The 57,671-nt window shown below is 40.6% G+C and carries 44 protein-coding genes and 2 tRNA genes (2 of these 46 running past the window's edge); 31 read left to right on the forward strand and 15 right to left on the reverse strand.

From position 1 onward, the window contains the following. The 3 genes from QT327_RS10015 to QT327_RS10025 all read left to right on the forward strand — a co-directional run. A protein-coding gene (locus tag QT327_RS10015; RefSeq protein WP_013666164.1) for an MFS transporter crosses the window boundary here: on the forward strand, window positions 1-424 show its final stretch. 746 nt of this gene lie to the left of the window's left edge; the window shows 424 of its 1,170 coding nt (coding positions 747-1,170); its start codon lies off the left edge, out of view; its stop codon occupies window positions 422-424. A 715-nt stretch (window positions 425-1,139) separates the two neighbouring features. Continuing rightward, window positions 1,140-2,549, forward strand: a complete 1,410-nt coding sequence (locus QT327_RS10020) for an alkaline phosphatase (protein ID WP_289552747.1) — start codon at window positions 1,140-1,142, stop codon at window positions 2,547-2,549. A gap of 75 nt (window positions 2,550-2,624) precedes the next feature. Next, a complete protein-coding gene (locus tag QT327_RS10025) occupies window positions 2,625-3,608 on the forward strand; it encodes a 2-hydroxyacid dehydrogenase (RefSeq protein WP_289552748.1) in 984 nt (327 codons plus the stop codon). A 592-nt stretch (window positions 3,609-4,200) separates the two neighbouring features. Here QT327_RS10025 and QT327_RS10030 read toward each other — a convergent pair. From QT327_RS10030 to QT327_RS10080, 11 genes are all read right to left on the reverse strand, one after another. Continuing rightward, window positions 4,201-5,283, reverse strand: coding sequence for a metallophosphoesterase (locus QT327_RS10030; protein WP_289552750.1), 1,083 nt, complete (start codon window positions 5,281-5,283; stop codon window positions 4,201-4,203). Beyond that, window positions 5,280-5,960 (reverse strand): GDSL-type esterase/lipase family protein, encoded by a 681-nt coding sequence (locus tag QT327_RS10035; RefSeq protein ID WP_130857555.1) that lies wholly within the window; start codon window positions 5,958-5,960, stop codon window positions 5,280-5,282. The genes QT327_RS10030 and QT327_RS10035 overlap by 4 nt, the downstream gene beginning before the upstream one ends. A gap of 8 nt (window positions 5,961-5,968) precedes the next feature. Next, on the reverse strand, window positions 5,969-6,922 hold the full coding sequence (locus QT327_RS10040) for an HAD family hydrolase (protein ID WP_289552751.1): 954 nt from the start codon (window positions 6,920-6,922) through the stop codon (window positions 5,969-5,971). 5 nt (window positions 6,923-6,927) lie between these two features. Then, complete coding sequence (locus QT327_RS10045) at window positions 6,928-7,074, reverse strand: glycerophosphodiester phosphodiesterase (protein ID WP_354004815.1); 147 nt, start codon at window positions 7,072-7,074, stop codon at window positions 6,928-6,930. Beyond that, a complete protein-coding gene (locus tag QT327_RS10050) occupies window positions 7,047-7,706 on the reverse strand; it encodes a glycerophosphodiester phosphodiesterase family protein (RefSeq protein ID WP_289552753.1) in 660 nt (219 codons plus the stop codon). The genes QT327_RS10045 and QT327_RS10050 overlap by 28 nt, the downstream gene beginning before the upstream one ends. Before the next feature lie 117 nt (window positions 7,707-7,823). Then, window positions 7,824-9,398, reverse strand: a complete 1,575-nt coding sequence (locus QT327_RS10055) for a RagB/SusD family nutrient uptake outer membrane protein (RefSeq protein ID WP_210421309.1) — start codon at window positions 9,396-9,398, stop codon at window positions 7,824-7,826. 20 nt (window positions 9,399-9,418) lie between these two features. Beyond that, window positions 9,419-12,514 carry a SusC/RagA family TonB-linked outer membrane protein gene (locus QT327_RS10060; RefSeq protein ID WP_289552754.1) on the reverse strand — a complete coding sequence of 1,032 codons (3,096 nt, stop codon included), beginning with the start codon at window positions 12,512-12,514 and terminating at the stop codon, window positions 9,419-9,421. Between the two features lie 232 nt (window positions 12,515-12,746). Then, window positions 12,747-15,929, reverse strand: coding sequence for a TonB-dependent receptor (locus QT327_RS10065; protein WP_289552755.1), 3,183 nt, complete (start codon window positions 15,927-15,929; stop codon window positions 12,747-12,749). A gap of 247 nt (window positions 15,930-16,176) precedes the next feature. After that, the gene (locus QT327_RS10070) at window positions 16,177-16,911 is read right to left on the reverse strand and encodes an MIP/aquaporin family protein (RefSeq protein ID WP_130857551.1); all 735 of its coding nucleotides are present in this window, start codon (window positions 16,909-16,911) and stop codon (window positions 16,177-16,179) included. A 258-nt stretch (window positions 16,912-17,169) separates the two neighbouring features. Next, window positions 17,170-18,684 (reverse strand): glycerol kinase GlpK, encoded by a 1,515-nt coding sequence (gene glpK / locus QT327_RS10075; protein WP_013666175.1) that lies wholly within the window; start codon window positions 18,682-18,684, stop codon window positions 17,170-17,172. A gap of 34 nt (window positions 18,685-18,718) precedes the next feature. Next, the gene (locus tag QT327_RS10080) at window positions 18,719-20,317 is read right to left on the reverse strand and encodes a glycerol-3-phosphate dehydrogenase/oxidase (RefSeq protein WP_242627343.1); all 1,599 of its coding nucleotides are present in this window, start codon (window positions 20,315-20,317) and stop codon (window positions 18,719-18,721) included. Window positions 20,318-20,494: 177 nt separating this feature from the next. Here QT327_RS10080 and QT327_RS10085 point away from each other — a divergent pair, with 177 nt between their 5' ends. From QT327_RS10085 to QT327_RS10110, 6 genes are all read left to right on the forward strand, one after another. Further along, window positions 20,495-21,259, forward strand: coding sequence for a DeoR/GlpR family DNA-binding transcription regulator (locus QT327_RS10085; protein ID WP_013666177.1), 765 nt, complete (start codon window positions 20,495-20,497; stop codon window positions 21,257-21,259). Between the two features lie 306 nt (window positions 21,260-21,565). Then, the gene (locus QT327_RS10090; protein ID WP_130857550.1) at window positions 21,566-21,811 is read left to right on the forward strand and encodes a thioredoxin family protein; all 246 of its coding nucleotides are present in this window, start codon (window positions 21,566-21,568) and stop codon (window positions 21,809-21,811) included. A gap of 16 nt (window positions 21,812-21,827) precedes the next feature. Next, window positions 21,828-22,232, forward strand: coding sequence for a class Ib ribonucleoside-diphosphate reductase assembly flavoprotein NrdI (nrdI, locus tag QT327_RS10095; RefSeq protein WP_013666179.1), 405 nt, complete (start codon window positions 21,828-21,830; stop codon window positions 22,230-22,232). Next, the gene (nrdE, locus tag QT327_RS10100; protein WP_013666180.1) at window positions 22,195-24,312 is read left to right on the forward strand and encodes a class 1b ribonucleoside-diphosphate reductase subunit alpha; all 2,118 of its coding nucleotides are present in this window, start codon (window positions 22,195-22,197) and stop codon (window positions 24,310-24,312) included. The genes nrdI and nrdE overlap by 38 nt, the downstream gene beginning before the upstream one ends. Window positions 24,313-24,434: 122 nt before the next feature. Further along, entirely contained in the window at window positions 24,435-25,418 is a 984-nt protein-coding gene (nrdF, locus tag QT327_RS10105; RefSeq protein WP_013666181.1) for a class 1b ribonucleoside-diphosphate reductase subunit beta, read from the forward strand. 101 nt (window positions 25,419-25,519) lie between these two features. Next, on the forward strand, window positions 25,520-25,774 hold the full coding sequence (locus QT327_RS10110; protein ID WP_013666182.1) for a YgaP family membrane protein: 255 nt from the start codon (window positions 25,520-25,522) through the stop codon (window positions 25,772-25,774). A 191-nt stretch (window positions 25,775-25,965) separates the two neighbouring features. Here QT327_RS10110 and QT327_RS10115 read toward each other — a convergent pair whose 3' ends face one another. Further along, window positions 25,966-26,856, reverse strand: a complete 891-nt coding sequence (locus QT327_RS10115; RefSeq protein WP_289552758.1) for a bestrophin family protein — start codon at window positions 26,854-26,856, stop codon at window positions 25,966-25,968. Window positions 26,857-27,116: 260 nt separating this feature from the next. Here QT327_RS10115 and QT327_RS10120 point away from each other — a divergent pair, with 260 nt between their 5' ends. The 13 genes from QT327_RS10120 to QT327_RS10180 all read left to right on the forward strand — a co-directional run bounded on the left by QT327_RS10120 (window position 27,117) and on the right by QT327_RS10180 (window position 40,254). After that, the gene (locus tag QT327_RS10120; protein ID WP_013666184.1) at window positions 27,117-27,905 is read left to right on the forward strand and encodes a hypothetical protein; all 789 of its coding nucleotides are present in this window, start codon (window positions 27,117-27,119) and stop codon (window positions 27,903-27,905) included. Window positions 27,906-27,930: 25 nt separating this feature from the next. After that, on the forward strand, window positions 27,931-29,430 hold the full coding sequence (locus QT327_RS10125; protein ID WP_289552759.1) for a GH3 auxin-responsive promoter family protein: 1,500 nt from the start codon (window positions 27,931-27,933) through the stop codon (window positions 29,428-29,430). A gap of 107 nt (window positions 29,431-29,537) precedes the next feature. Beyond that, a complete protein-coding gene (locus QT327_RS10130; protein WP_130857547.1) occupies window positions 29,538-30,716 on the forward strand; it encodes a 1-deoxy-D-xylulose-5-phosphate reductoisomerase in 1,179 nt (392 codons plus the stop codon). 3 nt (window positions 30,717-30,719) lie between these two features. Then, window positions 30,720-32,060: an RIP metalloprotease RseP gene (gene rseP, locus QT327_RS10135; RefSeq protein ID WP_289552760.1), complete on the forward strand. Its 1,341-nt coding sequence runs from the start codon at window positions 30,720-30,722 to the stop codon at window positions 32,058-32,060. An 85-nt stretch (window positions 32,061-32,145) separates the two neighbouring features. After that, window positions 32,146-32,225, forward strand: a tRNA-Leu gene (locus QT327_RS10140). A gap of 348 nt (window positions 32,226-32,573) precedes the next feature. Further along, window positions 32,574-32,996, forward strand: coding sequence for a VOC family protein (locus QT327_RS10145; protein WP_013666188.1), 423 nt, complete (start codon window positions 32,574-32,576; stop codon window positions 32,994-32,996). A 468-nt stretch (window positions 32,997-33,464) separates the two neighbouring features. Further along, window positions 33,465-34,049, forward strand: a complete 585-nt coding sequence (locus tag QT327_RS10150; RefSeq protein WP_289552761.1) for a chemotaxis protein CheB — start codon at window positions 33,465-33,467, stop codon at window positions 34,047-34,049. 108 nt (window positions 34,050-34,157) lie between these two features. Further along, window positions 34,158-34,239 (forward strand) — tRNA-Leu (locus QT327_RS10155). A 61-nt stretch (window positions 34,240-34,300) separates the two neighbouring features. Then, complete coding sequence (gene tig, locus QT327_RS10160) at window positions 34,301-35,644, forward strand: trigger factor (protein ID WP_130857300.1); 1,344 nt, start codon at window positions 34,301-34,303, stop codon at window positions 35,642-35,644. Between the two features lie 246 nt (window positions 35,645-35,890). Beyond that, the gene (clpP, locus tag QT327_RS10165) at window positions 35,891-36,586 is read left to right on the forward strand and encodes an ATP-dependent Clp endopeptidase proteolytic subunit ClpP (protein WP_013666191.1); all 696 of its coding nucleotides are present in this window, start codon (window positions 35,891-35,893) and stop codon (window positions 36,584-36,586) included. Between the two features lies 1 nt (window position 36,587). After that, a complete protein-coding gene (clpX, locus tag QT327_RS10170) occupies window positions 36,588-37,832 on the forward strand; it encodes an ATP-dependent Clp protease ATP-binding subunit ClpX (RefSeq protein ID WP_013666192.1) in 1,245 nt (414 codons plus the stop codon). A 126-nt stretch (window positions 37,833-37,958) separates the two neighbouring features. Further along, window positions 37,959-38,777, forward strand: a complete 819-nt coding sequence (locus QT327_RS10175; protein WP_130857301.1) for an AMP nucleosidase — start codon at window positions 37,959-37,961, stop codon at window positions 38,775-38,777. Window positions 38,778-38,889: 112 nt separating this feature from the next. Beyond that, window positions 38,890-40,254: a pyridoxal-phosphate dependent enzyme gene (locus QT327_RS10180; protein ID WP_149105548.1), complete on the forward strand. Its 1,365-nt coding sequence runs from the start codon at window positions 38,890-38,892 to the stop codon at window positions 40,252-40,254. Between the two features lie 105 nt (window positions 40,255-40,359). Here the strand turns inward: QT327_RS10180 and murA are convergent, their stop codons facing one another. From murA to QT327_RS10195, 3 genes are all read right to left on the reverse strand, one after another. Continuing rightward, entirely contained in the window at window positions 40,360-41,682 is a 1,323-nt protein-coding gene (gene murA, locus QT327_RS10185) for a UDP-N-acetylglucosamine 1-carboxyvinyltransferase (RefSeq protein ID WP_130857303.1), read from the reverse strand. Window positions 41,683-41,771: 89 nt separating this feature from the next. Continuing rightward, a complete protein-coding gene (locus tag QT327_RS10190) occupies window positions 41,772-42,455 on the reverse strand; it encodes a DUF4290 domain-containing protein (protein WP_013666196.1) in 684 nt (227 codons plus the stop codon). Between the two features lie 35 nt (window positions 42,456-42,490). Next, entirely contained in the window at window positions 42,491-44,776 is a 2,286-nt protein-coding gene (locus QT327_RS10195; RefSeq protein ID WP_289552764.1) for an ATP-dependent helicase, read from the reverse strand. A gap of 579 nt (window positions 44,777-45,355) precedes the next feature. Here QT327_RS10195 and QT327_RS10200 point away from each other — a divergent pair. From QT327_RS10200 to QT327_RS10240, 9 genes are all read left to right on the forward strand, one after another. After that, on the forward strand, window positions 45,356-46,177 hold the full coding sequence (locus QT327_RS10200) for a 3-keto-disaccharide hydrolase (RefSeq protein ID WP_130857305.1): 822 nt from the start codon (window positions 45,356-45,358) through the stop codon (window positions 46,175-46,177). Window positions 46,178-46,186: 9 nt separating this feature from the next. Beyond that, a complete protein-coding gene (locus QT327_RS10205; protein ID WP_013666199.1) occupies window positions 46,187-46,654 on the forward strand; it encodes an NUDIX domain-containing protein in 468 nt (155 codons plus the stop codon). Window positions 46,655-46,725: 71 nt separating this feature from the next. Next, complete coding sequence (locus tag QT327_RS10210; RefSeq protein ID WP_130857306.1) at window positions 46,726-47,532, forward strand: hypothetical protein; 807 nt, start codon at window positions 46,726-46,728, stop codon at window positions 47,530-47,532. Beyond that, the gene (locus QT327_RS10215) at window positions 47,522-49,561 is read left to right on the forward strand and encodes a ComEA family DNA-binding protein (RefSeq protein ID WP_149105549.1); all 2,040 of its coding nucleotides are present in this window, start codon (window positions 47,522-47,524) and stop codon (window positions 49,559-49,561) included. Before QT327_RS10210 ends, QT327_RS10215 begins: the two co-directional genes overlap by 11 nt. Before the next feature lie 6 nt (window positions 49,562-49,567). Further along, a complete protein-coding gene (locus QT327_RS10220; protein ID WP_289552765.1) occupies window positions 49,568-51,676 on the forward strand; it encodes a ComEC/Rec2 family competence protein in 2,109 nt (702 codons plus the stop codon). A gap of 10 nt (window positions 51,677-51,686) precedes the next feature. Further along, a complete protein-coding gene (locus QT327_RS10225) occupies window positions 51,687-53,588 on the forward strand; it encodes a RecQ family ATP-dependent DNA helicase (RefSeq protein ID WP_289552766.1) in 1,902 nt (633 codons plus the stop codon). A 149-nt stretch (window positions 53,589-53,737) separates the two neighbouring features. Further along, on the forward strand, window positions 53,738-54,325 hold the full coding sequence (locus QT327_RS10230) for an RNA polymerase sigma factor (RefSeq protein WP_013666204.1): 588 nt from the start codon (window positions 53,738-53,740) through the stop codon (window positions 54,323-54,325). A 323-nt stretch (window positions 54,326-54,648) separates the two neighbouring features. Then, the gene (locus QT327_RS10235; RefSeq protein WP_013666205.1) at window positions 54,649-55,671 is read left to right on the forward strand and encodes a FecR family protein; all 1,023 of its coding nucleotides are present in this window, start codon (window positions 54,649-54,651) and stop codon (window positions 55,669-55,671) included. Window positions 55,672-55,836: 165 nt separating this feature from the next. Beyond that, a protein-coding gene (locus QT327_RS10240; protein ID WP_013666206.1) for a SusC/RagA family TonB-linked outer membrane protein crosses the window boundary here: on the forward strand, window positions 55,837-57,671 show its 5' portion. Its footprint extends 1,684 nt past the window's final position; 1,835 of the gene's 3,519 nt are visible here — the first part of the coding sequence; it begins with the start codon at window positions 55,837-55,839; the stop codon falls past the right edge of the window.

Raw genomic sequence — 57,671 nt, forward strand, 5'->3', positions numbered from 1 at the left:
CCTTGGCTATGCGTCCTTCATGGTGATGATGGCTTCAGGGCGTTTTATTGGAGATCGGCTCATTGCTCGATTGGGTAGAAAAAGGGTTTTGCAAGTGAGTGGCGTATTGATATCATCGGGTATGTTCTTGGCGGTGTTGTTTCCCTATATTATTACGGCAGTAATTGCTTTTATGCTGGTAGGACTAGGAGTCGCAACCGTTGTTCCTACGGTCTATAGTGTTGCCGGGAGAAATGCTAAAGTATCACCGGGAATTGCCTTAGCAATGGTATCGAGCGTGAGTTATCTTGGTTTTCTTATGGGACCACCGCTCATTGGTTATATCGCTGAATTAGCCAGTTTAAGGTATTCTTATGCAGTTATTGGCGTGTTTGGATTGGTGATCACGTTGTTGGTTGCTAAAATAAGGGCTATTAATCAGTAGTCGCACCTTAATTCCGTTTCTTTTAATCTCACGGGCTTAAGTCTAATCGGGGGAGGGTGTTAAAGGAAAGATTTTTTTTATCAACTTTTTCTTGGCAAAAAATTGAGCAAAACCCAAGGCTTTGTAGACTATCTCGCAACTGATGGCAAAGCATTCATGGCGCGTATTGGAGCCGTTTCACTTCCTCAATCCGCTTGAGTATTGCAGGACGAACATGTGTGCAAATGCTTTGCTGCTCGTTGCATCGATATCCTCCAAGGCCGTTTTTCCAACACACAGGGCTATATTTAGGACTGAAGAAATAATACGTCCGGTTAAAAGTAAAGTCCCTTCGTTCTACTAAAATATCGCCTAGGAAATTTGCGGTTTGCACGTTGATGCACTACCGTTTTAGCAAAATTCCAAGCGATGAGTCTTTGGTTACTTTCTGCGGAACAAAGTGACAAATTAAACCTTCGTTTAATCTAAACAATCTATTGAACATAAAAGTGGTTGCCGTAAGGAGAACCACTTCTTGGCAATAGTTTTTTGCAATACATCTGCATTTTATGTTCTCTATTTTTAGTGTTTGAAAACACTTACCGCAAACTTGTTAACTTAATATAAAATTAAAATGAAACTAAGTTGCTATTAATATTATTCGTTTAAATTTGTCATTTACTAACACTGCCCATAGGAGTACGTTTGGGAGCTAATGATATAAAAACAAAAATAAATGAAACGTAGAGATTTCTTTAGAAATACCGCATTTACCGCATTAGGGGCTTCCGTATTATCCCCGTTTCAATCAATTGCCGGCAATCGGCCAATGAAAAACCCGTCGGTAAGGAAAGCCAAGAATATTATTTTTATGGTGAGCGATGGGATGAGTACCGGAACCTTAAATATGGCTAACTTACTGTTGCAAAGAAAGGAAGGTAGACAAAGTAATTGGTTATCACTATATGAAAGAAATGAGGCGGTTCGAGCGTTAATGGACACAGCGTCCGCGAGTTCTTTGGTGACTGACTCAGCTGCCGCGAGCTCTTCTTGGGGAGGAGGGGTACGTGTTCCGAATGGTTCATTAAATGTGAATGCTGATGGTTCTTTTAATAAACCTATCCTACAAAAATTTAAGGCTGCAGGTAAATCGGTTGGTTGTGTTACTTCTGTCCCCATCACCCATGCTACGCCTGCCGGTTTCTGCGTAAATAGCAATAAGCGCTCAGATCAACCCGGTATTGCACTTCAATATTTAGACTTGCGTTTTGACGTCATGATGGGCGGCGGGCTTGAATTTTTCAGTGCCGATAAAAGGGAAGATAAGCAAGACCTTTTCGCTAAATATAGACAAGCTGGATTTATGGTATTTCAAAATCGGGATGAAATGAATACCCTTTCGGATAAGGAAGATCGTCCGATATTGGGTGTCTTTTATGCCGACGGTTTACCATATGCGTTGGATCGAGCGAATGATCCCACACTAGCATCAACAACGCCAAGTTTGGCCGAGATGACTAAAGCAGCGATTAAGAAGTTAAAGAATAATAAGAATGGTTTCGTATTACAGATAGAAGGAGGAAAAGTAGATTGGGCTGCTCATGCGAATGATGCAGGAGCACTTATTTATGACCAATTGGCCTTTGATGAAGCAATAGGAGAAGCAATGGCTTTTGCTTTAGCTGATAAGGAAACCTTAGTGGTTTTGACCACTGATCACGGTAACGCGAATCCAGGTCTGTTTTATGGGGAACAAGCGAATAGGAATTTCGACCGCATTCAGTCGTTCAAACATACAAATGACTGGATTCTAAACGGAACGGATAAAAGTTATACGCCATCGAGGTTGATTGAGCGTATCGAATTTGCGCAAGGCTATTCGATCACGATCGACGAAGCAAAGGAACTGTTGAGCCATTATGAGACGCTTGATGGAGATGGCCTTTATAATCCACGCAAACTTCCATTTAGAAAGCTAGCCCAAATTCAGGAGAAACACCTTTCCGTCGGTTGGGGTTCAATGGATCATTCTGCCGACTATGTTGAACTTGCTATGTATGGTCCTGGAAGTGAACAACTTAAACCCTTTGTTAAAAATATAGAGTTGCACAACTTTATGCTACAAACTACGGGAATCTTTGTTTAGCAGGTAACCTAACTGCGTTTTATTTTGTTATATAAAGGAGATCGTTTATCTTGTATCGATAAATATATACACAAGATGAGGATCGCTTTTTATAGTGCACAACCATACGATAAGTCTTCTTTTGAAGAAATGAACAAGGAGAAGGCTTATCGTTTTCTTTTTTTTGATATCGACCTCAATGAGCAAACGGTAAAACTTGCGGAAGGTTGTGATGCGGTCTGCATTTTTGTAAATGACCATGCAAATGCCAAAGTGCTTGAAAGGCTCGCTGGCTTAAACATTAAAATCGTGGTTTTACGTTGTGCAGGATTTAATCAAGTTGATTTAGAGGCCGCTCAGCGCGTTGGAATCAGCGTATATCGCGTCCCCGCCTATTCGCCGGAAGCAGTCGCTGAACATGCGGTAGCTATGATCTTGACGCTAAATCGAAAAACACATAAAGCTTATAATCGAGTGCGGGAAGGTAATTTCTCCTTAAATCGTTTAACCGGCTTTAATCTGCATGGAAAGAAAGTAGGTGTGGTAGGTTTAGGAAAAATAGGACTGGCATTTTGTAAAATTATGCATGGTTTTGGATGTGAGCTCTTAGGGTATGATCCGGTCGAGTCGACTCATCCCGACTATATTATAAATGTGAATTTTGAGGAACTCCTGTCAAAAAGCGATATTATTTCACTCCATTGCCCATTAGTGCCGAGTACTAAACATATGATTAAGGAAGAGAGCCTTGCTTTAATGAAAAATGGTGTTATGCTTATTAACACCAGCAGAGGGGCCTTAATTCATACTACAGATATTATTAATTCTTTGAAAACCGGAAAAGTGGGACATTTAGGTATTGATGTATACGAACAGGAAGAAAAGTTGTTTTTCAGGGATTTTTCGGAGCATATTATTGACGATGATGATATTTTGCGATTAATGAGCTTCCCCAACGTACTTATTACCTCACATCAGGGTTTCTTTACAACGGAAGCGCTAGCCGAAATAGCGTCGATTACCTTGAAAAATCTAAGGGACGCAAAAAATGGTCTAAAAACGAACAATTCATTAACCTAATAATGAATTGACATAGATGTTTTTGACAAGATGACCTTCGGTAACGAATAATGTCTTTTTTATGTTAAGCGAAGGTTTTTTAATCAGATTCTTTTATTTTTTAATTTATCTCAATTTACCTTGATGCAAAGTGAGTCAAACATCAAGGCTGTCCGGTTCTCGCTAAAAATTCGTTTCTCAACCCACTGTTCTGCGGAGTCGCCCCAATTCACAATTCCTTCCCTTCGCTTTTTCGCATAACGTCTTTTCCACACTTCTAACCGAATTTTCTTTACGCCCACCCTGGAAGAATTAATATATAGTCCATTTTGTTAAAATTTGTTAAAATTTTAACAGCGAATGTAACCATTTGACTTTTCCATAGTCTTATAGTTGGTTTTTGTTTATATTGGGTTTGTCAAGCCCTGTGGTTCCCAAATCACAGGGCTTGTTTTTTAAACTGACAATCATTGTCATCAAAATGTTAAACAGCAAAAAAAGATTTGTCAAAGTGTATTTTGTACACTATCTTTGTATCATTCATAATTTAGGTTTATAATTGGTTAGTTAGGAAGCCTTCAATCTCCCCGGTTGAAGGCTTTTCTTTTCTGATTTAATCCAGTTCAAACGAAAATTCATCGTAGTCTTTTGTGCGCCAAGCTAAATGTTGTGTCGACGGCGAAATGGCAAATAAAGGAGAGAAGGTTTTTACTTTGATGGTCTTTCCATCTGGTAAAAATTCCAATATACGTAACCATCCGTCACCACCGTTGCCATGCCAACCACCTCCCAAGGCCTGCGCGTTAAAGGTCATTTGCTGTACTTTTTTCCCACCGGCATTGGTATCTGTTCGGAAGCCGATATGGGCTCTTTCATCATCAGGTGCACCAATATGGCCGGAAAAAACTAAGACAATATTTTTTGAAGGTTTTACTAACTTTTCCCACACAGCCTTTCCATAATTTGGATTTTGCAATTTGTAACCTTCTGATTCTATGTGTTCGTTTTTCGCATTTAGATAGGAGTGTGTAAGCAAGACAACCCGATGTTGTGCATAAGCGGGTTTATTGACTATTTCTTTCGCCCAAGCTAGGGTACCATCGTGCGGTGCAAATTCAAGCACTAAAAATAAGTATTTGATGCCTTTTGGGTCGCTAAATTCATAAGCCGCGTTTGTTAAACTTGGTTTACCGTCAATATCGTAACCAACTTCCTTCAGTAAAGCTTTTGACAATGGATTTTTATCGAGTGGGAAATACTGATTATAGTTGGTTTCGCGATTTTCTGCACTTTTAATGCCGTAATCATGATTGCCTGTAGCTGCAATATAAGGCACTTTGCCATCTAGTTTATTAAAGCCCTTCGCTACCGAGCGCCATTGTTCAATACTTACTTGATTACCATTTTTGCCTTCGGGGATCCATATATTATTCTGTTCAACCAAGTCGCCCGTGCACAGAACCATTTTAATATGTAAGGGATCTATTTGTTCGCCTATCCAACTGGTCATCAGGTCAAAAATAGCTTGATTACGACTAAATTTCACATACGTTTGCGGGTCGGGTAATAAGATCATTGACCATGAATTGCTATCCGTTAGCGCAGGGGGTTGATAGGAGTTGTTTTGTCCGTAAGTCTCCGTTCCAAGGTGGAATAGAATAAAGCTAAATACCCAAATTTTTAAAATAGATTTCATAAGTAACCTCCATCTTTTAAGATTTTTGCCCATAATTGATAACCTTCCATACGTAAATGTAAACCATCGTGCGTCAAGGAGGCCTTCAAACGATTGTCTCCATCAAGAAAATGCGGATATAAATCGATTAATTGAATGCCCTTTTCCGTGGTTAGCTTTCGGATGCCTTCGTTTATGTAAAGAATATGTTCGTCTTTACCATAGTGGTTTTTGAACTTCTCAAAAGTACTGTTTACCGGTAACAGAGTTTGGAAGTAGATGTGGGTTTTAGGTGAACCTTTTTGTATTCGGTCGATTATTTTTTCGTAATTATTGAGAATAACGTCGTCCGGTATATTTCTGGATATGTCGTTAATACCGATGAGCACGAATATCTTTTTCGGTCTACCGGCAATCACATCATCTAGTCGTTCAAGGACGCCAAACGTTATGTCCCCGGAAATACCTCTATTACGCGCTTGCGGGATTTGCAATAATTCATTCCAGTCTGTTCCTGCAGTAATGCTATTGCCAAGGAAAATGATGTCTGACTTAGCTTTTGGAAAGGATTTAAATTGATCAACGAGCAGGGGGTAAATGGCCGGGCGATAAGTGCTATCCCAACCTTGCTGAGCTTGTGATTCTAAAAAGCCCATGAACAGCAAATAAGCTATTAAAAGTGATTTCAGCTTGTACATAGTTATATTTAATGCTTAATCTTTGGATGACTTTTATTAGGGGGGATACCCCATTCTTTTGTGATATAGGTAGATTTTGTGTCGTCGGCATCATGGCAATAAACGGTTAAGGCATCATGCGCTTCCCAGTATTGTTTAACCGTATAGCCATCCATGTCACCCGCGTGTATGCCTTTTTCTATTTTCTCATCATCGGGATTTACAATAAGTTTGATACCCACCGATTCGTTCATCATTTCCAGATCCCCGCGACTGTTGCCACCTACTAATAGGGGGCGAGCCTTGATAAATGTTTGAATGGCTTCCGCTTTACCCCCGTCTTGCGGAATGGGGCAAACCAACTGATTAGTTACTCTGCCGTGACTAACTACCGACTTTACACCTAGTATGCGTTCTTCCGGGATGCCAAGGTCTTCCTTTACAAATTGCTGATAGAGTAGTTCCGGCGATGCCGAAAGCACCCAGATTTCGAATCCATAGTGTTGTAGATTTGCGAGCAATTCACGCATTTCCGGGTAAAATTTCGACCGATATTTTTCATAGAAACAGTTTTTTCCAATTGCCTTGACTGCATCTGGCGTCAAGCCCGCTAAAAAAGCAATGCGATTTTTGACATAGTTGACGCCTACATTGTCTCCATGCAACATTGCATCGATAATGGCCATTTTCGCTTTAGATAAACTGTCTACCTTTTTTGCATAATTCTCCTTGGCAAACGCGTAGATTGCTTCGTCAGCTAAGTAATAAGGAGATTGTCCAAAGAGTGTTCCATCACAATCGAAAACAGCAACTTTTCGCTCCTTGATAATTAAGGTCGAGTTAAGGAAACTTTCCAACTTTTGATTAACCTGACCTGTCCAACCGTGGATTGGCCGATAGGTTTGCGCAAAAGAAAAGGTAAATAAGAAAGAAAAGCCTCCGATAAACAGGGCTTTCTTGATTTTGTTTACTACTAACATCATCGGGCTTACTTTTTGCTGAGAATGTCAAAAAGCAGCTCAGGTTCATTGGTGGTGATGTATTCTACTTTTTGATCGAGCAAACTTTTCATTTCCTCTGCGTCGTTTACAGTCCAAACGTTAACTGTTAAGCCGATCTTGTGGGCATCCTTAATCCATGATGGATTTTTTTGAAAACATTGTAATGGTAATCGATGCCTTTAAACCCATCAGCTTTTGCTTCGGCCGGACTTAAGTCGCCGTTAAGATAGGCCACTTCAGCTTTTGGGGCCAGTTTTGCTAGGTGTTTGCCTGCGTCGCGGTCGAAGGTAATATAGTCTACCCATTTTTCGGCACCTAATTTTTTAACAAGGACAACAGACATTTCCGCAGCCTTCAATACACGTTCCTTGCCTAATTTGGAAGGTTTCAACTCAAAGATCAGTTTTGTCTTTTTCTGTTTCATACCCTCTTTAAGATAGGCCTCAACGGTTGGAATAGATTCGCCGTTCGGATGCTTTTTGGCTAGTAATTCTTGATATGTTGCAGTCTCTATATCGATACCGTAAAAATCCCTATCGTGATTTACCACCAGGATATCATCTTTAGTTAAGTACACATCGAATTCGGAACCGTAGCAACCGAGTTCAGCCGCATGATTTAATGACGCAAGGGAGTTTTCCGGTAAACCGGCCTGTTTCCAAGCCCCTCTGTGCGCAATAACTACGTTTTTATTAAATTGAGCATAAGTGCTTTGCATAAAAGTAAATAAACAAATTGCAGTGATTAAAAAAGATTGTTTTTTCATTGTTTTTGTGTTGTTAAATATGCTTGCAAACAATTGAGCAAATTACAAATTATCCATGATAATAGGCGATTTTGCTCGGATTGCTTTGTGTTATATAAATGCTATCTTTATGTTAATTCAATAATTTGGATTTTGTTCAAGTTTCGAATTCAGATCCAACTCTTTTTGCGCAATAGGCCACCAATAATCTCTTGCCGGATTGAATTTTCTCGTCTCAATAATGTTGTTTTGCCACGTTTTTATAGGGGCATTCATAACAACTTCGGCAATTTTCCAACGTCTTATGTCGTTATAATAAAGCGCTTCTCCTGCAAACTCAATCCGTCTTTCTTTCCTGATGAGTTCGCGCATTTCTGATTGACTTTTATTGGATGGAATTTCCGGCATACCGACACGTTTTCGAATTTTGTTTAGGTTTTCGAGAATGGCAGGATTGCCTGGATCTATTTCATTGAGTGCCTCTGCATACATCATCAATATATCCGCATATCGTAGGACAATGAAGTTCGTTTCTGATTGCCCGGACTTTAAATCAGATTTATCTTTTGGTGGTTTTTCTGCGTCATAAATGGAATATTTTTTCATCGCGAAGCCGGTCTGTTTATAATAGTCGGCACTTGCAACTTCTCCCTTAAAAAGGGACCCAGGGTATACGACTGTTGCGGCTAGTCGGGGATCACGATTTTCATAAGGCTTTGCAGGATCATAGCCGGCGCCAGGGTCGGTAATAGGCAATCCGTTCTTCATGTCGTAAGTATCCACCAAATCTTGAAGTGGTGCATTCGAATTATATTGTGTATTGATCAGATCAAATGAGTGTCCTTCGTCAGGAAATAGAAATTGTACATCGAAAATAACTTCTTTATTGTTTTCGTTTTCCGGAAGGAATAATTTCCTATAGTCTTCAAACAAATCATAGCCTGCCGCAGGAGCGAGGTCTAATACAGCTTTTGCTGCATCTGCAGCAGCCTGCCATTTTTCGGAACTATTGCTCGGATTCAAAAGAGGGCTTGCTTCGTAGAGGAGCACACGCGCTTTTAGTGCCATGGCGGCGCCTTTTGTAGCTCTTCCTAAATCTCCACCTGCATGTTTTACCGGAAGTTTCTCAACGGCCGTATTTAGATCAGCTATAACCTGTGCAATCACTTCTTCTCGGGAATTCCGAGGCATGCTTACTTGTGTGTCCGGATTTGGTGCTTCCAAAATAAGGGGCACTCCACCATAATAGGTAGCCAGTTCAAAATAATAAAGCGCTCTTAAGAAATAAACTTGCCCCTCCATGAGGTTCTGTTTTTCAGCATCGAGCCCAACATCGCCCACTCGTGCGAAGAATGTGTTAGCACGTCCTATACCTTGATAGCATTGTGCCCAACGATTGGCAATAATTCCTTCTGTACTGGCGGATTGCTGGCTACGTCCAATCGCATCGTAGCCTAAGGTACCGCCACTATAACAATAAGCGTTAGGAGTTGCGCCTTCTTCCCATAAAGGAGTGGCATCTCCTCCGAACAAACCATTACCGGTTAATACGGCGTAAATGCCGGTTAATGCTGCGTTTGCAGTAGCTTCTGTTTGCCAAAAATTGCTTTCGGTATACTTGAAATCGGGTTCCCTGTCTAGAAGATCCGGGTTACATCCCGCCAAAACAAGCATCGTGTAAATGGCGGCTATTTTATATTTTTTACTTTTCATTTTTTTGTCTTAAGATGATTTTAGAACGTTACATTTATGCCGCCACTAAAGGTTTTTAACATCGGATAATGATATAAGGAGCTATAATTGATAATCGTTTCCGGATCGAAATCTTTGTATTTAGAAAAAGTCAGGAAATTTTCTGCATTTACAAAGACGCTAACCTTAGCGATATTGATTTTTGATGTCCATTTCTGAGGAATCAAGTAGGCCAACTGTACGTTTTTTAAACGCAAATACGAGCCACTTTTTAGCCAAAAATCAGATTGGAGAAAATTGTCCTTATTGCCCGTACTTTCCGTCACAATGGGTAATCGGGCTTGCGTGTTTTCAGGCGTCCAGGCATCAGTGAGCCATTCGGTTGTGGCACCTGCTCCGTTGTTGAAAGGATAAGCTAGGTTTGCCATCGGGTAAATTCTAAGACCGGCTATGCCTTGAAAAAATGCGCGAAATGATAAACCTTTATAATCGATGTTAAAACCGAATCCGTAAGTATACTTCGGAATAGCAGACGATTCATCCAAAGCTACTCGATCTTCACCGTTTATAATATTGTCGCCATTGATGTCTTTGTATTTGATGTAGCCTGGCCTAGTTGCGTTGCTTTGAAAGGCATGGTTGTCAATTTCCTCCTGATTTTGGAAAAAGCCGTCCGCTTGCAATAGGTAGTGAGCGCTAATGGGTAATCCTTCTTTTGTTATGGTTGATAAATTAGTGTCGAAATCGTAAAGAATTTGGCCGTCCAAATCGATCACTTTATTTTTATTGTATGCTACATTACCCTGTATTCCATAGCTTACTGCGCCTATTTGATCGCGATATTGCGCCGTTAGTTCGTATCCCGTGTTATCTACGGTGCCAACATTTCTCTTAGGTCCTGTTAAGCCTACTTGAGAGGGGAAGTTAACTGTTCTTAAAATACCAGTCGTATGCTTTTTATAAACATCTGCGGTTAGATTTAACTTGCTTTGCATAAGTTCGATATCAAGGCCCCCATTGTAGGTCGTTGTTGTTTCCCAAGTTGTCCTTGGATCTGCATAAGCCAAAGCCGCGGCACCCGGAGCTAATAATCCACTCGGCCCTCCGAAACTATAATCTTGCTTAAGTTCAATGTTGTTTTCATAACTATATAGCTCGACAGCCTGATTTCCTAAGCGGCCAACCGAGGCGCGTAACTTTAATAAATTGATGGTATTTGAGTTAAAGAAATTTTCCTGATCAATACGCCACCCGGCTAAAATGGAAGGGAAGAAACCCCATCGGTTTTCTTTGGAGAACCTGGAAGAACCATCGTAACGAAAAGTCGCCTCCAGTAGGTATTTGTTTTTATAATCGTAGTTCGCTCTTCCAAAATAGGATATCAAAACATCTTCGGTAGTTTTTCCGGAGATTGCGTTCCGAATGCTTCCTACACTCAGTGCCGTTAAGGTTTCGTCCAAGTATCCCGTCATTTCAGCAGCAAACTGTCCATTGCTGAAGTAATCATAAGCAGAGCCTACCATGATCGCTACATTGTGCTTCTGCTTAAACTGTTGTTTCCAGTCTAATGTGTTGTAGAAGTGGAGATTTAAGTCATTGTCGTCCGTTTTATTAGATCTTGGCGCCGTAGCGGGGCTGTTCCAATTGGTTGGTTTCAATGTCTTTGGATTGAAGCTTTGCACTTGCGGGGTAAATTGAGAAAGGAGACCATCATATTTGTCTGCACCAAACTTGATGTTGTAGGTGATGTTCCAGGGCAATTTGTATTCTCCGAAAACGGAGGCTAAAAAGCGCTGAACGATTTTTTTGGAATAACCGGTTTCGGCAATCATTCGCGGATTCTCCCAATTGTTTCTGCCAGGCGTAGATAACCAGGAATTGCCGTAACGACCATCTGCAAGCCGATCTGTCAAAATGGGTAGTGTGCGACTTAAATATTGGAAAAAGTTATTTCCATAAAAGGGTTGCTCATAGTTTCGATAATATCCGTCAATGGATGCGCCCACTTTTAAACGTTGCGAAATATTGATGGATGCATTGAAACCGAGCGAATAACGCTTTTCGTTATCAGAGGGCCCGATAATGATACCATCTCTATCTAAATACCCCAATGACAAGCGGTATTGATAGGTGTCCGAACTTCCACCAAAGCTCAGGTTGTGCTTTTGTATGTTGCCATCTTTTAAAGCGATGTCAAACCAATTGTTGGCTGGGTAGGTATGAGGATCTGATGCCATTCCAGCCTGGTATTCTTCAATTTGACTGTCCGAATAAACGGGGGCCTGTCCTTGGTTGGCGAGTGCTTGGTTTTTTAAACGCATGTATTGAATCGGATCCCAGATGACGTCGGGCATTCGTGTAGGATTTTGAATACCGTTGTAATAATTATAATTCACTTGTGATACCCCAGTTCCCTTTTTGGTCGTAATTAAGATAACACCGTTGGCAGCTCTTGATCCATATATTGCCGCTGATGCATCTTTCAGTACCGTTACGGTTTGAATATCATCGGGATTTAGTTCGTCCATTGAGTATTCGATGCCATTAACCAGAACGAGGGGGTTATTATTGCTAAGTGTACCCATGCCTCGAATCCTAATTTCCGATCGATCAATTCCCGGTTGACTTTGGCCAAGTCGAACGAACATTCCAGGCATCCCTGCTAATGCATTACTGATGTTTGTAGTTGGCGATCCTTCTTTTTCCTTCATATCCAAGGTACTGACGGAACCTGTTACATTTTCCTTTTTTTGCGTACCATATCCAACGACGACAACATCTTCTAACAAAGTGTTCGCTGATTCTAAGCTGATTGAAAGCTTTGTTAAATTACTTGTCACATTCAATGTATAGGGTCGATAACCGACATATTTGAAAATTATGCTGGTATTAGCATTAACTTTAACAGCAAAATTCCCATTGGCGTCGGAAATGGCAATAGCTTTATTGTTGGCAACGATAGATACACCTGGTAACGACTCTTTCGTGTCTATGGCTTTAACAGTACCTTGAATAGTAAAGGTTTGTTGACTATAAGCCGTGGCCGCGTATAATAGGAACGCTAATAGGCACCGAAACCTATAATCGGCAAAGATCAAACTTCTTTGTTTTAGTGGTCTGGTTTTAATTTTTTTCATTTGTTTTTTCTTTTATTATGAACAGGCTCTACCCTAAGCGAGAGGCATGACTAATGATTTCTTCTTTTTGTTTTCTGAAAATTACGTAGGTTTCATAATGTTTCATTTGATGTAAAATATTGATTGAATGAAAAGTGTGTCCTTGAAACGAAAGCAAATGATTAAGGATGTTCCCGAAATCATATAATAGTTGAATAATTAAAAAGGCTTTCGAGCGGTTTATTACCGCCGATCAAAAACCGTAGCGAATACCTATTTGTATTTGATAAGGATTTCCGGACGGATTAATGACGCCTACATTGGTATTCATATTATAGTTGTAAACATTTAATGTCGGATCAAAGCCTCTGATGTTATAAATATTCTGCTTTCCCAAGGTTTTTTGTACGCCCCAGTCCTTATTGAGTAAGTTCGCTAAATTGAAGATATCTCCGGAAAGCTCGATATACTGCGATTTGTAAGTCGTAAATCTCTTGGTTATCCGCAAATCCCAGGTTCCGTAGAATCCATTGGTACCACCATTCCGCTCGGCGATCTGTCCGATGCTCTGTTTAATGTATTCCTTTAAACCGGCATCTGCCTCCGGATTATCCAAAATCTGTTGAATGGCATTCCGATAGGCTTCGGGCACGTTATTATTATTCGGATCGAAAATATAAGCTAAGTCGTTTGAGTTAACAAAATCACCATTTACGTTTCCGTTAACGGCCAATGAATAGCGTGTTCCGCCTATTCCCGAATAGCGCAAGCCGATACTGATGCCATAGAAGGTGGGTAACGCGCCATATATTACTAATTTGTGGCGGAACTGCGTATTGGAATAAGCCATTCTACTTAAATCACGTGGATCGCCTGGCGTCATTAATTCTAAGGTAGCAGTATTGGCAACATCACCATTAAAGGAGGTGTTATCTTTGCTATCGTTCCAGGTGTAGCTGAACGATAGGACGCCGTCTTTATAGTATTGATAAGTTCCATCGAGAACAACGGCATATTGGTTGATCTTTCCTTCGCTATTCAGTTCCAACACCCTTCCTAGTTTAGTTGATTTACGCCCGTTCTGCCAGTCGGCCGATCCATTCGCGGTGTTAATTGTTGATGCCGGAACGTATACGCCTCTATTCGCTTCATTGGCAATGCGAAAAAATGGTTCGTCAACCATATTTTTATCGACATACATATAATTGTTTCTCGCTAAACTGGCATATAGACTTAATCCTAGTTTTAAACGATTGGTAATAAGCCGGTTGTATGAAATGTTTCCTTTATAAACAGTAGGTATTTTGGCATCGCTTCCGTTCATGTTAATAGTAGAAGTAGGACTTATGCCTAATTGCTCAAATAACTCATATCCTGGTGCGGTACTTGGATCTTGTCTATATTGTGGAAAGTTGGGCGTAATGCCAAGAGGCGCACCGGGAGCGTTACGCTGAACATCAATGGTTGCCACCTTTGTCCCGTCGAAAACCATGTTATTGATCATGGCATAATTGTTAATGTCGGATCCGAAAATGCCGGCGCCAAACTTAAGGATATCCCGTTGTTGCTCGTTAATGTCCCAGGTAAATTGAATCCGTGGCTGAAGGATAAAACTATTTAAGGCATTGGATGTATTTAATCCCAGCTCATCATAAACCAGTTGATTGAAATTCGGTTTATTGATGTAAGATGTGTAGTCTGCCCGGATACCGGCCATCATGTCTAAGCCCTTTCCGAGCTTGGTTTGCATCTGGGCGTAAAGTGCGGCAGTCAAAATATTTTGCTTAACGCTGGGATCGTCTTCCAAAGCAATTTCGCGAGCATAACGATAAGGATCTAAATTATTAAACTCTTCCAGTCCCGTGAAATAGAAGCGCCCGTTCATTTCACTGCCGTATAGCGACTTCATATGGGTATACATGATGTCTGTTCCAAAAGTGTAGTTTATCTTTTCGGTATTGTAGTATAAATTGTCAGATAACTGAAATACGTTGTTGTAAAAATATTCCGGTATATAGCGCTGTCCGCCTAATTGTATATCGGTTAAAACTTCTTTTCCATCAATGGTTGAACTGATATTTTGAATGATTGCTCTCGGGATACTTTTGCCGGGAAGCTGTTCATTGGGAACAGAGGATTCGGAAGTGTACAAATGCTGTGCTTTGAGTTCATTGGTGATCTTGGGACTTAACACAGATCTCAGCGTTGCTAAGAAACTGTTATCGGATGTTTTGACGGAGCCATACACTTCATATAGGTTGATTTTGGAATTATCACCCAAACTATGATTGTTCTTGTCATAGACAAAATTTTCTCGCAGGGTGAGTAAGTGTTTATTGTTAAGTTGCCAGTCAACACGCGCAAAGATGGCATCGGTGCTCCGCTTTCGGTCGAAAGATCCAAATTGCGGCGAACTGGCAACACCATATTTATTTCTGGCAATATCTAAGAACTGATCAAGCGTTGATTGGGTTACATTATACCGCTTTTCATCTTCGGGTGAACGGATGTCGGCAACTTGGAAGGGTCTGGCATCCGATTGATGATCCCAGGTGACATAAAAATGTGCTTTGTCCTTTACAATAGGTCCTCCCAATGAAAAACCATATTGGTAAGTAGAGAATTCATTATCTTGCTTATTACCACGGATATCGTAGGGACTGGATAACCAGTCGGCCCGTGCAAAGCCAAATGCGCTTCCCGTAAAGGTGTTGGTTCCGGATTTGGTCACCGTATTAATGGTACCACCGCCACTACGACCATAAGTTACATCATATTGATTGGTTACAATCTTAAATTCGCGTATCGCCTCCATGGAAATAGCATAGGAGCCGCCACGGCGATTGGCGGTACCGCCTGAAGTTGGGTTACGAGACGTCATGCCATCCAATGTAAAGTTGGTGGAAGATGCTAATTGTCCGGCCATACTGTTACCATTACTCATAGGGGAGAGGTCTATCAGGGAGGTGAAATTTCGGCCATTTACCGGTAGTTTTTGTATATCATTCCCCGTAACGGAAGTTGCAGCACCGAAGTTCCCTACGGTATTCTTAATATTAGATGCACTGATTTCGACTTCATCCATTTGGACGGATTTACTGGCTAAAGAAATATTGAGACGTAAAATATCTCCCTGATTGAGGGCATAACCGGTTTGTTCATAGGCAGAATAGCCAATATAAGTAACTCTAATGGTATAAGGTTTACCTAAGGGCAGCTGCTTAAAGTTGAACTGGCCGTTGCTGTTCGTTGTTGTTGTGTTGGTAAACCCCGTAGATTCATTTTTTACGATTACAGAAGCGCCGGCGATCGGACTTTGGTTTTCTCCTTTTACCGTACCAGTGATAGCCCCTTGTGTTGTTTGCGCCATCAGGTGCCCAAAACTTACTGTACTTACAATAAATGCAAATAACAGTAGACAAATGTTGCTTTTCATAATTTTCATTAATAATTTGTTCTTAATGGCCATGAAACTTACCCTTCCGCCAAAGCAAAGGCATAAACTATTACACCGTTGGCCATGGCAGTCTAAGTAAATTCATTTAAATACGTGTGTCTAAAAGCTAGACACTTTATGAAGCTGTGGTACAGCCGGTTTATAATGTTATATATATGTTATTAAATTGTTAGCTAACATTGAAAAAGGCACGCGTACACCTTCTATCAGGCATACGAACAAAATATTACGTGACGATTATATAAACAACATAGGCCAGGGCAGCGCCAATCAGCGGACCGATAACGGGCACCCAAGCATAGCTTGCATTAAATCCTGCTTTATTTTTTATAGGCAGAATGGCATGAATAATCCGAGGGCCTAAGTCGCGGGCCGGATTAATCGCATAACCGGTTGTTCCTCCAAGTGACAAGCCGATCACCCACACAACAAAAGCTACAGGTATTGCGCCGATGGATCCTAAACCTATTGGTGCTTTGGTATCATCAATGGCGATCTCACCATCTTTAAAGAAAAACACAGCGATAATAAGGACAAATGTTCCGATAATTTCGCTGATTAAGTTGATAGGTAGATTTCTGAGAGCAGGCGAGGTACAGAATACGGCTTGCTTGGCACCTGCATCTTCGGTTTCATCAAAATGGTCCTTATACATGAGCCATACTAAAAAAGCGCCGGTCATTGCGCCGATAAATTGTGCCAGCACATAAGAGCAGGCGGTAGCCCAACTTAGATTATCGCTTAAAATCATTGCTAATGTAACTGCTGGATTTAAATGTGCCCCACTATAGGGGCCTGCGATAACTACGCCTGTGAAAACCGCTAATGCCCAGCCGGTTGTGATTACGATCCAGCCGCTACTGTGTCCATTGGTGCCTTTGAGTACCACATTAGCGACGACGCCTCCACCTAATAAGATCAGTATCATCGTGCCTAATAGTTCAGCTATAAAAGGTGTCATAATTTAGTTGTTAACTTCTAGTTATTGGTTATTAGTTATTGGTTATTAGTTATTTGTTGTTCGTTATTGGTTATAAGTTATTCGTTATTGGTTAGTAGTTGTTAGTTGCTGGTTGTTAGTTATTTGTCGTCAATTATTTGTAACCGATTGCGAGTTCCTTTTTCAGCCAACAAGCTAATTCCGAATGTGTTAAAGGCCGGATAAACTCACCTCTTCGGTTGTCACGCCGGCTCATTTATCGACTAATTATCACATTGGCTAATTGGCCGATTGATTTTCCAATCTTGCCCAGGCTTTCGCCGCTTCGACAGCGCGATGCCAAGCTTGCATACGATTTTCAATATCGATTTTAACATCTGGTTTAAAGGTTTTGTCGATTTGCCATTGATCTTTCAAATCATCCATGTCTTTCCAATAGCCAACCGCTAAGCCTGCAAGATAAGCTGCTCCGATAGCCGTAATCTCGGTGATTTTCGGTCGTACGACCGCTGCTTGCAAAATATCTGCCTGGAATTGCATAAGCAGATTGTTGTTAGTAGCGCCACCGTCTACACGTAATTCGTGGATTTCTTTTCCTGCATCTGCTTCCATAGCCTTTAATATGTCAACTGTTTGGAAAGCGATTCCTTCCAACGCGGCGCGAGCAATGTGGGACGCATTGCTACCTCTTGTCAATCCAACCATTGTCCCTCTAGCGTAGGAATCCCAATGCGGAGCACCGAGACCCGCAAAGGCAGGAACTAGATATACACCGTCCGTATCTTCCACCTTACTGGCTAAGGCCTCCACTTCTTCAGACGATTTAATAATGCCCAGACCATCACGAAGCCACTGTACGATGGCCCCGGCAATAAAAATGCTACCTTCTAAGGCGTAAGTCACCTGGCTGCCGATTTTCCATGCTATGGTAGTCACCAAATTATTCTTTGAAACGATTGGTTTGTTGCCGATATTCATCAGCATAAAGCAACCTGTCCCATAAGTGTTTTTTACCATTCCTTCGCTTGTACATAATTGTCCGAAGAGTGCAGCCTGTTGGTCGCCTGCAATGCCGGCTATCGGAATGCGATCTGTCAGTATTTTTCCTGCGGTTTGTCCATAGATTTCGCTCGATGACTTAACTTCTGGAAGCATGCTTGCGGGTATTTCAAAAAGATCCAACAGTTCTTTATCCCATTGCATGGTTGAAATATTGTATAGCATCGTACGGGATGCATTTGTTACATCAGTAACATGCTTTTCGCCATCCGTCAAATTGTATATAAGCCAGCTATCAACGGTACCGAAGAGGAGCTTTCCGTTTTCGGCCTTTTCTCTCGCTCCATCTACGTTATTCAAGATCCAACGGATCTTTGTTGCGGAGAAGTAAGAGTCTATTAATAATCCGGTTTTCTTTCTGATAAGCTCCTCATAACCTTGTTCTTTAAGTTCGTCGCAATAGGGAGCGGTTCGTCTGTCTTGCCAGACAATGGCATTATAGATAGGTTTGCCGGTTTCACGATCCCAAACAATTGTTGTTTCGCGTTGGTTAGTAATTCCGATGGCCGCTATATCTACTGATTTAACTTCTGCCTTTACCAGGGCCTCGGCGATAACGGCTATTTGTGAAGACCAAATTTCTCGCGGATCATGCTCTACCCACCCGGATTTAGGATAAAATTGTGTAAACTCTTTTTGCGCGATGGATACAATCTCTCCCTGGTGGTTAAAAATAATAGCACGAGAACTTGTTGTGCCTTGATCAAGTGAAAGTATATATTTGCTTTGGCTCATATTTTATTTTATAATGTTAGTTTGTATCGACTTATTATTGTAAACCAATAAGGTAACCTTTGGCAAGCGTGTCAAATTCCATAAGTTGTTCCTTTATCCAATTTGCATCTTTCCCTAACTCACTGGCCATTATTTGGGCAACGGTTGGGGCCATTTCTATAGCAGCTTTTGCATCGAGAAAAAGCATGCGTATTCGCCTAGCCAGCACATCTTCAATCGTACGTGCCATTTCTTCGCGGATAGCCCATACTACTTCTGCTTTAACATGCGGATAGTTGACATGCAGCTTTTCTCCCAATCCATTTTCTTCTGATATCAGGCTTTTGATTTTTTCGGCATCTGAGCCATAAACGGTCCAATGACCTTGTTCGTGATTGCTTATGTCTGCACCATGAATTCGGATGTCGACTGTTTTACATGGCTGAAAAGCGATATTGGCGGTTTTAATGGCTTGATTTACGGTGTCTTCCGCCATTTTTCGATAAGTGGTCCACTTACCGCCTGTAATGGTAATTAGTCCGGAATCGCTGACTAGCAATTTATGGTCACGTGAGATTTCCTTTGTGCTTTCTTTGCCGTCTTTAGGAGCCGCCAATGGTCTTAAGCCGGCAAATATACTTAATGCATCCTTTCTGGTTGGCCTGTTGTCAAGATATTCCCCCGCAGTCTTTAAGATAAAATCTATTTCTTGTTCAAGTGCTCTTGGTTCTAGGCTGTGTTGATTAAGTGGGGTATCCGTTGTACCCAGCACTAGTTTGTTATGCCAAGGGACGCCAAAAAGAACCCTGCCATCACTCGTTTCAGGAATCATTAAGGCGCTCTTTCCCTGGAGAAAAGAACGTTCTATTACAATATGAACACCTTGGCTGGGCCTAACTAGCGCTTGATGTTTTGGCTGTTCAAGCGTTAAGATTTCGTCTACAAAAACACCGGTGGCATTGATAACCACTTTAGCTTTTACTTTATAGGCTTCCCCACTTTCTTGATCGAGAACCGTAAAACCATTTGTCTTTCCTTTTTCGTCTTTATTTAAGCTGACTACTTTGGCATAATTCAGCAGCGTGGCTCCAAACTGTGAAGCCGTTTGTGCAAGATTGATCGCTAAACGAGCATCGTCGAATTGTCCATCGTAATATTCTATACCACCTTTCAGGTGCTTGACTTTTACGCCTTGTATACGAGTGGTAACTTCTTTTTTGGACAGAAGGGACGACCTCCCGATGCGATATTTGCCTGCCATCCAATCGTAAATCTTGAGTCCTATTAAAAATTTCAGTTGCGCAAACCAGGTGTAGCATGGTATGACGAAACTTTGCGCATGTGCCAAATGAGGCGCATTTTTGAAAATAATTCCCCTTTCCCGGAGCGCACCGTAAACAAGCTTGATATCACCTTGTGCAAGATATCGTACACCTCCATGAACCAACTTGGTGCTTCGACTGGAAGTACCTTTGGCGAAGTCTGCCTGCTCTACCAGTAGCGTCTTATAACCTCGGCTAGCCGCATCGACTGCTATGCCAAGGCCAGTTGCTCCACCTCCAATGATGGCGATATCCCAAAGACTGTTTTGACTTAGCTGCCCTAAACTAACGTTACGGCTGAATGTGTGTTGGAGAATGGTGTTTTCTTGCATGTGGGTGCCCAATTTAGCTATTCTTTCTTTTTTTATCAATTGGTTTGTATAGACAAAGTTAAATCATCCTTTAAGAAATCAAAAATAATCTTTCGAAATAATTTCGAAATAAAATGAAACAACTTGCTATTCTTGTGTATTCAGGCAAAAAAGTTAAATTAGCGCAAAATAAATGCTATGAATAGTGTAGAGCGTCATCAGATTATTCTTAAACGACTGCAGGAAAAAGGGTCTATCAATGTGTTGGATCTAGGAAAGGAACTCGACGTGTCGACTGTAACGATCCGAAAGGATTTAAAATTGCTGGAAGAAAGACAGATGCTTTTTCGTACCCACGGAGGTGCTACCCTGAATAATCCCTATACAATTGACCGATCCGTGGTTGAAAAAGAGAAGTTGCAGTCGGAAGAGAAGGCGCTCATAGCAGAGATGGCAGCATCCCTGGTGGTACCCAACGATTCTATTATTATTGCATCGGGGACGACTGTGTTAGCAATGGCGAGGCATATTCACCCACAAGGAAATCTAACCGTCGTAACATCAGCTCTTCAGGTTGCAATAGAATTAAACAGGCATTCGAACGTAGAAATTCTTCAACTAGGGGGCATGATGCGATCGAGTTCAGCTTCCGTAGCAGGACCGTATGCCGAAAAAATATTGGAAGATTTTTTCTGTAGTAAACTATTTCTGGGAGTAGATGGTATCGATCCTGACTTTGGGTTGACTACTACCAGTGGATTGGAAGCGCATTTGAATCGTAAAATGATTGAAGTGTCCCAAAAGACAATTGTATTGGCCGATTCCACCAAATTTGGCCGACGCGGTTTTGGTAGAATCTGCGGCTTTGATGAAATTGACGAAATCATTACAGATAAAAACATCCCATCCCATATGCTGAAGGAACTCGAAGGCAGGGGGGTGAAGGTGACGATTGTAGAATAGTTAAATAGTTGAGTAGGGAAGTGGTTGAGTAGGGAATTAGCCAATGTGGCAATGTGATGATTAGCCAATGTGATGATTAGCCGATGAGCCAATGTCATGGACCGTGCAAGCTTAAAGCTTACTGCTTATGGCCTAAAGCCTAACAACTAATAACATCCATCCCTCAAAATAAAAATCATACCAATTTTCTTCAAATAAAGAAATGTGGATTAATCCACCCTGTGTTGAAAATTATTTACACTGATTCTAAATGTTAAGGTGCACCTTTGCACTTACCCTCTATTTACAACAAAAAATAATAAGGCTATGATAAGAGTTATAAAATTCGAAAAAGATAATTGCGCGCCTTGCAATATGGTGTCTGAATTTCTAGATAATAAGGGTATTAACTACGAAAAAGTAAACCCTTTTGAGAATCCCGAAGTAGCCATGCGATTCAGGGTGCGAACGGTGCCAACTGTTATCGTAACCAAAGAGAACGAGGAAGTGAAGCGTGTCATCGGTTTCAAGCCTGAGGAATTATTAACCATTAGCAGTCTGCAGCAAGCGTAGATAAAGATCTTCGGTTATGCAACATTGGATCTATTACGATAGTAAAACCGGAAATGTAGATCGATTTGTGCATAAGCTAGAGGCCAGAACGGGTTGGTCCATCCGACGAATTTCTGAAAACCTGTCGATTTCTCAGCCGGGCCATCTTATCACATTTACTACCGGAAGGGGTGAGGTGCCCGTGGTAACAGATAAGTTCATGCAGCAAAACCATGATTTGATAAAGACGGTTTCTGCCAGTGGAAATAAAAATTGGGGACTCAACTATGGCAGAGCGGCAGATACCGTTGCAGCGATCTACCAACTCCCCGTATTATTTAAGTTTGAACTCTCGGGCAGTACCGATGATGTTCAACAATTTATTAACAAGATAAACGAATACCATGAATACCACAGTAACAAAGAATGCGAACATAGCTAAAAAGTGGATACTCCTGAATAACGAGATCATGACGAAAGATGACGACGATTTTCGCCTTTATAAGGATAAGGAAGCGGTAAGGTCATACTTTTTGGATTATGTAAATAAGAATACGGTATTCTTTTATACCTTGAAGGAAAAGATAGATTATTTGATTGAAAACAAATATTATATCAATTTCTATGCGCATTATTCTTTCGAGCAAATGAAGGAGGTATACGACTTTGTGTATGCGAAAAAGTTTAGGTTTCCTTCTTTCATGAGTGCTTTTAAGTTTTTTCAAAGCTATGCTTTACGAGATGATAGCGGTGAAAAATTCTTAGAGCGTTATGAAGACCGCGTGGTATGTGTTTCCCTTTATCTGGCATCGGGCGATTTGAATCGCGCGTTGGAGTATGCTGAGATATTGATTAATCAGGAATACCAGCCCGCGACACCTACTTTCCTCAATGCCGGCAAGCTACGTTCCGGTGAACTGGTTTCTTGTTTTTTGGATGAGATAGGCGATAGTTTGAGTGGTATCAGTTATGCCATTGACGAAGCGATGAAGCTGTCTTCTATTGGAGGAGGAGTCTCTTTTAATATTTCTAAAGTGAGAGCCCGCGGTGAAGCCATAAAAGGCGTGGAAGGACGTTCGAGTGGTGTTTTGCCGGTGATGAAAATAATGGAAGACACATTTTCTTATGCCAACCAATTGGGGCAAAGACCGGGAGCAGGGGCTGTTTATCTGAACGTTTTCCATAGCGATATTGAAGAATTTTTGGATTGCAAGAAAATCAACGTGGATGAGAAGTCGCGCATCAAATCCTTGTCAATCGGTGTTATCATTCCGGACAAGTTCATGCAAATTGCAGAACACGATGAGGTTTGCTATCTTTTCTACCCGCATACGGTCTATCAGGAATATGGTCAATACCTAGATGAAATGGACATGACCAAAATGTATGATGAACTGGTGAGCAATCCGAAAGTGAAGAAACGCAAAATCAATGCACGTCATTTACTGATTAAAGTTGCTCAAACACAAAAAGAAAGTGGCTATCCCTACCTCTTCTTTAAAGATAATGCCAATCGAGGGCATGCATTGAATGGGATTGGATCAGTGAAGTTTTCAAACTTGTGTACGGAAATTATGCAACTGTCAGAGGTTTCGGATATCAACCCATACCATGAAGAAGATACCATTCGTTACGGTATTTCCTGCAATCTAGGCTCGCTTAACATTGCTACCACAATGGAAAACCGCCGCATAAAAGAAGTCGTAAAAACAGCAATGCGGTCGTTGACAGTCGTATCCGATATGACAGATATTAAAATGGTCCCGACGATACAAAAAGCCAATCGCGAACTACATAGCGTAGGTTTGGGAGCCATGAATTTACACGGTTTCCTTGCTAAGAACTTTATTACCTACGAAAGCAAAGAGGCGCTCGATTTCTGTAACGTATTCTTTATGATGGTAAATTTCTATTCGTTGGAGTGTTCCATGGAAATCGCCAAAGAGCGGGGCGTGACATTTAAAGGTTTTGAGAATTCGGATTATGCCAATGGCGCTTATTTCGACAAATACATAAATAATGATTATTTCCCGGTAAGTGATCGCGTTAAAGAATTATTTGAAGGAATAACAATCCCGGACCGTGCTGCATGGGAGAAACTAAAGCAGGATGTTATGCAACATGGCGTATACCATGCTTACCGCATGGCCATTGCTCCTAATCAATCTACTTCCTACATTATGAACGCAACAGCTTCTGTTATGCCGGTAGTAGATACAATAGAGGTTCGGGAATACGGCGATAGCACGACCTATTATCCTATGCCTTATCTAAATAACGACAACTATTTTTATTATAAATCGGCCTACGATATGGATCAAAATAATGTGTTGCGTTTGATATCTGTTATACAAAGGCATGTGGATCAAGGTATTTCAACTATTTTGCATACCAATTCGAAAGATACAACGAGAGATTTAGCTAAGTACTATATATATGCTCATAAAATGGGATTGAAGTCACTATATTATACGCGTACGAGAAAAGCTTCTATCGATGAGTGTATCTCTTGTTCGGTTTAGTTTTTAGTATCAAGTAATAGGTATCAAGTAGCAGATAGCAACATAATAAAAGCGTCAGCTAGGAGTCCTGATACCTGTATCTTATGTCCTTATACTTGCATCTTACGTCTAAATAAAAAATAATGAATCAATATAAAGCAGTCAATTGGAACACGCCTGAAAATGAATATGTTGGCATGTTTTGGGAGCAAAATATAAGGCAATTTTGGATCGATACGGAATATATTCCCTCGAAAGATATCGATGTGTGGAAGAAGCTCACCCCCGAAATGCAGGAAACCTATAAAAAAGCGCTTGGAGGTTTAACTTTGTTGGATACCTTGCAAAGCCATACAGGGATGCCGAAGATATTGGATCATATCGATGGACTGCAGAGTAAGGCTGTTTTGTCTTATATGTGTATGATGGAGGCGATCCATGCGAAATCTTATTCGACGATCTTCACTACAGTAGCGAGTACACCTGAAATCAATGAATTATTTGAGTGGGTGCAAGACAATAAGTATCTCCAGTTTAAGGCTGCTACCATTGATCAATATTACCGATCATTAGATAAGAAAAAGGTAAGTAACGAGGAATTGTATATGTCACTTGCCGCTTCTGTTTTGCTTGAATCGTTTTTGTTCTATAGTGGCTTTTTTATCCCACTATGGTTAGCGGGGCAGGGACAAATGGTGGCAAGTGCGGATATTATTAAAAAGATTGTTGCGGATGAATCCATTCACGGTGTTTTTGTAGGGCTTTTGGCACAAGACATCTTCCGAAAATTATCGAATCAGGAAGAAGTAAAGAAAAAGGTTGTCGACTTATTGATGTTGCTCTACGAGAATGAGTTAAAATATACCGAAGAGATTTACACCGACGTCGGACTTACTGCTGAGGTAAAAGAATATGTACGCTATAATGCCAACAAAGCGTTAATGAACTTAGGCTTTGAAGAGCTTTTTGAAGTGAAGGAAGTCAATCCAATTGTGTTGAACGGATTGAACTTGGAAACAACGCAGCACGATTTCTTTTCAAAAAAATCTACAAATTACGAAAAGGCTACGCAGATCAGCCACCTGCACGATGAAGATTTTGCGCCGGATTTAACTTTACCTGTTTAGAGAATTGGAGGGAGTAGTTACTATTCCCAACTAACCGGTCTCTATTAACTATGGAAAAACCGAATGGCCAAACATTTGTTATAAGATAAAAAATAAACATCATGGCACATAGAGAATATCTTTTAACAGAGAGTGATTGCACGAATATTGAATTTTCCGAGCGTGTGATATCGATAGGAACGGGTACTTATATGATTTATAAAGGCGTTCGTGAACTTTTTAAGAGACCGTTGTTAGCTCTTGGTCAGGTAGCGATCGGCAGTGCATTATTATACCGAGGCGCAACAGGTACATGTGACGTGAAGCGATTGATCGAAAGGGAATATGAACATCCCGAAAAAGCAGAGTTTGTTTAAAGAAAATTTTATAACGAAAGCAAAGGCCCTATCTGTGTCTATCAGCAGGGCCTTTATTATTTTGCACACACCTCGCTGCTACAGCAGGTTTCTTTTTTGAATGATGGATCTTTTATTTCAGAAGCGTCATGAGCTCGTTTTGATCAGGTTTTTACTTTTTACTTTTGAATTTTTACTTTTGAATTTAATTATTACATACTAACGCCGGCTTTTGGCGTGAGTGGCTCGGGAAGTGGGGATTCTCCTAATATTTCCTTTAAATCAATCTCGATATTTTTGGCAATGGTGGTCATGGGTGTATCATTGGGCTGCCCTTCAAAGGGATCCTGTATTTGAATTGCGATTTGCTCAATGATTAAAAAGATAAAAGAGATAATGATGGCTAGAATAAGGGTAGCGTAACCTAGCTCTTTAACCATAGCAAAGGGTATCAAACAAGCAAAAGTGTGCACCAGCAACCACGAAAAATAACCGTAAGGTACAGGAAAGGGGGTGTTTTTTATCCTCTCTGCTTTTCCTAACTCGTCGGTCAAATTTTGCAGAATGGTTTCCAACTGGACGAGTAAGTAAGTATTAAGCCTTCCCGACTCATTCAGTTCAGTTAGTTGTTTTAGATTCATCATTAAAAGCGTATTCGGCACATGTCTTTTGCTCTTGATCGTGTCATAATCTTCGGGTGATAACAATCGATTTAAATGTTCCGCACCACCTTGCCTCCTTAGGTGTTTACCCATGGATTCGACAAAACCAATTTGTCTATAAATCAATGTGCGCGCAATATCGGTATTTTCCTTACCTAAAAAGCCCATCACTTCACGGGCAAAGGTTCGGGAGTTGTTGACGACAGCCCCCCAGATGATTCTTGCTTCCCACCACCTTTTATACGCAGCGTCGACACGGAAACCCATCAGAATCGAAAGGGCAGTACCCATGATGGCTATTTCAGTTTCCGGAATGGCGATTCGCCATCCGAATTCTATATAGCCAATGCATACAATAATTGATAACAATAAGTAAATAATGATCCATTTAGCAATAAGCCGAAACATATGGGCGGCTCGGATGTTGGTTTCTACAATCATATATTATGTATAAATACTATGCGCTTTGAAGGTGTGGCCATATCGAATAGGGTAACACTGGAAACGGACTATTGTTTTTTAGGCGTCGCAGTTTCTTGCTAAGATAATAAATGAAAATAAGTAGGGTAATTGGGATAGAAAAACCTTGGTTTAATACAAATACCCCATTATGCGCTAAATAGATTGCCGTAGAAAATTAGCGTGTGAAATTAGGCTAATAAAAAAAATTTATATTAGGTTTGTACTGATATAAAAAATTTATGATTCAGTTTCTGAAAGATAGTACCTTTGCCGTAAATGACGTCATCAACCGGTCGTGGGATGTGTTAAGAAAACACTATTTCTCTATTGCCGGACTTTGTTTACTGCTTTTTTTAACTTCCAATGCCTCCGGAATCTTGGCTTTCTACTTTCGCGATGTTAGTCGCGTATTGAGCTCGTTTATGGCATTTGTTTTTGTGGTATTGTATTTCGGTATCCAACTTACATTATTCAAGTATATCTTTCATGTAGTGGACGATGCAAGGGAACATGTTTCATTACAGGATACGATTCCAACAACAAAAGAAATTAGCTATTTTTTTATCGCGATGATAAGCTTAGTGGCAATGATATTGATCGCTTTCGCCATATTAGCGGTTATTATACTGCCGGTTATTTATATTTTTAATAGTACGGAACATGCGGTCGATTTATTTACAATCTTATCTGTAATCTTTCTTATCAGCTTTATGATGCGGGTTGCTTTTTACCCCTTTTTTATTATCGACCGCCACGAACGTCCGTTTAAGGCTATTCGCCTAAGTTTTGCCATTACGCGGGGTAATTTCCTGAAATTATTGCTTCTATTAACTTTTTTAACCATTTTGCATTTGTTGTCGATTTATTTCAACTATCGGTCGTATCCCATGTTGTCGGCAGCTTTGAGTTTAGTGAACTCCTTTTTAGTTGTTCCGCTTTCCAGTGTTGCTATCGCTTTGGCGTATCGGCAGATGATGAGAGAATACAAAGGGGAAGACGACCCAACGTTTATTAAAAATATTATTTGATTGGAATCAACCGTTAACTGAAAGTATGGGATTAAAAGCTGCTCTAAGTAAGCCTTTCGCTGCACTTGTGACTAAGAAAATTGATCAATGGAAATATCAAGCGGCGACCGTACAAGAAAAAGTTCGGGAGCAATTGGTATCGGCAGCGAAGAACACGACATTCGGAAGAGACCATCATTTTTCAACGATTCATTCATACGAAGATTTTAAAGAACAGGTGCCTGTTCGGGATTACGAAGGTTTACGACCCTATATAGAACGGGTGGTGGCGGGAGAGTCTGCCGTATTGTGGCCGGGGAAACCACTGTATTTGGCAAAAACCTCAGGAACTACCTCTGGAACAAAGTATATTCCGCTTACACGCGAATCGATGCCGGAACACATAACAGCGGCTCGAAATGCCTTGCTAACTTATATCCATGAAACAGGAAATACATCGTTTGTTGATGGAAAAATGATCTTTCTTCAGGGAAGTCCGGAGTTGAAAGAAAAGAACGGTATAAAAATCGGACGTCTTTCGGGCATTGTTGCCAATTATGTACCTACTTATCTTCAAAAGAATAGATTACCCACTTACGAAACTAACTGTATAGATGATTGGGAAACAAAAGTGGATGCAATTGTTGATGAAACGTTAAAGCAGGACATGCGGTTGATCTCGGGCATTCCACCCTGGGTTCAAATGTATTTCGAACGAATTTCCGATAAAACAGGAGGAAAGAAAATTAAGGATGTATTTCCAAACTACAGCCTTTTCGTATATGGAGGGGTAAATTTCGAGCCCTACCGCGCCCGATTGGAGGACATGGTAGGTAAAGGTATCGACTCTATTGAAACCTATCCCGCTTCTGAGGGGTTTATTGCCTACCAAGACTCTCAAACAGAAAAAGGTTTATTGCTCCTTTGTAATGCCGGAATTTTTTACGAATTTATCCCTGTGGAAGAAATCTTCCATGAAAAACCGACACGGCTTAGTCTTGGACAAGTCAAGTTAAATGAGAACTATGCCTTGATATTAAGCACGAATGCAGGCTTATGGGCTTACAATATAGGGGACACAGTAAAATTTGTTTCATTGAATCCTTATCGTATTGTCGTTACCGGGCGTATCAAACATTTTATTTCAGCCTTTGGAGAGCACGTGATTGGCGAGGAGGTTGAGTTTGCACTCATGCAGGTAGCCAAAGAAGAAGGCGTTGAAATCATCGAGTTTACGGTCGCTCCGCAGGTGAATCCACCGGCAGGTGAATTACCTTATCATGAGTGGTTCATCGAATTTGGAAAGCCACCGGTTGATATGGAGCGCTTTAGATTAAAGGTAGATCAGGCATTACAGCAAAAGAACACCTATTATTTCGATCTTATTGAGGGAAAGGTTTTGCAACCACTGGTCATTAGGACCATGAAAAAAAATACTTTTGTAGACTACATGCGATCTTTGGGGAAATTGGGTGGACAAAATAAACTGCCTCGTTTGGCAAACGACCGATCGATAGCGGAAAAAATAGAAGGCTATATTGTTTGATACAAATAATAATAATAATAACGCACAAAATGTAACATTTGGTTTCTTTAGAGAAGCTTGTAATTTAATAACAGATCCCTGATTTAAGGGAAGCAAATTACTTACAGATGAAAAGAATAGCAATATTGGGTGCGACGGGAAGTATAGGAACGCAAGCTTTGGAAGTAGCTCGGGAGCATTCGAGTCTTGTTAAAATAGAAGTACTTACTGCTGCAAACAATGCTGAATTGCTGATCAAGCAGGCACTGGAGTTCCTGCCAAAAACAGTCGTAATAACAGAAGAAAGCAAATACCAGCACGTTAAGGAAGCATTATCTGCAACAACAATTGAGGTGTTGACAGGTTGTAATGCGTTAAATGATGTGGTGAAAGGCGCTTCTATAGACATGGTTTTAACGGCTTTAGTTGGGTTTGCCGGTTTAGAACCAACTGTGTCGGCAATTCAAGCAGGAAAAGACGTTGCATTAGCCAATAAGGAGACATTGGTTGTTGCGGGGGAGCACATTATGTCATTGGCCAATCAATATGGAACCAAAATATTGCCTGTAGATTCGGAACACTCAGCTATTTTTCAATGTTTATCCGGTGAGTCACTTGCTTCAGTTGAAAAAATCTATCTAACTGCATCCGGTGGCCCATTTAGAGGAAAAGATCGAAGCTTTTTAGCCCATATTACAAAAAGGGAAGCACTGAAACATCCAAATTGGATAATGGGGCAGAAAATAACGATTGATTCTGCATCCCTAATGAATAAAGGTCTGGAAGTGATTGAAGCCAAATGGCTGTTCAATCTTTCTATCGAGCAGATTGAGGTTATTGTCCATCCCCAATCCATCATACACTCCCTCGTACAGTTTAACGATGGATCATTGAAAGCGCAATTGGGATTACCGGATATGAAGTTGCCGATTCAATATGCGCTTTTACATCCTGGCCGGCCCACCAATTCTTTTCAGCGATTTGATTTTATGGACTATCCGCAGTTGAGTTTTGAGAAACCGGATTTAGAAACTTTCGCAAATCTGCGACTTGCCTACCATGCAATACAACAGGGGGGTAATATGCCATGTATTCTAAATGCTGCCAATGAAGTGGCTGTGGCAGCATTTTTGAGCGACGAAATTGGATTTTTGGAAATGAGTGCGATTATTGAAGAGACGATGACACTAATACCTTTTATTCTTTCTCCGTCCTTAGTAGACTATGTAAGCATAGATAGGGAAGCCCGTAAAATTGCGAGTGATTTAGTAACAAAAAAGAAAAAAGTATATCAAATAGAAAAATAAAGAATGAGTGGATTAGTTATGGCGGGCCAACTATTGCTTGGCTTGTCAATTTTGATTGTTTTACATGAGCTGGGGCATTTTTTAGCGGCCCGAGCTTTCGGAATAAAGGTTGAAAAATTTTATCTATTTTTTGATGCTTGGGGCGTTAAACTTTTTAAGTTCAATTATAAGGGTTGCGAGTATGGTATAGGTTGGTTGCCTTTGGGTGGTTATGTGAAAATTGCCGGAATGATCGATGAATCGATGGATACGGAACAACTTAAAGGTGAGCCGCAACCTTGGGAATTCCGATCCAAACCGGCGTGGCAGCGACTTATTGTCATGCTGGCAGGTATTATTGTCAATATCATCTTAGGCATTTTCATTTTCTGGATGTTAACGCTTCGTTATGGGGAGACTTTCATCCCAAATGATAAACTGACAGATGGTTTGGCGCCCGGTATTATCGGAAAGCAAGTAGGCTTAAAAGCAGGAGATTTAATTACGGCAATTGATGGAGAAAAGGTCGTGCGATTTGAAGATGTTAGGAGCCCAAAGGTGTTGTTAGGTAATACCAAATTATCGATATTAAGAGATGGACAGACAGTTGACCTTATTGTTCCCGGCGATATCTTAAATGAAGTTTCAGATTTAGGTATAGACGAATTTGTTATACCTCGGTTTAGAGTCACGCATATCGAAAGTTTGCAAAAAGGTGGAACCGCCGAAAAAGCAGGGTTGAAACCGGGCGATAGTCTAATCGCTATCAATAATCAGTCGATCGTGTTTTGGGATCAGATGTCAGACGCCTTATTGGCAAACAAAAATAAAGAAACCAGTATAGTGTTTTGGAGAGCTGGTAAAATTGATACCGTGCAGGCAACGATAGATCCGGAAGGTAAGTTGGGTATTGCCGCGGGTCGTGATATTAGTCGGATCCCGCAAGAGCAGATCAAATACGGATTTTTAGAAGCGCTGCCGATTGGTGCCGGTAAAGCATGGGGGTCTTTGACAGACAATGCAAAAGCTTTGGGCAAGGTGGTAACGGGGCAGGTGAAAGCGAATAAGGCCCTATCCGGGCCCGTTGGTATTGCCCGCATGTTTGGCGGAGAGGTGGATTGGGTGAAATTCTGGAGTTTGGTAGGCTTGCTATCGATGGCCCTGGCCTTAATGAATATTTTACCGATTCCAGCTTTGGATGGTGGCCATGCTTTATTCTTAATCGTAGAGATGATTAAGGGTAAGCCGCTAAGTGATAAATTCATGGAGCGAGCGCAAATTGTAGGATTCGTAATTATCGTTGCCTTAATGATTTTTGCGTTAGGAAACGATATTATGAAGGCAATGGGGGATAAACTTCCCTGATAATCTGAACGATACATAAATTTTTAAAATTTATTTGGTGATTGTTCTATTTAGCAATATATTTGCATCCCGTTCACGAGGGAATGCCCAGGTGGCGGAATTGGTAGACGCGCTAGTCTCAAACACTAGTGGGAAACCGTGCCGGTTCGATCCCGGCCCTGGGTACTAAAACCGAAAGGCAGCAAGTTTTTAACTTGCTGCCTTTTTCATATCCCCAAATAGCTGTTTCGGACGATTCGTTAATTCATGGTAAACTTCAAAAGAATTCTTTTCAGCCAGTTATGAGCTAACTTACCTCATTTAAATGACACCATTTATTGAGATCCTTTAATTGGTTAAGGAGACAAGTCCTACGACAAGTTATTAAAGATTATTATTTTTATTCCACGCACATATCCGCAAGACAATTGTTTGGAACTGTATAAGGCATCATGTAAAATTGATAATAAGCGAGCCTTCTGTTTAGTCAATTAACGGATAAAAGCGAAGAAGACGTTTTATAACATAGAAAAAATGAAACCAAGAATTTCTGTATTAACCATTGGTGTGGACGATCTCGAGAGATCGTACCAATTTTATCATGAAGGCCTGGGCTTACCTTCGGACGGAATTATAGGGCAAGAGTTTGAGCATGGCGCAGTAGCGTTCTTTGATCTTCAAAGCGGTGTAAAGCTGGCAATTTGGCCAAGGAAGAGTATAGCGCATGACACGGGTATCCGGTTGCAACATTCTTCCGCTACCGAATTTACAATCGGACATAATGTTAGCAGTAAAGAAGAAGTGGATTTCATTATGGAGCATGCTGATAATGCGGGTGCAAGAGTCATTAAGCCTGCTTCCGATACTTTTTGGGGCGGTTATGCAGGATATTTCCAAGACCCGGACGGTCATCTTTGGGAGATTGTTTATAACCCCGCTTTTCTCCCTGAGGTTTAATATGAAGCCGTATTGGTCGACATTATCGGGCATAAAAAAACCTCACTTTGGGGAAGTGAGGTAAAACTACTGTTTTTTAATCAACCTAACCTAATGTGTAAAATGAAAGTAAGTGCCTTTTGATATAAAAACTGATACGAAGTAAATCGTTTTTTTTCAGGATAAAGAAATTTTTACACAGAAAGGTGTTTTTCTTACACTAAAAGGTTTTTTGGTGGTACGAAATGTCTATTTCCCGATATTTTTTGGCGTGAAGCCGTATTTTTTCTTGAAAGCTTTACTGAAATGATGAACATACTTGTAACCCATTAAATAGGAGGCATCCGTTACATTATGCTCGCCCTTTTGCAATCAGGTGTAATAGTCTACAACGCCAGAAAAGTTGATTAAGAAAAACCTTCATTTTTAATGTAGGATCCTTGAGAATTTACCTATTTTGACTAACTATTTTTATTTTTATCGTGGGGTATGCAAAATAAAGACGTTAGCATTGAATTGTTAATCATCGCTTGTTCAGCGGGAGGAATGATGCTTTTAATGGATTTGTTGTCTAGCTTGAAGGAAGATGTCGGCTTTGCGGTGTTGGTCATTGTTCACCGAAACGAAAAGTATGCAAGCTCGTTGGAACAAATGGCACAGCATAAATGTGTACTTCGGGTGAAATCGGCAGAAGAAAAAGAAACATTACAAGCAGGTACAGTTTATTTTGCGCCGGCAGGATATCACCTATTAATTGAAAAAGATCGCAGTATATCTTTAGACGCATCAGAACCGGTCCATTACTGTAGGCCGTCTATTGATGTCAGCATGCAAAGTGCCGCCGAAGTTTATAAAAAATCACTGGTGGCAATCCTATTGTCAGGAGCCAATAGGGACGGCGCCGAAGGCCTACGAGCTGTTTACAAGTATGGCGGCAAGACCCTTGTACAGGATCCGAGTGCCGCATTGGTTGATGTAATGCCGCGGGCGGCCATTGAAACAGGTGCTGTTACCGCAGTTCTTTTGGACGAACAATTGAAAGCATATTGTAAGAGCTTAGTTGAAGAAAATTAATGCTCCTATTATCAATGTGTTAACTTTTTTTGAATATTTTGTTTAAAAAATATTTGGAGGGAATGCCTTAATGTGTTAGTTTTGCAGTCCAAAATAACACTAAGTACTGCGGAAGTGGCGTAATTGGTAGCCGCACCAGACTTAGGATCTGGCGCCGAGAGGCGTGGGGGTTCGAGTCCCTTCTTCCGCACTTGATTCCTCCCGACAATATCGGGAGGAATTTTTGTATTAAGCATATTAAAACGCAACTAATGAACATTTCACAGGAGAGAGTAGACGACCTGAATGCAGTTATCAATGTAGAAATTACCCCTGCAGATTACACGGATCGTGTAAACAAAGCAATAAAGGAACAAGCAAAAAAGGCTAAGCTCCCGGGGTTCCGTCCTGGCATGGTGCCGGCTTCCCACATCAAAAAGACTTATGGTAAAGCGATTCTTTTTGATGAAATTAACCGGCTGGTAAGCGATAGTTTAAATAACTATCTTACGGAGAATAAAGTAGAGGTGCTTGGTCAACCGCTTCCAAAAGAGGGCTCTGAGTCTTCTTATAATTGGGATTTCAATGATGAGTTTAAATTTCAATACGAAATTGGTTTGGCACCGGCTTTTGAAGTGCCATTTAGTGAAAAAGACAAGGTGACCCAATATGATATTAAGGTAGATGATGAAACCTTGGCTTCGCGTATCAAAAATCTTCGTAAGAGCTATGGAAAAATGACGAATCCGGAAGTGTCAGAAGATGGAGATGTTTTATATAGCACATTAACGCAATTAGATGCTAGCGGAAATGCTTTAGAAGGCGGAATATCGAATACAGCTTCCGTGCGTACGGATCTTGTAGATGATAAAAAGATAAAAAAGTCTTTGATCGGGCTTAAAAAAGACGATGAGGTTAAAATCGACTTAAAAAAAGCATTCAAAGACGATACGATAGCGCGCATCTTGAATATAACGGAAGAGGAGGCAGCAGCTTTAACCGAAGGAACTTTCAAGTTGGTTGTGAAAAATGTAAACCGCTTGGAGGAAGCTGATTTAAACCAAGAGCTTTTTGATAAACTTTTTGGTAAAGATGAAGTAAAAACCGAAGAAGAGTTTAAGGCTCGTGTCACTTCAGAGGTTGAGTCGATGCTTGTTCAAAATTCTGATCAACGTTTACAACAAGACCTTTACAACTTGGGAATGGAAAAAGTGAATGTACAATTTCCTGATGAGTTCCTGAGAAAATGGTTAAAAGCGACTAACGAGAAATTGACCGATGAAGAACTTTCAGAAGGCTACGACGATTTTGTTAAAAATTTAAAGTGGACCTTGATTGAAAATAAAATCATTACGGAAAATAAGCTTGAAATCAAATACGAAGAAGTTTTTAAATTAGCTAAGGAGCGTATCGCGGCCCAATTTAAAATGTACAGTCCCGAGCCAATCAGCGAAGAACAACTAGCGCAGTATACGGTTCAATTTCTGCAGGATAAGGAACAGGCGAACAGACTGTTCGAAGAGGTAAAAGCCTTGAAGGTTTTTGATTTCTTAAAAGGTGTCGTGAAGCTGAATAAAAAAGAAATAGACTATAATAAGTTCCTGGAATTAAAGTAAGTCGCATAATTTTTTAGAAAGCCATCCGTTTGAAAAATGGGTGGCTTTTTCTATTGTCGCTAAGTTATATTTTGTCAGTTTTTTATTTCGGATAAGGCATTCTGTCAGTTTTGATCGTTCAATGTCGTGTTAAGAATGCTTGGCGCATTCTTTGATACCTGAAAGTAAAAAAATAGTATTCACGCAAGCTATCATTCGAGATTCTAGAATTAATCTTATATATTAGCTAGGCAAAAGGCAAAAATCATGAGTATAGATAAAAATGAATTTAGAAAATACGCTGTTAAACACCACGGTATAGGAAGTCAACATGTGGATAGTTTTATCAATCGGGTAGAGCAACAAATGCCGGTGTCGCTGACTCCTTATATTATTGAAGAACGCCAGCTAAACGTCGCCCAAATGGACGTCTTCTCGCGTTTGATGATGGATAGAATTATCTTTTTAGGAGATGCTGTAACCGATCAGGTGGCTAATATAATTCAAGCTCAGTTATTGTTTTTACAATCTGCTGATGCACATAGAGACATACAAATCTATATCAACTCACCAGGTGGTAGCGTTTATGCAGGTTTGGGTATCTATGATACCATGCAATATATTTCACCGGATGTAGCTACTATCTGTACCGGCATGGCTGCTTCTATGGGTGCTGTATTGCTAGTTGCAGGTGCAAAAGGAAAACGCGCTGCGCTAAAACATTCACGTGTAATGATTCATCAACCTTCAGGTGGTGCACAAGGTGTTGCTGCTGATATGGAAATCAATCTACGTGAGATGTTAAAGCTTAAAAAAGAATTATATCAGATAATTGCTGATCATTCCGGACAGTCTTATGATTGGGTAGAAAAGGCATCAGACCGCGACTTTTGGATGACGTCGGGCGAAGCAAAGGAAAACGGAATGATCGATGAAGTGTTATTAGGAAAGAAAGATAAATAAAATGGCAAAGAACCCGAGAGAAGTTACTTGTTCATTCTGTGGTTTACGCAAGTCAGAGACCTTGATGCTTATTGCAGGCAATGATGCACACATCTGTGATCGGTGTGTCGCCCAAGCGAACGAGATCTTAGCTGAGGAGCTGACATTGCGTAAAAATAAGAGTGTGCAGGCCGCACTTAAGTTATTAAAGCCAGCAGAAATAAAGTCGCATCTCGATCAATACGTTATCGGCCAGGATGATGCCAAGAAAGTGCTATCAGTTGCGGTCTATAACCACTATAAACGATTGAATCAGAAGGTGGAAAAGGATGAAATTGAGATTGAAAAATCCAATATCATTATGGTTGGCGAAACAGGTACCGGCAAAACACTTTTAGCAAAGACAATTGCAAAAGTATTAAATGTGCCTTTTTGTATTTGTGATGCGACCGTTCTAACAGAAGCTGGCTATGTGGGTGAAGACGTTGAGAGCATTCTGACCCGACTTCTTCAAGCTGCTGATTACGATGTAGCTTCCGCTGAACGAGGGATTATCTATATAGACGAAATTGATAAAATTGCCCGTAAAAGTGATAATCCGTCGATTACGCGAGACGTGTCGGGCGAAGGAGTTCAGCAAGCTCTTCTGAAAATCTTGGAAGGAACGGTTGTAAATGTACCCCCACAAGGTGGTCGTAAACATCCGGATCAAAAAATGATCGCCGTGAATACTAGCAATATTTTGTTTATTTGTGGCGGTGCCTTTGATGGAATTCAGAAAAAAATTGCTAACCGTATGCGTACGCAAACAGTTGGCTATAAAATGAATAGCGAGCATGCCGAGATTGATCTAAATAATCTTTATAAATACATTACACCTCAAGATTTAAAGGCTTTTGGATTAATACCGGAGCTAATCGGTCGTTTACCGGTAATTACCTATTTGAATCCGTTGGATCGGGAAGCGTTGTTGAATATTCTCACTGAACCAAAGAATGCCCTGGTCAAGCAGTACAAGAAATTGTTTGACTATGAACATATCGATCTTCAATTTGATACGGAGGTATTCGAGTTCATTGTTGATAAAGCCAACGAATTCAAACTGGGGGCTAGAGGACTTCGAGCGATATGCGAAGCCATTATGCTAGACGCGATGTTTGAAATCCCTTCGCGGGAAAAAGATGACGGTGGAGAGCTTTATATTAATCTCGATTACGCAAAACAAAAATTCGAGAAGTCAGATTTGAAAAAGCTGCACGTAGCTTAAAAAAATCCCCCGCACAAAACGGGGGATTTTTTGTATATTGTTATGAGGGTTGAGTCGTTAAGTTGTTGAGTCGTTAAGTTACCACTCAACTATCACCCTACTCAACTGGTTCCTAAAAAGAAAACGATGACTAAAACAGTAAAAGAAGTTGAATCGGCGGTAAAACCCGGTTTAAAGAATAAAGAAGATATCGTAAAGAATTGGTTGCCACGGTACACGGGGCGCCCCTTAAATGAATTTGGAGAATATATCTTATTGACGAATTTCTCACATTATGTAAAATTGTTTTCGGAATGGCATGATAACGCACCGATTTATGGCCTGGATAAGCCTATGCAGAGTGTCTCGGCCGCTGGTATCACAATTATCAATTTCGGTATGGGAAGTCCGGTTGCAGCCACCATTATGGACTTACTCTCCGCTATACAACCGAAAGCAGCCTTGTTTTTAGGAAAGGCCGGTGGCTTGAAAAAGAAGAATAGTATTGGAGATTTGATTTTGCCGATCGCCGCGATTCGTGGAGAGGGGACTTCTAATGATTACTTACCTCCGGAAGTGCCCGCTCTACCTGCTTTCGCACTTCAGAAAGCGATATCCACTACTATTCGGGATAATAGTTTAGACTATTGGACCGGCACTGTCTATACAACCAATAGGAGAGTTTGGGAACATGACAAGGATTTTAAGAAATACCTAAAATCTTTAAGGGCAATGGCGGTAGATATGGAAACTGCTACCATATTTACAGTTGGATTCGCTAATAAAATACCGACGGGTGCATTGTTGTTGGTGTCTGATCAACCAATGATTCCGGAAGGTGTAAAGACGCAGGAAAGTGACTCGTCCGTAACGGCAAACTTTGTTGAAACCCACTTAAAAATTGGTATCGATTCTTTAAAACAGTTGATCAATAACGGGTTGACAGTGAAACATTTGAAGTTTTAGTCCCGTTGCCAGCGCGCAGCAAGCGTCGGCATTAATCCGATAGCTGAAAGCCGATTTCTGTTAGCTATTATAAATTGCTATGTTTGTATATAATCTATTAAACTTGTAGAGAATGTGGTACAATAATATTCTGGAGACAATCGGTAATACACCCTTGGTAAAGTTAAACAAGCTAACCAAAGATGTTAAGGCAACTGTATTAGCTAAGATAGAGACAACTAATCCAGGTAATTCGATCAAAGATCGAATGGCTATCAAAATGATTGAGGATGCGGAACGCGCCGGGTTGTTAAAGCCAGGAGGAACGATTATCGAAGGCACATCGGGTAATACCGGAATGGGTTTGGCAATTGCCGCAGTTATTAAGGGTTATAAGTGTGTTTTTACGACGACCGATAAGCAGTCGAAGGAAAAAATAGATGCACTGCGCGCTTTTGGGGCAGAAGTGATTGTGTGTCCGACCAATGTCGAGCCTGAAGATCCCCGTTCTTATTATTCCGTTTCGAGCAGACTTGAGAGAGAAATCCCCAATGCATGGAAACCAAACCAATATGACAATCTTTCCAACAGCCACGCGCATTATGAGCAGACCGGCCCTGAAATATGGGAACAGACAGACGGAAAAATTACCCATCTATTGGTTGGTGTTGGAACAGGCGGCACAATAAGTGGCGCTGGGAAATATCTAAAGGAGAAAAATCCAGCCGTCAAGATATGGGGCATTGATACCTATGGATCGGTGTTTAAGAAATATAAGGAAACAGGCGTCTTCGATAAGAGCGAGATCTATCCCTACATTACCGAAGGGATAGGGGAAGATTTTTTACCTCGAAATGTTGATTTCGATGTTATCGATCATTTTGAAAAAGTGACGGATAAGGATGCAGCGTTGATGACGCGCGAAATTGCACGGCAGGAAGGTATTTTCGTTGGAAATTCCGCTGGCGCGGCCATTGCTGGCTTATTGCAGTTAAAAGATAGCTTAAAGGAAGGGGATTTAGTAGTTGTCATTTTTCATGATCATGGCTCCCGTTATATGGGAAAAATGTTTAATGAAGATTGGCTGCGGGAGCGAGGATTCCTTAAAGACAAGAAATTGACAGCGGAACGCATTTTAAAGAAAAGGGGACAACAGGAGATTATAACAGTAGATGGAGAACAGTCTGTAATCGAGACGTTTAATACAATGAAGACGCTCAATATATCACAAATCCCTATCACGCAACAAGGAATGGTGGTCGGCAAAGTCACTGAATCGGATATATTGAACGCACTCTTGGAAAATCCAAGTGTGAAGTCCGGAAAGGTACAACAGATTATGACGGCACCTTTTCCTTTTGTTGATCTCAATACCTCAATTGACCGACTTTCATCACTTATCAATAAAGATAATAACGCCGTATTGGTGGAAGATGAGGGCGGTAAGCTCGAGATCATAACCCAATATGATATTATCAATGCTATTTCGGCTGGTTAGATGAGAGGAGGTGTCAGGCTTAAGCGGGTATGAGGTATAGGGTATAAGGTATAAGGTAGAGGGTATAAGGTTACCTTAAGCCCTACACCTTATACCTTACATCGCTCAATGCAGTGGTTTTCCTTCAATTCGTTTGATTTGAGCGCCGAGCGCCAGGAGTCGTTTATCAATGTGTTGATAACCTCGTTCAATTTGCTCAATATTATAAATAACGGATCTTCCTTGAGCGGATAGGGCGGCGATCAGCAAGGAAACTCCCGCACGTATATCAGGTGAAGTCATTTCGATTCCCCGTAATTTGAATGCTTTATTCAAGCCGATGACCGTTGCGCGATGAGGATCACATAAAATAATCTGTGCGCCCATGTCGATTAACTTATCGACAAAGAACAAGCGGCTTTCAAACATTTTCTGGTGAATTAACACATTCCCTTTGGCTTGTGTAGCTACGACAAGTACAATGCTTAACAAGTCAGGCGTAAAACCTGGCCAAGGTGCATCTGCGATGGTGAGGATGGAACCGTCTATGAAGGTCTCAATTTCGTACGAATCTTGGGCCGGAATATAGATGTCGTCGCCCCGTCTTTCCAGTTTTATCCCTAGTCGACCAAAAACCGTCGGAATAATCCCTAGCTCATCAAAATGAACATCCTTAATGGTGATTTCTGACCCGGTCATCGCGGCTAAACCAATAAAGGAACCTATTTCAATCATATCGGGAAGCATACGGTGTTCCGTTCCTGTCAAATAGTCGACCCCCTCAATGCTCAACAGATTGGAGCCTATACCGGAAATCTTAGCGCCCATACGATTGAGCATTTTGCACAGCTGTTGCAAATAGGGCTCACAGGCGGCATTATAAATCGTAGTTGTACCTTTTGCCAAAACAGCGGCCATCACAATATTTGCCGTGCCGGTTACGGATGCCTCATCCAAGAGGATATAAGTTCCGTGCAAATTAGTCGCATCGATATTAAAAAAATGGTTGTCCTGATCATAATGAAACCGAGCTCCGAGTTTTTCAAAACCTAAAAAATGCGTGTCCAACCGCCTTCGTCCTATTTTGTCTCCACCTGGTTTAGGAATGGCAGCTTTGCCGAAACGAGCGAGTAGAGGGCCAACGATCATAATAGAACCGCGCAGGCTTCCTCCCTTAGTTTTAAACTCTTCTGACTGGAAGTAATCAATATTAATGTTCTTTGCTTCAAATGTATAGGTGTCATCACTGATCCGTTCGATAGCTACTCCAAGATCACCTAAAAGCTCGATGAGTTTGTTAACATCTTTAATGTCAGGTATATTGCTGATCGTCATTTTCTCGGGCGTAAGCAATACAGCTGATAATATTTGGAGCGCCTCATTTTTTGCTCCCTGCGGAGTGATTTCTCCTTTCAGCGGTTTTCCACCGTAAATTTCAAATGCATTCATTCAACTATCCTAATCGATAAAAATTAAACCGGCCTTTATCTTGACATCGTTAGATACAGGCCGGTTGTTAAAAATATGTGGATAGCGATTTAGAAACGTTTACGCTTCTTGTTACCGCCATTATTCTGATTTTTATGCTGCTGCTGCCGATTTTTCTGGCCGCCACCACTTTGCTGGTTACTGCTAGTATTACTTTTTGTGCGATTACCTGGAGGCGGTGTTTTGAATTCCAGTTTAGTTAAGTTCACATCTTCATCGAGCACTAATTGACCATTTGACATTTCTTTCAAATCGTCAACGATGTGGTCGTCACTGACAGAATCTTTATTCCAAGTTACATAGGCCATTTTCATGAAATTGGCCATTGCCTGTACCATTGTTTTTTTACGTTCCGGATCTTCAATCTTCTTGGCCTTTTCAATCATTAACTCAATGATATAACCGTAATGCTTGTATTTAATGCGATGCTGCGGATAATTCAACGTTTCCGGCTTTGCATGTATAGCACCTGGCGTAGGCTTGGGATAAGGCGAATCTACGTCAATTTGGAAATCGGAGATAATGTGCAAGTGATCCCAAAGTTTATGTTTAAAATCCGATACATCCCTTAAATGCGGATTTAAAAAGCCCATTAGGTCGATGACAACCTGTGCGTGCCGGTTGCGTTCTTCCTTCGTGGGGAGGGTGCAGATATAAGCCACCATGTTTTGAACATTACGGCCATATTCTGCCAATATTAATCTCTTTCGTGTGCTATTATAGTCAAATTCCATATTTCAATTAGCTAATGAGCTAATTAGCCAATTGGCTAATTAACAATTCTAAGTTTTGCAAATTTAAGCAACAATTGCTTTTGTCCTAATTCTTTAAAAAAAATAGTTGCTTTTATGTCCGGTTTATTACCTTCTAAATTAATTACCTTCCCAAATCCAAAGCGTTCATGTTCTACTTCCATCCCCACTTGCAAATTACTGGTATCAGACGGTGCGAAACCGGCACTAGGTTGATGCGCTTTTGGTAAAATGGAAGTGGTTTTGGGCACTACTTTCGGTTTGGGTTTGGTAAAGATGTCTTGTGATTGCGGTTGCGACCAAGCTGTCCTTGCTTTACCAAAAACATCATCACCGCTGGATTTAGCGGCTGTAGGAGCGCTGAAATCCAGTGCCAGGTATCTGGGGTCTATTTCATCTATAAACCGACTCGGTTCACAATTATTGAGTGTTCCCCAACGATAACGTGATGTTGCATAGGATAAGGTCAGCTTCTTCTCAGCACGTGTAATCGCCACATAGAATAGCCGACGCTCCTCCTCCAATTCCGTACGTGAATTCAGGGCAAGCTGCGAAGGGAAGAGGTTCTCTTCAAGTCCAACGATAAAAACCTGCGGAAACTCCAGCCCTTTCGAAGAGTGAATTGTCATCAGTGATACTGTATCAGCATTCGGATTCTTATCATTGTCGTCATTTGTCAATAACGCAATATCCTGCATAAATACATCTAGGCCTTTTTCTGCTATATCTTCACGCTCACTGAATTCTTTAATACCATTTAATAATTCCTGAATGTTTTCATACCGGTTTAGGCCTTCAACGGATTTATCCTCATAGAGATCTTTCAATATACCGGAATGTTGTGCGATATGTAGAGCGGTATCATAGGCACTGTTGTTCTTCGCCAGCACTTGGAAACTTTGGATGAGGGAGCCAAAGGGATATACAACAGCTGCCGTACGTCCGTCCAAATACTGTTGTGGGGTGGTAATGACTTCCCAAATACTTTTTTGATGTTGATTTGCAGCAATAAAGATGCGTTCTACCGAGGTGTCACCTATGCCCCGTCTGGGATAATTAATGACACGCTTAAGTGCTTCTTCATCGTTGGGGTTAAAAGTAAGTCGAAAGTAGGCTATTAAATCTTTGATCTCTTTCCTTTGATAGAAGGAGGTGCCTCCGTATATCTTGTACGGTATATTAAGTTTTCGTAAGGCCTCTTCCATGGCGCGCGACTGTGCGTTGGTACGGTAGAGAATGGCGAAATCCTTAAAACGCAGCGATTGCAAGGAACGGTCTTGCAAAATATTTTCCGCTACCATTTTTCCTTCTTCATTGTCGCTGAAAGCCCGTACAACTTTTATCTTGTCGCCCGTTTCGTTTTCGGAGAAAACGTTCTTTTTTAACTGATTTTTATTATTCGAGATAATACTATTGGCGGCATTTACAATATTTTGGGTAGAACGATAATTCTGCTCCAACTTAAAAACTTTTAAGTCCGGATAGTCTTTTTCAAAATTTAAAATATTCTGGATATTCGCGCCCCGGAAAGCATAAATACTTTGAGCATCATCACCCACTACGCAGATGTTCTCGTTGATTGCCGCTAGCCTTTTAACAATCAGATATTGTGAGAAGTTGGTGTCTTGGTACTCATCAACCATTAAATACTTGAACTTTGTTTGATATTTATAAAGTACTTCCGGATGTTGGTTCAGCAGGACATTGGTTTTAAAAAGCAAATCGTCAAAATCCATTGCACCTGCTTTGTAGCAGCGTTGACTATAGGTTTGATAAATTTGACCTAGATTACCCCTTCCGCCCGATTGATCCTCAGCCTGTATTTGTGCATTCTTTTGATACTCTGCAGCGGATATCAGGTTGTTTTTCGCCGCGGATATCCGATTATATACAAAGTTTGCATTGTACAGTTTATCATCTAACTGCATTTCCTTGAGAATCGATCGGATCAAGCTCTTACTGTCGTCCGTGTCATAAATAGTGAAATTGGCAGGATAGCCAATATGATGAGCCTCCACACGAAGGATTTTAGCGAATACGGAGTGAAAAGTACCCATCCAAATGTTTTTAGCTTCATTTCCAACTACTTTCATGATCCGCTCGCGCATTTCCTTGGCGGCTTTATTGGTAAATGTTAATACTAAAATGTTAAATGGATCAATGCCTTTTTGTATTAGATGGGCTACTCGATAGGTTATGACTCTCGTTTTGCCCGATCCAGCTCCTGCTACAATCATAACAGGGCCATCTGTTTGTTCTACTGCTGCCCGTTGTGAAGGGTTCAATCCTTGTAAGTAATCCAAAATCTCCTCGCTATTTTTTTATTGGATAATGTGCTATTCAATAGTGTTTTACCAGATTGCAAGCTATCATAGGTTTAATATATAAAATCCCATGAATATCCATGATTGCCAAATACAAACACAGATGAAATAACCTGGATATTCCATATGGCCTTTAAAGGACAAATTATTTGCACATGAAATATTTAAGGGCATAAAGATACGAAATAGATATGAGCTTCATAAGGTGAGGGATGATTTTGTGTTAAAATAATTTGGTTGCTTTTGATGTTCAATTAATACGGCAATTGGAGAATTGGGATTAGCATACTATAGAATATTTTAAATTTCGTATTTTCAGCCCATCAAATTTGAATTATGAGCTCATCATAGTTTATTCAAACCACATAGGGGATGAATAAATCTGATAGCTTCATCACTTTTAAAAAGAAAATTATATACAGATGAAACCGAGATGTAAATAATAATGGACACACAGGGCAATTGACAAGTATTTACATTTTTAGGTGTCAATGAGCTTCGCTGTCGCTTCGGTTATTTACCCGAGCTTTCATCAACCATCAAAAAGAAAATAACAGGATGAAAAAAATAATTGCTCCATTGCTTTTTTTGGGGATTTTGGTAACAGCGGGATGCAGATCGAATACGGCAACCGAAAGCGAAGATGAACAAAAAAAAGAAGAATGGGTCTCCCTTTTCAACGGAAAGGATATCAATGATTGGATGGTGAAAATTCATCATCATGAGTTCGGCGAAAATTATGGGAATACATTTCGGGTAAGGGATAGTACCATACAAGTACGATATGATCAATATGGCGATTTCAATGATCAATTCGGGCATTTATATTATAAAATCCCTTATGCCTACTACCACCTTAAATTAGCATATCGTTTTGTTGGTGAGTTACAAAAAGGGGCTCCGTCTTATACGCTACGTAATAGTGGAGTAATGTTCCATTCGCAAGACCCTCGTACTATGCCAAAAGAGCAAGACTGGCCTATTTCAGTAGAGATGCAGTTCCTGGGGGGCTTGGGGGATGGAAAGCCCAGGCCAACCGGTAATATGTGCTCGCCGGGAACTCATGTCGTATATAAAGGGAAAATCGCCGATTCGCATTGTCTTAATTCAACTTCAAAAACGTACGATGGGGATCAGTGGGTTCATGCTGAGCTAATCGTTTTAGGCGATTCTTTAGTGACCCATATTATTGAAGGGGATACCGTACTACAATATGCTAAACCACAGATTGGAGGTGATGTAGCACATGGTTATGACCCAACGATTAAAGTCGATGGCAAACTGTTGAAAAGTGGCTATATTGCGCTCCAAAGCGAGGGACAGCCCGTCGATTTTAAGCATATTGAAATTAAAGATCTTTCATCGATTTATAAGAAATAATAATAGAACATGCAGGCATTGTATCCATTTAACGTGCGGGTGTATGGTATCCTTGTGACAGAGCAGGGCGAAATCCTGATCAGTGATGAACAAGAGTATGGTAAACGTTTTAGTAAATTTCCGGGAGGTGGACTGGAATATGGAGAAGGATTGCGAGACGCTTTACGCAGGGAGTATATGGAAGAATGTTTGGTAGAGGTGGAGGTATTAGATCATATTTATACAACCGACTTTTATGAACATTCTTACTTTAATGATAGTCAGATTATCTCCGTTTACTATCGTGTACGCAATAAAATGCCTTTTAATCTAACTTTTAAAACATGTGCTTTTGATTTTGATGAGACAGAAGGGGATGTTTTTCAGGCCTTTCGACTTATTAAGTTGGAAGACATTAAAATAGAGGATTTGACGTTCAAAACGGATCGCATTGCCCTTGAAGAGTTTTTTAAACAGGAGAAACATTTTATCAAATAATTTTGTTCAGTTTGTTCATTATCAAAGGCTAACTACGTTAAAATATTCGGTTTAAGTATCTTTAAGGTGCTATGTTTGGTACCTTCTTAAACCTAATTTTATTACTAACCGCTATCAACCTCTCAGCCCAGGTTTACCCGGCTTCCCGATATTGTGCTATGGGTGGTACGGGAAATGCATTGCAAGGTGTTGAAGGGCTGACATCCAATGTGGCCGGCATTGGTTCAATGACTGCATCTAGAGCAGGCATTTATCACCAAGAACATTTTTTAAACACAGATATACGCACGCAGGGGCTGCTATTGGCAGTGCCCACAAAATTGGGTGTATTTGGTTCTCATATTTCAAATTATGGGATTAAGGATGCTTATAGCGAGTTGAAGGCAAATCTTAGCTACGCTAAACGTTTTGGCCCTCAGCTGTCCATCGGCCTTGCTTTAAATTACCATCAACTGCAGCTGAGGGAATATGGCAGAAATCAAGCTTTTTCGGCGGATGTTGGTTTACAATTTCAAGTAAAACCATTCTGGGTCATCGGTGCCCGCGTTGCAAACCCTGGATATGCTTCTTATGATTATTCCGCTTATTCCGTTATTCCGGTGATAATCGGCGTAGGTACCAGCTATCAATTTCATCCGAATTTACTTATAACTGCCGATTCGGAGAAGGTTCTTTATCGAGATAAGGTAGATTTCCGAACAGGCCTTGAATATAAACCCATTTCCTGGATGAGCTTTCGAGGTGGAATCGGATTAAATGAGTTTAGTCAATTTTGTGGGTTTGGCTTTGTATATCATAAAATGATTTTGGATTTAGCCACGGTGATTCACCATCGACTCGGGTTATCCCCTCAATTATTGCTTGCCTATGCTTTCTAAATCGGTCTTTTTTGTATTCTTATTTCTGTTATCCCATCTGGCCACTTTTTGCCAAACGGAAAATACCGATCTTATCGAACAGCTTGTTGAATCCATGGCCGATGATCTCACAGAAGATTATGATTATATGGAGCTTACAGAGAGATGGAACTACTATTTGAAACATCCGATCGATCTTAATAAAACAAGCAACGAGGAATTAAGCGAACTTCGTTTTTTGTCACCCTTGCAGGTAGCTGCTATTATCAACCATCGTAAACTAGCGGGTCCTTATCTGACGGTATATGAACTGCAAGCGGTGGACGGGCTGGATGTGGAGACGGTACGGCTCCTGCTACCTTTTGTTCGGGTAGAGCCATCGTCGAATTGGAATATGCCGGCAAAAGAGTTTCTAAGCAGCGGAAGACATGATTTGATGTTTCGATATGGACGCATCCTAGAGAAGCAAAACGGCTATGCCATAAAGGATCTAAACAGGTCGAGATATCTGGGTAGTGCCGATCGTTTATTTGGCCGATATCGTTACACGGTTCCGCAAAAACTTCAACTATCGTTAAACATGAAAAAGGACGCAGGTGAACAGTTCTTTAACGGGGCACAGCGCCTTGGCTTTGACTTTTATTCGGGAAGCCTTTATCTACAGAGCGTCAAACGATGGAAACATGTTGTTATTGGCGACTATTCTCTACAGTTTGGACAAGGACTTGCTTTATGGACAGGGGTTAGTTTCGGAAAGGGAGCACTGGTTCAACATGTGGCGCGACAAGGCATCGGTTTACGTCCCTATACATCAGCTAACGAGTTTTCTTTTTTTCGCGGGATCTCAGCCACCTATTCAGTAAAAAAGTGGAGCATTACGCCTTTTATATCTTATAAAAGATTGAGCGCTACCTTCGTGGATAGTCTTGCCGGTAAAGCTAATTATAGCGCTATTATTGAAAACGGCTTACATAGAACACCTAACGAGGTATCGAACAGGCACAATTTAAAGCAGTTGCTATTTGGTACCAATGTTCAGTATCAACGAAATTCACTTACTATTGGTGGCAATGTGTTTTATACCAAGCTGTCAGGTATAATAAGACCTCGGACACTTTTATACAATCAATATGCGTTTGCCGGAAACGATTTATCAAATGCCAGTATATACTACCATACCTATATTCATAATATGTACCTCTTTGGAGAAGTAGCGCATAGTTTTGGTAGCGGTTTAGCGTATACAAATGGTATTATCTCGTCCTTATCCCACGACTTGTCCTTGGTTTTGCAGTACAGAGATTACCAAAAGAACTATCATGCATTCTATAACCAAGGATTATCGGAAGGGAGCCGTGCAGTAAATGAAAAAGGATTCTATACCGGACTTATCTTTCAACCCAATAAGAAAGTACTATGGGTGGCTTATGCAGATGCTTTTAAATTTCCTTGGATAAGGTACCGAGTAGACGCACCATCGGATGGTCAGGATCTGTTTACACAATTGACTCTTACTCCCAATAAAAAGCTAAGATATCTGCTTCGTTACCGTTTTCGGAATAAAGCTGAAAATGGCGATTCGATACACCCCACTGCCGTGCTAGACCGGGTTCAGCGACAACAAATTAGGGCTGAAGCACAGTATCAGGTTAGCTCGACCATCGTTTTCCGTAACCGGTTTGAATATGGGTTTTATAAAAAAGCCGCACATGCCGAGAAAGGCTACCTGTTTTATCAGGATGTAATTTATAAGCCTCAAGGTATGTTTTCAGGTAATGCCCGTATCGCTTTATTTAAAACAGATGGTTACAATTCGCGCATATACGCCTTTGAGAATGATGTTTTATATGCATCATCGTTTCCATTCTACAGCAATAAAGGGATACGTTATTATCTCAATCTACGCTGTCGAATCAAGAGGGGTATGGATTTTTGGTGCCGTTATGCGGCTAGTCACTATCCGACGCTCCAAGAACTCGGTTCGACCTTGGATAAGATTGAAGGCAATCGCAAATCAGAAATCAAAATGCAGCTACGCTTTCAATTTTAAACTGAGATGTCTAGATTCATCAATTACCATACACAGGCGCCATTCGTATCTTTTTTGCTTGCCCTCATCCTCGGAATTGGAATAACCTATTTCATACCCGCTTCGATTTTTACATATCGGCTCATACTAATTGCTTGTCTATTGTTAATTGCTTGTTTTTTTGGTCTTGCCATTGGAACAAAGTGGAAGGTTCGATACTTATATGGACCTGCTTTTATAATTTTTTTTTCAATACTTATTTGCTTCGGAGCTTTGCTAAACTGGGAAAGCAATCCGGTTATCGACCATAGACATTTCAGTCATTATCAGAGTGATCATTTGCTTGGTTTTGTATCCGGTGAACCTAAGGTGAAAGGGGAAATTATAAGCACCGAAATGACAATCAATTATGTGAAGATAAAAGATGAATATAAGCCGGTAAGAGGGAAGCTTTTACTGAAAATTAAAACAAAGGAGAGAGACTTACTACTCCATTATGGTGATGAGCTTCGTATTCTTAGCAACTTTAAACGACTCAGGCAACCTTATAATCCCCATGAATTTGATTACGCAGTTTATATGTCTCATCGGGGAATTTGGCACGAAACGTTTCTTACTTCAGATGCGTTGAGCAAGACCGGTCGTAAAACGGGAAACCCGTTAATCGGTTACGCGCTCGAAACCAGAAAAAAAATGGTCGAGAAGTTTAATCGGTATTTTAAGAGTAAGGAGTCTGCGGCACTTCTCGCTACGCTAGTTTTAGGGTACCGTGCTTCCTTGGAGAAGGAACTGATAAAGGTCTTCTCCGCTACCGGCACAATACACATATTGGCCGTTTCCGGTATGCATGTTGGAATTGTCTTCGCTTTGTTTGCTTTTTGTTTACAATGGATGAATAAAGGCGGATGGTTGCGATATATACGTCTTCTTTTATTATTACTCTTTATATGGGCTTACGCATTACTAACAGGTTTTGCGCCATCTGTTCTCCGAGCGGCATTTATGATCAGTATCTTCATTATTGGCAATACGCTGAGACGTGCCGGTAATGGATATAACAACCTAGCCGCCTCTGCCTTTTTCTTATTATTGTACAACCCGGGATTTCTGAGAGATGTAGGTTTCCAATTGTCTTATTTGGCGGTTCTTGGCATCATTTGGTTGATGCCTCTTTTATCAGCGCTAGTAAGGTTTAAATATGAACTAGCGAATAAAGGCTGGTCATATGTATCGATGTCTTGCGCAGCACAATTAGCGAATTTCCCACTGGTGCTCTATTATTTTCATCTCTTTCCTGTTTATTTTTTGCCGGCAAACTTGTTTATCACCTTGCCGGTTAGCCTCATTATTTACGCTGGTTTCTTATTATTAATGCTGCCGTTAAACAAATTCACCTATGGTATGGCTGATATATTAGAGCAATTCGTTCTTTTTGTTAACCGGGTATTGGTTCGTATAGAACAATGGCCTTTAGCTACCGTGAAGTCGATTTGGTTAACAAGCTATGAATACCTGATGCTTTACCTGGTTATGATAACGCTGGTACTAGCTTTTCAATTTTCCCGGAAGCAGTTGTTTTATGTATCAATTATAAGTATTCTTGTTTTAGGACTGATTGTCAATCAGCAATTATGGTCTAAGCATAACAGTAACCGACTCATCATCTTCAATGTCAATGATCAAATGGCTATAGGGCTTATAAATGGTGCAAAACCAATTCTTTACAGCAATGCCGATTCGATACAACAAGCGTTTATCCAATATTCCGTAATACCGGCACTTGAAGCTTATTCATCGATTCAATATTTATCCTTTATCAAAGAACCAGTGAAGTTCCATCTTAACGATATTTCCATCACGAACAATCATCTTCAATTTATGGAGAAACAGTTGCTGATTTTAGACGGTCGAAAGAACCATCCAATCGCTACCGCACCTGACTGGTTGTTGGTACGAAACAATCCGAAAAGACCGTTAGACAGCTTGTTGGGCACCTTGAAAAAAAGCACGCTTCTTATACTAGATGGGTCTAATAGTCGGCATACGATTGATAGGTGGCGGGCAGATGCAGAGCGATTGAATATCGAATTCTACTGTCTAAAGGATAATTTTGCTTATGTTTGGGGCGCTAAATAGCTTAAACGCTATGTCTATACACGAAATTCTAGAACGGTATTGGGGTTATTCGCGTTTTAGACCTCTTCAGGAAGAGGTTATAAACCATGTTTTGGCTGGCCATGATGCCTTAGCGTTGATGCCTACAGGCGGAGGTAAGTCGCTCTGCTTTCAAGTTCCTGCACTGGCAATGAAAGGGATTTGCATTGTTGTAACTCCTTTGATAGCCTTAATGAAAGATCAAGTCGAGAATTTAAAAGCAAGAAACATAAAAGCGGTAGCAATATTTGCGGGTATGACCAAACGTGAAGTAGATATTGCATTGGACAACTGCGTGTATGGAGATATAAAATTTTTATACCTGTCGCCTGAACGCCTAATGAACGAGCTCGTGAAAGAACGGCTACGGTATATGCCTGTCAATTTATTCGCCATTGATGAGGCTCATTGTATTTCACAATGGGGATATGATTTTAGACCCCCTTATCTTCATTTATCTGAACTACGTGAGCTACATCCACAGGTGCCGTTTTTAGCATTAACGGCTACTGCCACACCTAAAGTAGTAAATGACATCCAGGAGAAACTTAAATTTAGAAAAACGACCGACCAAGCCGTATTCGTCAAAAGTTTCTCACGGGAAAATTTGGCCTATATGGTGATTGCTGAAAACCATAAGACCGGCCGCTTAGTCAAAATCATAAAAAAAATAAAAGGAAGTGGTATCGTTTATGTCCGAAACAGAAGGGAAACGCAGGAAATTACCCGTTTCCTGTTGATGGAAAACATAAAAGCCGATTTTTATCACGCCGGGTTGTCGACCCCGGAACGATCGAAAAAGCAAGAGGCATGGAAACAAAACCAGACACAGGTAATTGTAGCAACCAATGCTTTTGGTATGGGTATTGACAAACCTGATGTTCGTTTCGTAATCCATATGGATATTCCGGATACATTGGAAGCTTATTTTCAGGAGGCTGGGCGAGCCGGACGGGATGGAAAGAAAGCCTACGCGGTGTTGTTGTATAATGAAGAAGACAAGGAGCGACTAATAAGAAATTTTGAGTTAAGCTTTCCCACAACCAAGGAAATCACCCAAATTTATTATCACTTGGGAAATTATTTTCAATTGGCGTATGGTGCAGGACAATATCTGTGCTTTGATTTTGATATAGGCACTTTTTGCAAAAGGTACCAGTTAGAACCTTTAAAAGTAATTAGTGCGCTGAAGTTTTTGGAACGCGATGAATGGCTCGCAGTAACAGAAAATGTATACTTACCTTCCCGGTTTCGCTTCGAAGTGGGATCGCAAGATCTATACAGTTTTCAAGTAGCCCATGCCAACCTGGATGGATTTATCAAAGTCATGTTACGTGCTTATGGCGGGGCCTTTGATTATTATGTTTCATTCCGTGAGGCGGACTTAGCCCGTAAAGCGGGACTCTCACTCCATGAGACGCTTAACCATTTAAAGCAGCTGGAACAGTATCAGATTATCAGTTATTTATCGCAGACAGATAAACCACAGATCCAGTTCTTGCAACCAAGAAGCGATTCACAGCATTTACATATTGACAAAAAGCACATTGATGAACGAAAGAAAATAGGCGAGGAGCAATTGCAGTCTGTACTCAACTTTTTACAGCTTGATGCTTGCCGATCACAACAACTGTTAGCTTATTTCGGAGAGAAAAACATGGAGCTTTGTGGGATATGCGATTATTGCCTGAAGAGGCAGAAGAAAGCAAAGGAAGAAGAAATAGAAGACCTAATCGTTGCCGAGATCATAGACCTGCTATCAACTAATCATTTGACCTTAGATGCTTTGGTCGATGGATTGAAAACGGGAGATGAAAGCGATCGAATCACCTGTATCCGTAATTTAGTTGATGGCGGAAAAATAAAATTTAATAGCGGTAAGTATTATCTCTAATGGAATAAATAAAGAGTACAGTCCCCTTTACACAGAAACACACTGTTACAAAATAAGTGTGAAATAATCACATTAGCATACAATTGACCGAGTTTGTTTGCTTAATTGAATGTTGTTTATATATTTGTGCTAACCACTTTATAAACGATATGGAATACTGCGACTCTACGGATGCTGAATTACTAACGAAAATAAAGGAAAATGACCACCGAGCATTCAAAGAGATTTATAAGAGATATTGGAAAGTGTGTTTTTTACAATTATTCAAAAAATCAAGCAGTAAAGAGTTAGCAGAGGAATTAACCCAAAATATTTTCATATCCCTGTGGGAGCGCAGGCAAATAGTTGAAATAAACAATTTATCTGCTTACTTGATGTCGGCTGTTCGATTCAGCTTCATTAATTATCTAAAAAACGTTTTGCAATTTGATCAATATGCGGAATACAAAAAGACGCATAGTGAGATCGGTGCGAATAGCTTGGAAGAGCAGTTAGCGGTTCGGGAGCTTTCTATCTCGATAGAAAAAGGAATTAATATGCTGCCTCGTAAAACCCGGGAAGTGTTTGTGCTAAGTCGCCTGGAATATAACTCGGTGAAGGAGATCGCACAGAAATTAAAAATTTCCGAAAAGGCAGTAGAATACCATATTACCCAATCGTTAAAAGCCATGCGACTAGCCCTGAAGGATTATATGATTATTATAACTTTTATTGTTTCTGCTTTATTTTGCTGCTAGAACGACTTCCGGAAATCGGCTATCAGCTTTTATTGCATATCCCTGGCTTTAGACTTTAAGCAATAAGCTTGCTCAGATCCTTACCACAACATTATGGCTAATTATCACATTGGCTAATTCGTTAAGTAGTCAAATAGTTGAGTAGGGAAATAGTTACTCAACAATTCACCACTTAACGACTCAACTAGTCAACGTTTCAACAACTCAACCATACCACGTCTCAACCAAATCAAAAAAAAATTAAAAAAATTTAGGGGTATGGCTTAGTTGTATTACTATAGATATGTAAAGCCTTTATAAGGCCTATACTAACCAGCATCATTATGAGCCGTAAAGCCTTTCAAAGTTTATTGGAGCGCTATTTAAAAGGTAACTGCACACAGGAGGAGCAGGAAACCGTTCGTCGTTGGTATGATTTGTTAGATAGCGATGTCGATTTAAATTTAAGCGAAGTCGAATTTGCAGAACTGGAAGATCGGCTATGGGACAAGATTAACAAGGAAACGCAACCAAGTGAGGACAAAAAAAAAGGTCGATCGACGGTGATTAGGCCATTCGATAGATTTTATATATCAACAGCCGCAGCCGCGGTGCTGTTAATTGTAGGTTCGGTTTGGGTTTACAATCGATTAAAGTGCAATCCCGTTGAACCGGACTTTGTGAGTAAAAAGGAAAGCTTCATTACGAAAGTTATAAATCCGAATGATGAACCATTGGAAGTTTCCTTGCCGGATTCAACGCGGATTAAGCTTTTCAAAGGAGCGCAGCTAACATATGCTACTCGTTTTAATAAACGAGAAGTTTCATTAGTCGGTGATGCACTATTTAATGTGAAGGGAGATCCCGCTAATCCTTTTCAGGTATTTCATGAGGAGATGATTACCAAGGTATTAGGTACTTGTTTTAAAATCCAGTCTGGCAAGGGAGCGGGTAAAGACGAAGTAATTGTGTACACCGGTAAGGTACAAGTAATACGAAGTGCTAAAAATAATTTGGTACGACGAATAATAGAGACACCGAAGACCTTGAATTTAACGATGAATCAACGAGCGATATTGGACGAGCAAAAAGGAAGCTTTAGTGAAACGTTGGTAGAAAGGCCCATTCCTGTTGAGACGAAAAGAACGCTACTTGATGAGGTCGTATTTAAAGAAATCAGTTTAGCAGACTTAGCCAATAAATTACGTGATGTTTATCATATCGATATCCGTGTAAGACCAGCTGTCAGGAAGATTACATTTCGAGGAGATTTGAGTGGTATGGAGTTGTTTGATCAGCTAAATCTCGTTTGCAATGTTACAGAAACCAATTACCATATAATCGGTAAAACAATTGAAATCCAATAAATCCAATCAATAAAACGAAAACCAAACATGAATCGCTTATGAACACAACGTAGACTAAACCAAACAAAGACCGGCAATATGGGGGTATTGCCGGTCGGAGATTAAATCATGATTCAGGGTCGGTGCTTAAAACCGGCCCTTCACAAACCAAAATTTTTCGAATTTATGAAAAAAGAACGAATTATTGCTTTAACAAAAACGGCGATGAGAATATCCTTTATTCAAGCGCTTCTTATTTCGGTGGGAACCTTAAGTGCCTACGCCCATACAGCCGAAGCACAGGGAGCTTTGAAAAAAACGATTAGCATAACGAAGAAGAGGATGACCTTGAAGAACTTTTTAGAGAATTTGGAAACCCAATCTCAAGTAAAGTTCGTGTACAGTCCTTCTATATTAAAAAGCCATCGAATAGTGGAGGTGGGAAGCTTACAAAGTAACTTAGCGGATGTGCTGGAGGAGGTGTTGGCCCCGATGGATATTAATTATAAGGTGGAAAATGAAAAGATCTTACTCATTCAGAATCGACAAGAACTGAAAATTGTAGGTAGAGTAACCGATGCAACGGATAATGCGCCTTTGCCAGGAGTCAGTGTCTTAGTAAAAGGGTCAACCAACGGTATTTTAACAGACAATCAAGGGCAGTATAGCTTAACCGTGAAGGCAAACGACATATTAGTTGTCTCCTATGTAGGTTATACGAGTCAAGAAGTTCGCGTTAGCAGTGGGAAGACAACTTATAACATCAGCTTGCAATCAACTACGAGCGATTTGGACGAAGTGGTGGTTACCGGTTATTCCGCACAACGTAAGAAAGACTTGACAGGTGCCGTTGCGGTGGTTGATATTGGACAATTGAAAAGCCAGCCTGCTGCGAGCCCAGTTGAAGCCTTACAAGGTAAAGCCACTGGCGTGCAAATCGTTTCTGATGGAGCGCCGGGAGCAACACCTCAGATACGCATCCGCGGTTATAGTACAATCAATAATAACGACCCTTTATATGTAATTGACGGGGTTCCTTATGAAGGAAAATTAGGTTGGTTGAACTCGAATGATATCGAAAGTATGCAGGTATTGAAAGACGCTTCGGCGGCTTCCATATATGGGGCACGTGCAAATAATGGAGTTGTTATTGTCACTACAAGAAAGGGTACTAAAGGAAAAGCGACAATAGGTTTAGATGCATATTACGGTGTTCAACAAGCTAGAAGTAGCGCTTTTCCAGATATGTTAAATCCACAACAGTGGGCAGAAAATCTTTATCAAGGTTATCGTAATGCAGGCCTAGATCCAGTCAGTGCCTGGGGTAGGATGTATGGTTCTGGAGATAACCCAGTATTACCGGATTATTTATTAGCTGGAGGAAAAGTTGGCGCCCAAATTACTGCTGCAGATGTGGATCCTGCTCTATATAATTATTCGCGTGATAACTCCACCTTTTACCAGATTACTCAAGCAAATAAGGTGGGAACCAATTGGTTCAAAGAACTGACGCAGTCTGCTCCTATGCAAAGTTATCAACTTAGTGCTAGCGGTGGGTCGGATGATGCAACCTACGCAATGTCCGGCGGGTATTTTAAACAAGAAGGCGTGGTGATTAATACCGGTTTCCAACGTTTTAATTTTAGATCCAACACCCAATTTAGTGCATTTAATAAAAAATTACGCATCGGAGAAAACGCGCAATATTCTTATACAGAGAATTATGGCATAGGATCTAATGTTAATGTCTCTGGTGATTATCAGGGAGAAGGAAGCGTGCTCGGATTTGCCTACAGGATACAAAATATTATTCCTGTATATGATATTATGGGGAATTTTGCCGGGTCTCGAGGTGGTGCTTTGGGAAATGGAGAGAATCCTGTGGCCATATCTTATCGAGCTAAGGATGACAAATCGAAAAGTAATACATTTTTTGGTAATGCATTTGCTGAATACGACATTATTGAGGGTTTGATGTTGCGCACCAGTTTTGGTATTCGCTATGAAAACTGGGGCAATAT

Origin of the sequence: Olivibacter sp. 47 (assembly GCF_030372825.1) — a bacterium.
Classification (GTDB): domain Bacteria; phylum Bacteroidota; class Bacteroidia; order Sphingobacteriales; family Sphingobacteriaceae; genus Olivibacter; species Olivibacter oleidegradans.

Excerpts from the sequence above, each read along its gene's own strand:
- QT327_RS10020 (WP_289552747.1), top strand. The coding sequence starts at position 1,140 with ATGAAACGTAGAGATTTCTTTAGAAATACCGCATTTACCGCATTAGGG.
- QT327_RS10025 (WP_289552748.1), top strand. The coding sequence starts at position 2,625 with ATGAGGATCGCTTTTTATAGTGCACAACCATACGATAAGTCTTCTTTT.
- QT327_RS10030 (WP_289552750.1), bottom strand. The coding sequence starts at position 5,283 with ATGAAATCTATTTTAAAAATTTGGGTATTTAGCTTTATTCTATTCCAC.
- QT327_RS10035 (WP_130857555.1), bottom strand. The coding sequence starts at position 5,960 with ATGTACAAGCTGAAATCACTTTTAATAGCTTATTTGCTGTTCATGGGC.
- QT327_RS10040 (WP_289552751.1), bottom strand. The coding sequence starts at position 6,922 with ATGATGTTAGTAGTAAACAAAATCAAGAAAGCCCTGTTTATCGGAGGC.
- QT327_RS10050 (WP_289552753.1), bottom strand. The coding sequence starts at position 7,706 with ATGAAAAAACAATCTTTTTTAATCACTGCAATTTGTTTATTTACTTTT.
- QT327_RS10055 (WP_210421309.1), bottom strand. The coding sequence starts at position 9,398 with ATGAAAAGTAAAAAATATAAAATAGCCGCCATTTACACGATGCTTGTT.
- QT327_RS10060 (WP_289552754.1), bottom strand. The coding sequence starts at position 12,514 with ATGAAAAAAATTAAAACCAGACCACTAAAACAAAGAAGTTTGATCTTT.
- QT327_RS10065 (WP_289552755.1), bottom strand. The coding sequence starts at position 15,929 with ATGAAAAGCAACATTTGTCTACTGTTATTTGCATTTATTGTAAGTACA.
- QT327_RS10070 (WP_130857551.1), bottom strand. The coding sequence starts at position 16,911 with ATGACACCTTTTATAGCTGAACTATTAGGCACGATGATACTGATCTTA.
- glpK (WP_013666175.1), bottom strand. The coding sequence starts at position 18,684 with ATGAGCCAAAGCAAATATATACTTTCACTTGATCAAGGCACAACAAGT.
- QT327_RS10080 (WP_242627343.1), bottom strand. The coding sequence starts at position 20,317 with ATGCAAGAAAACACCATTCTCCAACACACATTCAGCCGTAACGTTAGT.
- QT327_RS10085 (WP_013666177.1), top strand. The coding sequence starts at position 20,495 with ATGAATAGTGTAGAGCGTCATCAGATTATTCTTAAACGACTGCAGGAA.
- QT327_RS10090 (WP_130857550.1), top strand. The coding sequence starts at position 21,566 with ATGATAAGAGTTATAAAATTCGAAAAAGATAATTGCGCGCCTTGCAAT.
- nrdI (WP_013666179.1), top strand. The coding sequence starts at position 21,828 with ATGCAACATTGGATCTATTACGATAGTAAAACCGGAAATGTAGATCGA.
- nrdE (WP_013666180.1), top strand. The coding sequence starts at position 22,195 with ATGAATACCACAGTAACAAAGAATGCGAACATAGCTAAAAAGTGGATA.
- nrdF (WP_013666181.1), top strand. The coding sequence starts at position 24,435 with ATGAATCAATATAAAGCAGTCAATTGGAACACGCCTGAAAATGAATAT.
- QT327_RS10110 (WP_013666182.1), top strand. The coding sequence starts at position 25,520 with ATGGCACATAGAGAATATCTTTTAACAGAGAGTGATTGCACGAATATT.
- QT327_RS10115 (WP_289552758.1), bottom strand. The coding sequence starts at position 26,856 with ATGATTGTAGAAACCAACATCCGAGCCGCCCATATGTTTCGGCTTATT.
- QT327_RS10120 (WP_013666184.1), top strand. The coding sequence starts at position 27,117 with ATGATTCAGTTTCTGAAAGATAGTACCTTTGCCGTAAATGACGTCATC.
- QT327_RS10125 (WP_289552759.1), top strand. The coding sequence starts at position 27,931 with ATGGGATTAAAAGCTGCTCTAAGTAAGCCTTTCGCTGCACTTGTGACT.
- QT327_RS10130 (WP_130857547.1), top strand. The coding sequence starts at position 29,538 with ATGAAAAGAATAGCAATATTGGGTGCGACGGGAAGTATAGGAACGCAA.
- rseP (WP_289552760.1), top strand. The coding sequence starts at position 30,720 with ATGAGTGGATTAGTTATGGCGGGCCAACTATTGCTTGGCTTGTCAATT.
- QT327_RS10145 (WP_013666188.1), top strand. The coding sequence starts at position 32,574 with ATGAAACCAAGAATTTCTGTATTAACCATTGGTGTGGACGATCTCGAG.
- QT327_RS10150 (WP_289552761.1), top strand. The coding sequence starts at position 33,465 with ATGCAAAATAAAGACGTTAGCATTGAATTGTTAATCATCGCTTGTTCA.
- tig (WP_130857300.1), top strand. The coding sequence starts at position 34,301 with ATGAACATTTCACAGGAGAGAGTAGACGACCTGAATGCAGTTATCAAT.
- clpP (WP_013666191.1), top strand. The coding sequence starts at position 35,891 with ATGAGTATAGATAAAAATGAATTTAGAAAATACGCTGTTAAACACCAC.
- clpX (WP_013666192.1), top strand. The coding sequence starts at position 36,588 with ATGGCAAAGAACCCGAGAGAAGTTACTTGTTCATTCTGTGGTTTACGC.
- QT327_RS10175 (WP_130857301.1), top strand. The coding sequence starts at position 37,959 with ATGACTAAAACAGTAAAAGAAGTTGAATCGGCGGTAAAACCCGGTTTA.
- QT327_RS10180 (WP_149105548.1), top strand. The coding sequence starts at position 38,890 with ATGTGGTACAATAATATTCTGGAGACAATCGGTAATACACCCTTGGTA.
- murA (WP_130857303.1), bottom strand. The coding sequence starts at position 41,682 with ATGAATGCATTTGAAATTTACGGTGGAAAACCGCTGAAAGGAGAAATC.
- QT327_RS10190 (WP_013666196.1), bottom strand. The coding sequence starts at position 42,455 with ATGGAATTTGACTATAATAGCACACGAAAGAGATTAATATTGGCAGAA.
- QT327_RS10200 (WP_130857305.1), top strand. The coding sequence starts at position 45,356 with ATGAAAAAAATAATTGCTCCATTGCTTTTTTTGGGGATTTTGGTAACA.
- QT327_RS10205 (WP_013666199.1), top strand. The coding sequence starts at position 46,187 with ATGCAGGCATTGTATCCATTTAACGTGCGGGTGTATGGTATCCTTGTG.
- QT327_RS10210 (WP_130857306.1), top strand. The coding sequence starts at position 46,726 with ATGTTTGGTACCTTCTTAAACCTAATTTTATTACTAACCGCTATCAAC.
- QT327_RS10215 (WP_149105549.1), top strand. The coding sequence starts at position 47,522 with ATGCTTTCTAAATCGGTCTTTTTTGTATTCTTATTTCTGTTATCCCAT.
- QT327_RS10220 (WP_289552765.1), top strand. The coding sequence starts at position 49,568 with ATGTCTAGATTCATCAATTACCATACACAGGCGCCATTCGTATCTTTT.
- QT327_RS10225 (WP_289552766.1), top strand. The coding sequence starts at position 51,687 with ATGTCTATACACGAAATTCTAGAACGGTATTGGGGTTATTCGCGTTTT.
- QT327_RS10230 (WP_013666204.1), top strand. The coding sequence starts at position 53,738 with ATGGAATACTGCGACTCTACGGATGCTGAATTACTAACGAAAATAAAG.
- QT327_RS10235 (WP_013666205.1), top strand. The coding sequence starts at position 54,649 with ATGAGCCGTAAAGCCTTTCAAAGTTTATTGGAGCGCTATTTAAAAGGT.